The organism is Pseudomonas sp. XS1P51 (genome assembly GCF_054897845.1).
Window position 1 is genome coordinate 508,947 of sequence record NZ_CM142707.1, and the last position, 57,526, is coordinate 566,472.

The 57,526-nt window shown below is 58.6% G+C and carries 51 protein-coding genes and 2 pseudogenes (2 of these 53 only partly in view); 26 read left to right on the forward strand and 27 right to left on the reverse strand.

Features of this window, described 5'->3' with window-relative positions:
* From ACYZUD_RS02460 to ydiJ, 3 genes are all read left to right on the forward strand, one after another.
* Positions 1-725 carry the 3' portion of an ABC transporter ATP-binding protein gene (locus tag ACYZUD_RS02460; protein ID WP_462022436.1) on the forward strand. The gene continues 49 nt to the left of window position 1, outside the view, so 725 of the gene's 774 nt are visible here — the last part of the coding sequence; its start codon lies beyond the left edge, outside the window; its stop codon occupies positions 723-725.
* Positions 726-727: 2 nt separating this feature from the next.
* A complete protein-coding gene (locus ACYZUD_RS02465) occupies positions 728-1,444 on the forward strand; it encodes an ABC transporter ATP-binding protein (protein WP_462022437.1) in 717 nt (238 codons plus the stop codon).
* Positions 1,445-1,552: 108 nt separating this feature from the next.
* The gene (gene ydiJ / locus ACYZUD_RS02470) at positions 1,553-4,585 is read left to right on the forward strand and encodes a D-2-hydroxyglutarate dehydrogenase YdiJ (protein ID WP_462022438.1); all 3,033 of its coding nucleotides are present in this window, start codon (positions 1,553-1,555) and stop codon (positions 4,583-4,585) included.
* 81 nt (positions 4,586-4,666) lie between these two features.
* Here ydiJ and ACYZUD_RS02475 read toward each other — a convergent pair.
* The 3 genes and pseudogenes from ACYZUD_RS02475 to ACYZUD_RS02485 all read right to left on the reverse strand — a co-directional run bounded on the left by ACYZUD_RS02475 (position 4,667) and on the right by ACYZUD_RS02485 (position 9,195).
* Positions 4,667-6,120: pseudogene (locus ACYZUD_RS02475) on the reverse strand (tyrosine-type recombinase/integrase).
* Positions 6,121-7,106: 986 nt separating this feature from the next.
* A complete protein-coding gene (locus ACYZUD_RS02480; RefSeq protein WP_462022439.1) occupies positions 7,107-8,054 on the reverse strand; it encodes a 3-hydroxyacyl-CoA dehydrogenase in 948 nt (315 codons plus the stop codon).
* Positions 8,055-8,088: 34 nt separating this feature from the next.
* The gene (locus ACYZUD_RS02485) at positions 8,089-9,195 is read right to left on the reverse strand and encodes an ATP-NAD kinase family protein (protein WP_462022440.1); all 1,107 of its coding nucleotides are present in this window, start codon (positions 9,193-9,195) and stop codon (positions 8,089-8,091) included.
* A gap of 175 nt (positions 9,196-9,370) precedes the next feature.
* On the opposite strand from ACYZUD_RS02485, the gene gcvPA reads away from it, so the two are divergent.
* Positions 9,371-10,717 carry an aminomethyl-transferring glycine dehydrogenase subunit GcvPA gene (gene gcvPA / locus ACYZUD_RS02490; protein ID WP_462025171.1) on the forward strand — a complete coding sequence of 449 codons (1,347 nt, stop codon included), beginning with the start codon at positions 9,371-9,373 and terminating at the stop codon, positions 10,715-10,717.
* Positions 10,710-12,248, forward strand: coding sequence for an aminomethyl-transferring glycine dehydrogenase subunit GcvPB (gene gcvPB, locus ACYZUD_RS02495; RefSeq protein WP_462022441.1), 1,539 nt, complete (start codon positions 10,710-10,712; stop codon positions 12,246-12,248). The genes gcvPA and gcvPB overlap by 8 nt, the downstream gene beginning before the upstream one ends.
* Before the next feature lie 46 nt (positions 12,249-12,294).
* On the opposite strand, the gene ACYZUD_RS02500 is transcribed toward gcvPB, so the two are convergent.
* A complete protein-coding gene (locus ACYZUD_RS02500; RefSeq protein WP_462022442.1) occupies positions 12,295-13,698 on the reverse strand; it encodes an aminotransferase in 1,404 nt (467 codons plus the stop codon).
* A gap of 117 nt (positions 13,699-13,815) precedes the next feature.
* Between ACYZUD_RS02500 and ACYZUD_RS02505 the strand changes: the two genes are divergently transcribed.
* The 12 genes from ACYZUD_RS02505 to ACYZUD_RS02560 all read left to right on the forward strand — a co-directional run bounded on the left by ACYZUD_RS02505 (position 13,816) and on the right by ACYZUD_RS02560 (position 26,294).
* Positions 13,816-15,270, forward strand: coding sequence for an NAD-dependent succinate-semialdehyde dehydrogenase (locus tag ACYZUD_RS02505; RefSeq protein WP_462025172.1), 1,455 nt, complete (start codon positions 13,816-13,818; stop codon positions 15,268-15,270).
* A gap of 63 nt (positions 15,271-15,333) precedes the next feature.
* Positions 15,334-16,128, forward strand: coding sequence for an IclR family transcriptional regulator domain-containing protein (locus ACYZUD_RS02510; RefSeq protein WP_462022443.1), 795 nt, complete (start codon positions 15,334-15,336; stop codon positions 16,126-16,128).
* 406 nt (positions 16,129-16,534) lie between these two features.
* The gene (locus ACYZUD_RS02515; RefSeq protein WP_462022444.1) at positions 16,535-17,302 is read left to right on the forward strand and encodes an SDR family NAD(P)-dependent oxidoreductase; all 768 of its coding nucleotides are present in this window, start codon (positions 16,535-16,537) and stop codon (positions 17,300-17,302) included.
* Between the two features lie 143 nt (positions 17,303-17,445).
* Entirely contained in the window at positions 17,446-18,252 is an 807-nt protein-coding gene (locus ACYZUD_RS02520; protein WP_462022445.1) for a transporter substrate-binding domain-containing protein, read from the forward strand.
* A 66-nt stretch (positions 18,253-18,318) separates the two neighbouring features.
* Positions 18,319-18,993, forward strand: coding sequence for an amino acid ABC transporter permease (locus ACYZUD_RS02525; protein WP_462022446.1), 675 nt, complete (start codon positions 18,319-18,321; stop codon positions 18,991-18,993).
* Positions 18,993-19,748, forward strand: coding sequence for an amino acid ABC transporter permease (locus tag ACYZUD_RS02530; RefSeq protein ID WP_462022447.1), 756 nt, complete (start codon positions 18,993-18,995; stop codon positions 19,746-19,748). The genes ACYZUD_RS02525 and ACYZUD_RS02530 overlap by 1 nt, the downstream gene beginning before the upstream one ends.
* On the forward strand, positions 19,723-20,397 hold the full coding sequence (locus ACYZUD_RS02535) for an amino acid ABC transporter ATP-binding protein (RefSeq protein ID WP_462022448.1): 675 nt from the start codon (positions 19,723-19,725) through the stop codon (positions 20,395-20,397). The genes ACYZUD_RS02530 and ACYZUD_RS02535 overlap by 26 nt, the downstream gene beginning before the upstream one ends.
* A gap of 26 nt (positions 20,398-20,423) precedes the next feature.
* Positions 20,424-22,133, forward strand: coding sequence for an FAD-dependent oxidoreductase (locus ACYZUD_RS02540; RefSeq protein WP_462022449.1), 1,710 nt, complete (start codon positions 20,424-20,426; stop codon positions 22,131-22,133).
* 167 nt (positions 22,134-22,300) lie between these two features.
* Positions 22,301-23,236, forward strand: a complete 936-nt coding sequence (locus ACYZUD_RS02545) for a dihydrodipicolinate synthase family protein (RefSeq protein ID WP_462022450.1) — start codon at positions 22,301-22,303, stop codon at positions 23,234-23,236.
* 13 nt (positions 23,237-23,249) lie between these two features.
* Complete coding sequence (locus tag ACYZUD_RS02550; protein WP_462022451.1) at positions 23,250-24,377, forward strand: NADH:flavin oxidoreductase/NADH oxidase; 1,128 nt, start codon at positions 23,250-23,252, stop codon at positions 24,375-24,377.
* Positions 24,378-24,399: 22 nt separating this feature from the next.
* A complete protein-coding gene (locus tag ACYZUD_RS02555) occupies positions 24,400-25,530 on the forward strand; it encodes an NAD(P)/FAD-dependent oxidoreductase (protein WP_462022452.1) in 1,131 nt (376 codons plus the stop codon).
* 23 nt (positions 25,531-25,553) lie between these two features.
* Positions 25,554-26,294, forward strand: coding sequence for an SDR family NAD(P)-dependent oxidoreductase (locus ACYZUD_RS02560; protein ID WP_462022453.1), 741 nt, complete (start codon positions 25,554-25,556; stop codon positions 26,292-26,294).
* Between the two features lie 107 nt (positions 26,295-26,401).
* Here ACYZUD_RS02560 and ACYZUD_RS02565 read toward each other — a convergent pair whose 3' ends face one another.
* The 7 genes from ACYZUD_RS02565 to ACYZUD_RS02595 form a co-directional block, all read right to left on the reverse strand.
* Positions 26,402-27,034 carry a histidine phosphatase family protein gene (locus ACYZUD_RS02565; protein ID WP_462022454.1) on the reverse strand — a complete coding sequence of 211 codons (633 nt, stop codon included), beginning with the start codon at positions 27,032-27,034 and terminating at the stop codon, positions 26,402-26,404.
* Between the two features lie 144 nt (positions 27,035-27,178).
* The gene (locus ACYZUD_RS02570) at positions 27,179-28,312 is read right to left on the reverse strand and encodes an enolase C-terminal domain-like protein (protein ID WP_462022455.1); all 1,134 of its coding nucleotides are present in this window, start codon (positions 28,310-28,312) and stop codon (positions 27,179-27,181) included.
* Positions 28,309-29,376: a carbon-nitrogen hydrolase family protein gene (locus ACYZUD_RS02575; protein WP_462022456.1), complete on the reverse strand. Its 1,068-nt coding sequence runs from the start codon at positions 29,374-29,376 to the stop codon at positions 28,309-28,311. The genes ACYZUD_RS02570 and ACYZUD_RS02575 overlap by 4 nt, the downstream gene beginning before the upstream one ends.
* Positions 29,377-29,409: 33 nt before the next feature.
* Entirely contained in the window at positions 29,410-30,387 is a 978-nt protein-coding gene (locus ACYZUD_RS02580) for an ABC transporter substrate-binding protein (RefSeq protein ID WP_462022457.1), read from the reverse strand.
* A gap of 49 nt (positions 30,388-30,436) precedes the next feature.
* Positions 30,437-31,414 carry an ABC transporter substrate-binding protein gene (locus ACYZUD_RS02585; RefSeq protein WP_462022458.1) on the reverse strand — a complete coding sequence of 326 codons (978 nt, stop codon included), beginning with the start codon at positions 31,412-31,414 and terminating at the stop codon, positions 30,437-30,439.
* A gap of 27 nt (positions 31,415-31,441) precedes the next feature.
* Positions 31,442-32,275 (reverse strand): ABC transporter permease, encoded by an 834-nt coding sequence (locus ACYZUD_RS02590; protein WP_462022459.1) that lies wholly within the window; start codon positions 32,273-32,275, stop codon positions 31,442-31,444.
* Positions 32,272-33,051 carry an ABC transporter ATP-binding protein gene (locus ACYZUD_RS02595; protein WP_462022460.1) on the reverse strand — a complete coding sequence of 260 codons (780 nt, stop codon included), beginning with the start codon at positions 33,049-33,051 and terminating at the stop codon, positions 32,272-32,274. The genes ACYZUD_RS02590 and ACYZUD_RS02595 overlap by 4 nt, the downstream gene beginning before the upstream one ends.
* Positions 33,052-33,513: 462 nt before the next feature.
* Between ACYZUD_RS02595 and ACYZUD_RS02600 the strand changes: the two genes are divergently transcribed.
* Positions 33,514-34,467, forward strand: a complete 954-nt coding sequence (locus tag ACYZUD_RS02600) for a LysR substrate-binding domain-containing protein (protein WP_462022461.1) — start codon at positions 33,514-33,516, stop codon at positions 34,465-34,467.
* A gap of 194 nt (positions 34,468-34,661) precedes the next feature.
* Here ACYZUD_RS02600 and ACYZUD_RS02605 read toward each other — a convergent pair whose 3' ends face one another.
* Positions 34,662-34,952 carry a LysR family transcriptional regulator gene (locus tag ACYZUD_RS02605; protein ID WP_462022462.1) on the reverse strand — a complete coding sequence of 97 codons (291 nt, stop codon included), beginning with the start codon at positions 34,950-34,952 and terminating at the stop codon, positions 34,662-34,664.
* A gap of 483 nt (positions 34,953-35,435) precedes the next feature.
* Between ACYZUD_RS02605 and ACYZUD_RS02610 the strand changes: the two are divergent.
* A pseudogene (locus ACYZUD_RS02610) lies at positions 35,436-35,705 on the forward strand (ABC transporter); the annotation flags it as partial.
* A gap of 136 nt (positions 35,706-35,841) precedes the next feature.
* Here the strand turns inward: ACYZUD_RS02610 and hisM are convergent.
* From hisM to ACYZUD_RS02635, 5 genes are read right to left on the reverse strand one after another with little or no spacing between them, the layout of a single operon-like run.
* The gene (gene hisM / locus ACYZUD_RS02615) at positions 35,842-36,549 is read right to left on the reverse strand and encodes a histidine ABC transporter permease HisM (RefSeq protein ID WP_462022463.1); all 708 of its coding nucleotides are present in this window, start codon (positions 36,547-36,549) and stop codon (positions 35,842-35,844) included.
* Complete coding sequence (locus ACYZUD_RS02620) at positions 36,546-37,235, reverse strand: ABC transporter permease (protein WP_462022464.1); 690 nt, start codon at positions 37,233-37,235, stop codon at positions 36,546-36,548. Before ACYZUD_RS02620 ends, hisM begins: the two co-directional genes overlap by 4 nt.
* A gap of 24 nt (positions 37,236-37,259) precedes the next feature.
* Positions 37,260-38,030 carry an ABC transporter substrate-binding protein gene (locus ACYZUD_RS02625; protein WP_462022465.1) on the reverse strand — a complete coding sequence of 257 codons (771 nt, stop codon included), beginning with the start codon at positions 38,028-38,030 and terminating at the stop codon, positions 37,260-37,262.
* 60 nt (positions 38,031-38,090) lie between these two features.
* Positions 38,091-38,945 carry a PfkB family carbohydrate kinase gene (locus ACYZUD_RS02630; protein WP_462022466.1) on the reverse strand — a complete coding sequence of 285 codons (855 nt, stop codon included), beginning with the start codon at positions 38,943-38,945 and terminating at the stop codon, positions 38,091-38,093.
* A 2-nt stretch (positions 38,946-38,947) separates the two neighbouring features.
* Positions 38,948-39,961 (reverse strand): SIS domain-containing protein, encoded by a 1,014-nt coding sequence (locus ACYZUD_RS02635; protein ID WP_462022467.1) that lies wholly within the window; start codon positions 39,959-39,961, stop codon positions 38,948-38,950.
* A gap of 248 nt (positions 39,962-40,209) precedes the next feature.
* On the opposite strand from ACYZUD_RS02635, the gene ACYZUD_RS02640 reads away from it, so the two are divergent.
* The 6 genes from ACYZUD_RS02640 to ACYZUD_RS02665 all read left to right on the forward strand — a co-directional run bounded on the left by ACYZUD_RS02640 (position 40,210) and on the right by ACYZUD_RS02665 (position 46,790).
* Entirely contained in the window at positions 40,210-41,010 is an 801-nt protein-coding gene (locus ACYZUD_RS02640) for a GntR family transcriptional regulator (protein ID WP_462022468.1), read from the forward strand.
* A gap of 218 nt (positions 41,011-41,228) precedes the next feature.
* On the forward strand, positions 41,229-41,747 hold the full coding sequence (locus ACYZUD_RS02645) for a sigma-70 family RNA polymerase sigma factor (protein ID WP_462022469.1): 519 nt from the start codon (positions 41,229-41,231) through the stop codon (positions 41,745-41,747).
* Positions 41,744-42,673 (forward strand): DUF4880 domain-containing protein, encoded by a 930-nt coding sequence (locus ACYZUD_RS02650; protein ID WP_462022470.1) that lies wholly within the window; start codon positions 41,744-41,746, stop codon positions 42,671-42,673. The genes ACYZUD_RS02645 and ACYZUD_RS02650 overlap by 4 nt, the downstream gene beginning before the upstream one ends.
* A 65-nt stretch (positions 42,674-42,738) precedes the next feature.
* Entirely contained in the window at positions 42,739-45,120 is a 2,382-nt protein-coding gene (locus ACYZUD_RS02655) for a TonB-dependent siderophore receptor (RefSeq protein ID WP_462022471.1), read from the forward strand.
* Between the two features lie 11 nt (positions 45,121-45,131).
* Entirely contained in the window at positions 45,132-45,971 is an 840-nt protein-coding gene (locus ACYZUD_RS02660; RefSeq protein ID WP_462022472.1) for an alpha/beta hydrolase, read from the forward strand.
* A gap of 282 nt (positions 45,972-46,253) precedes the next feature.
* Positions 46,254-46,790 carry a flavin reductase family protein gene (locus ACYZUD_RS02665; protein ID WP_462022473.1) on the forward strand — a complete coding sequence of 179 codons (537 nt, stop codon included), beginning with the start codon at positions 46,254-46,256 and terminating at the stop codon, positions 46,788-46,790.
* A gap of 70 nt (positions 46,791-46,860) precedes the next feature.
* On the opposite strand, the gene ACYZUD_RS02670 is transcribed toward ACYZUD_RS02665, so the two are convergent.
* Complete coding sequence (locus ACYZUD_RS02670; RefSeq protein WP_462022474.1) at positions 46,861-47,058, reverse strand: hypothetical protein; 198 nt, start codon at positions 47,056-47,058, stop codon at positions 46,861-46,863.
* Between the two features lie 48 nt (positions 47,059-47,106).
* Here ACYZUD_RS02670 and ACYZUD_RS02675 point away from each other — a divergent pair, with 48 nt between their 5' ends.
* Positions 47,107-48,036: an NAD(P)-dependent alcohol dehydrogenase gene (locus tag ACYZUD_RS02675; protein ID WP_462022475.1), complete on the forward strand. Its 930-nt coding sequence runs from the start codon at positions 47,107-47,109 to the stop codon at positions 48,034-48,036.
* Between the two features lie 153 nt (positions 48,037-48,189).
* Here the strand turns inward: ACYZUD_RS02675 and ACYZUD_RS02680 are convergent, their stop codons facing one another.
* The 9 genes from ACYZUD_RS02680 to ACYZUD_RS02720 all read right to left on the reverse strand — a co-directional run.
* Complete coding sequence (locus ACYZUD_RS02680) at positions 48,190-48,951, reverse strand: efflux RND transporter permease subunit (RefSeq protein WP_462022476.1); 762 nt, start codon at positions 48,949-48,951, stop codon at positions 48,190-48,192.
* A gap of 173 nt (positions 48,952-49,124) precedes the next feature.
* Positions 49,125-50,264 (reverse strand): NAD(P)/FAD-dependent oxidoreductase, encoded by a 1,140-nt coding sequence (locus ACYZUD_RS02685; RefSeq protein ID WP_462022477.1) that lies wholly within the window; start codon positions 50,262-50,264, stop codon positions 49,125-49,127.
* Position 50,265: 1 nt separating this feature from the next.
* Positions 50,266-51,780 (reverse strand): M81 family metallopeptidase, encoded by a 1,515-nt coding sequence (locus tag ACYZUD_RS02690; RefSeq protein ID WP_462022478.1) that lies wholly within the window; start codon positions 51,778-51,780, stop codon positions 50,266-50,268.
* Positions 51,781-52,761, reverse strand: a complete 981-nt coding sequence (locus tag ACYZUD_RS02695; protein WP_462022479.1) for an ABC transporter ATP-binding protein — start codon at positions 52,759-52,761, stop codon at positions 51,781-51,783.
* Positions 52,758-53,717, reverse strand: a complete 960-nt coding sequence (locus tag ACYZUD_RS02700; protein WP_462022480.1) for an ABC transporter ATP-binding protein — start codon at positions 53,715-53,717, stop codon at positions 52,758-52,760. Before ACYZUD_RS02700 ends, ACYZUD_RS02695 begins: the two co-directional genes overlap by 4 nt.
* 4 nt (positions 53,718-53,721) lie before the next feature.
* Positions 53,722-54,582 (reverse strand): ABC transporter permease, encoded by an 861-nt coding sequence (locus tag ACYZUD_RS02705; protein ID WP_462022481.1) that lies wholly within the window; start codon positions 54,580-54,582, stop codon positions 53,722-53,724.
* A complete protein-coding gene (locus tag ACYZUD_RS02710; RefSeq protein ID WP_462022482.1) occupies positions 54,579-55,508 on the reverse strand; it encodes an ABC transporter permease in 930 nt (309 codons plus the stop codon). The genes ACYZUD_RS02705 and ACYZUD_RS02710 overlap by 4 nt, the downstream gene beginning before the upstream one ends.
* Positions 55,509-55,541: 33 nt before the next feature.
* Complete coding sequence (locus ACYZUD_RS02715; protein WP_462022483.1) at positions 55,542-57,131, reverse strand: ABC transporter substrate-binding protein; 1,590 nt, start codon at positions 57,129-57,131, stop codon at positions 55,542-55,544.
* Positions 57,132-57,177: 46 nt separating this feature from the next.
* Positions 57,178-57,526: the end of a MurR/RpiR family transcriptional regulator gene (locus ACYZUD_RS02720; protein ID WP_462022484.1), read on the reverse strand. Its footprint extends 521 nt past the window's final position; only the last 349 of its 870 coding nucleotides appear in the window; the start codon falls outside the window, past its right edge — the gene reads right to left on this strand; its stop codon occupies positions 57,178-57,180.

Sequence of the window (57,526 nt, forward strand, 5' to 3'; positions counted from 1 at the left end):
GTCTACAGGCATTGCATAGCATCGACCTGAGCATCAAGCGCGGAGAAATCCGCGGCCTGTTAGGTCCCAATGGTGCGGGTAAGACGACGTTGTTCAACGTACTTACAGGTCTGTATCGCGCCGAGGAGGGAAAGGTAGAGTTCAACGGTAAGCCGTTGCGCATCAGCAAGCCTCATAAAGTGGTGGAAGCCGGGATTTCACGCACCTTTCAAAATATTCGCCTGTTCCACAATATGACTGCGCTGGAAAACGTCATGATCGGGCGTCATGTGCGGACAAAATGTGGGGTGTTCGGCGCTATTTTGCGTACCCGGCGCTGCGTCCAGGAGGAACGTGAGATTCATGAGGCAGCGCGTTATTGGCTGAACTATGTCGGCATCGGTCGCCTCGCAGAAGAGTTGGCAAAAAACCTCTCCTACGGCGATCAACGCCGCCTGGAAATTGCCCGTGCGCTTGCAACAGAACCGCTTTTGGTTGCTTTGGATGAGCCCGCGGCCGGCATGAACGCTTCTGAGACCGAAGGGTTGCGCCAGCTGATCTGCAAGATGAAAGGCGATGGCAAAACGGTGTTGTTGATTGAGCACGATGTGAAGCTGGTGATGGGGTTGTGCGATCACGTTACGGTTCTGGAGTTCGGTAAAAAAATTGCCGATGGTCTGCCCGCGCAGGTGCAGAAAGACCCTCGAGTAATCGAGGCTTATTTGGGCACGGAGACGGTGGCTTAAGCATGAAAAATATCCTCCAAGTTAACGACCTGAAGGTCTCCTATGGAGCCATCCAGGCCATCAAGGGACTGGACTTTCATGTGGGCGAGGGAGAGATGGTTGCCTTGATCGGTGCCAATGGTGCAGGCAAGACAACTACGCTCAAGACACTGGCCGGCTTGCTGACGCCGACAGCGGGGCAAATTACCTTTGATGGCAAAGTCCATTCGAAGATCAAGAGCTATGACTTGATACGCGAGGGATTGGCGCTGGTACCTGAAGGACGGGGTATTTTCCCAAAGCTGACCGTTTACGAAAATCTGGAGATGGGGGCCTTCTCCCGCACTGACGGCAAAACAGCGATTGAAGCCGATATTGACCGTATGTTCGGCATATTTCCTCGACTCAAGGAAAGGGCCTTCCAGCTCGCCGGCACTATGTCGGGTGGTGAGCAGCAGATGCTGGCGATTTCCAGGGCGCTGATGGGCAAGCCAAAGTTGTTGTTGCTCGACGAGCCCTCTATGGGACTTGCACCGATTATCGTGCAAAAGATCTTCGAAACTATTCGTGAAGTGGTAAAGGGCGGGGTGACATTGTTGCTGGTTGAGCAGAACGCAAAACTCGCCCTTCAGACCTGTCAGCGCGCGTATGTGATTGACGGTGGTCGCATTGCATTGGAAGGGCAGGCGGATGAACTGCTTCACAACGAACAAGTGCAGAAAGCCTATCTCGGCGAATAATCGGAACACTTGTCGAAAAGCCATCGGATGTCATCCTCGCCCGTGCAGGTCGTCCCTTAGTTCGGGTGTGGTTGGCTTTGTCGTCCCCCGTCTTCGTGAGTCTTTTCAATGATTGCCCAGCTCCTGCCGAGCCTGACTACACCCGACTACAGCAATTTCCTTGCGGTTTTGAAAACGAGTGGGTTCAAAGGCGAGGTGGGAACCGACTACGCCAGTCGTACCGTCCTGGCGACGGATAATTCGATTTATCAACGGTTGCCGCAAGCCGTTATCTTTCCTTTGGATCAAGACGATGTGGCCTGTGTCGCGCGGCTTCTGGCTGCACCGGTGTATCGCGCAATAAAACTCACGGCGAGGGGAGGAGGGACTGGTACCAATGGGCAGTCACTGACCGAAGGGATCGTGGTAGATCTTTCGCGGCACATGAACAGGATCCTGGAAATTGATCCGCAGCGCAGGCGAGTCCGTGTCCAGGCGGGCGTTGTAAAAGACCAACTCAATGCGGCGCTCAAACCTCACGGCCTGTTTTTTGCCCCGGAGCTTTCCACCTCCAATCGGGCGACTGTTGGGGGAATGATCAATACCGATGCTAGTGGGCAAGGCAGTTGCACCTACGGCAAGACCCGGGACCATGTGATTGAACTGCACAGTATTCTGCTTGGCGGTGTGCATCTACATTCTCGGCCTCTGGATGAAGATGCGCTGGAGCGTGAATGTGCCCGGGATGATCGGATTGGAGAGGTTCACCGAGTCGTGCGAGACATCCATGCCGACAAGGCCGATCTGATCGAGGCCAGGTTTCCCAAACTCAATCGTTGTCTCACTGGATACGACCTCGCGCATATTCGTGACAACGACGGGCGCTTTAACCTCAACAGTGTGATGTGTGGTGCCGAAGGCTCATTAGGTTTTGTGGTCGAGGCGCTGTTGAATGTTCTACCGATACCCAAATATTCGGTACTGGTAAATGTGCGCTATGCCAGTTTTATGGACGCGCTGCGAGATGCTCGTTCGTTGATCGAGCATAAACCGTTGTCGATTGAAACGGTCGATTCCAAAGTGTTGGTGCTGGCAATGAGGGATATCGTCTGGCATAGCGTCGCTGAATATTTTCCAGAAGATCCTGATCGCCCAACATTGGGCATTAATCTGGTCGAGTTCAGTGGGGACGACATTCCGGAAGTCGAAGGCCGGGTGGCAGCGTTCATTGAGCATTTGCATGCGGATCAAACCGTAGAGCGACTAGGGCACACGCTGGCGCAGGGTGAAGAGGCGGTGAAGCAAGTCTATGCGATGCGCAAACGCTCGGTCGGTTTGCTGGGCAACGTACAGGGCGAGATTCGGCCTCAGCCTTTTGTCGAGGACACGGCAGTCCCGCCTGAAAACCTCGCGGACTACATCGCCGAGTTTCGTGCGCTGTTGGACAGTTTTGGTTTGCAGTATGGAATGTTCGGGCATGTCGATGCCGGTGTGCTGCATGTGCGCCCCGCACTTGATATGAAGGACCCTCGGCAGGCCGCATTGGTTCGTCCGATTTCCGATGGCGTGGCAGCGCTGACGCAACGCTATGGTGGCTTACTTTGGGGTGAGCATGGAAAAGGCATTCGCTCCGAGTATGCCCCGGCATTTTTCGGCGAGCTGTATCCATCCTTGCAAGCGGTAAAGTCTGCCTTCGATCCCTACAATCAATTCAACCCCGGAAAAATTGCCACACCATTGGGCAGCACCGAGTCATTGATCAAAATCGATGAGGCTGTCATGCGTGGCGATCTTGACCGACAGATCGATGAGCGTGTCTGGAACAGTTACGAATCTGCGGTGCATTGCAACGGTAACGGCGCTTGCTACAACTACGACCCAAACGATGCAATGTGCCCTTCATGGAAGGCCACGCGGCAGCGCCAACATTCGCCGAAGGGGCGAGCCTCCCTGGTCCGGGAGTGGTTACGTCTGCAAGGGAACGCAGGTGTTGACGTTCTTTCAACAACCCTGCGGCGCCCACACTTTCTCAGAGGCTTGCCGCAGCGCTGGCGCAACAGTCGGGCACAGCGACAGGGTAGTCCCGATTTCTCCCATGAAGTCTATGACGCCATGGCAGGTTGCCTCGCTTGTAAGTCATGTGCGGGCCAGTGCCCAATCAAGGTCAATGTGCCAGAATTTCGTTCACGGTTCCTGGAGCTTTACCATGGACGCTATCTTCGGCCTTTGCGCGATTATCTGATTGGTTCGCTGGAATTCAGCATTCCTTACTTCGCGAAGATTCCCGGCCTTTACAACGGGCTGATGGGAACGACATTCGTAAAGCGCTGGCTGGCTGAAAAAGTGGGTATGGTCGACAGCCCGCTGCTGAGTCGTTTCGATTTCCAGTCTGTTCTGAATCGCTGGAATGTCGAGCCGGCAACGCCAGGGCGATTGGCAATGTTGACCCCTGTTCAGGCCGGAAAAAGCGTAGTTGTCGTGCAAGACGCTTTCACCCGGTATTTTGAGACCCCCTTACTGGCCTCGTTTATCGAACTGGCATCGCGCATTGGTTTTCAAGTCTTCGTCGCGCCGTACAGCCCCAATGGAAAGCCGCTTCATGTGCAGGGATTTCTGGCTGCATTCAACAAGGCGGCGGTGCGCAATGCTGATCAGCTTCAGGCCCTGAGTGACTCGGGTGTGCGTCTGGTAGGTTTGGATCCCGCGATGACGCTGGTATATCGTCAGGAATATTCAAAAGTACCGGGTCTGGCTGAGGCTCCAGCGGTTGAGTTGCCTCAGGAGTGGCTGCTGGATTGTTTGAGTGAAGCTCCTATTCGCAAGATGCCGAGGACATTTCGCTTGCTGGCCCACTGTACGGAGAAGACCAATGTACCTGCGAGCAGCAAGCAATGGGTTGAAGTATTTCGGCGTTTAAAATTAGAGCTAAAGGTTGAAGCGACAGGTTGCTGTGGGATGTCCGGTACCTATGGTCATGAAGCGCGTAATCAGGAGATATCGCGGGTGATTTTTGATCAGTCATGGAAACGAAGGGTTGCTGAGGATGTGCCAGGTGAGCCACTTGCTACCGGCTACTCGTGTCGCAGCCAAGTGAAGCGCCTTTCTAGCAGAACCTTGAGGCACCCGCTGGAGGTTCTGCTGGAGGTATATCGAGGCATCTAGGCGAACGAACGCTTTTGACTCGAAGCAAGCGCTCGGCGAAAGCTACGAAATTATGAGGGATTCCGTAGTCAAGTATCTGACCTATTGAGGCGGTAGGGATCGAGTGGCTGCGTACGCTGGAAAAGACATCATCGACTCGGTTGGTGGGTGCTCATAGGTAGAGGATAAGACCGCACTGAGTCGATCACCCAGCAGGTTCCAGGCGCGCTTCTTCTCTTCGGCATAATCGTGATGCAGGTAGTGGCGTCTCACCCGGGAACCGGCCAGCACATGGTTCTGACAGCGATCAATGACGTCCAGGCTGACCCCCAAGGCCTGCATCATGGTTGCTCCCGTACGGCGCAGGTCATGCGGCGTCCAGTCACCGTTCTGGCTGTCGGCAAGGACCAGCGTATCGTCGTGACGCCGTCTGGAGAGGGCCTTGCGATTTTTGAACCGGGCCTGGCGATCGCCGACCTGTTTACTCACCACTTTTACGTCCACATGCCCATCATCCTGCTTGTTCGGAAAGCACCATTGGGAATGTCCCGTTAGGATCTTCAGTTCCTGAAAGAAATGCAGGGCGAAGGGGGAGAGGAAGACATGATGGTCCTGTTTCTTGCCGCGAGCGCCTTTGACGTTTTCACTGGGGAGGAACCACGTTTGCCGCTCCAGATCGACATTTTTCCATTCGGCCTGCAGTAACTCGCCAATCCGGCACAGCGTACCCAGGCTGATCCAGAGCGCGAGCTACGTTTCCTTCTTTAGCGGCCGAATGCCGTCGTATTTTTGGCCCGCGGGGAGGGCGTTGTAATCGGCGGTCATTTGCTGGAAGCGGTTGTGCAATTCCAACAGCTCCGCCGGTGAAAGGATCCGACTTCTTTCTGCCTCGTAGTCGGCAGGGATCAGGGGGAGATGTCGACCAGCTCAGTTGGATCACCCTCGACCAACAAGGCCCGCCAGGGTTGGCGCTTTCTGGCCCAGCTGAACATCTGAGTAAGGTCGGCGAAGAAACTGATGGCTTGCCGGTGAGCGTCGCGGCTGAGGACCGCTCGGATCAGCGCCCGAATATCGTGTTCGGACACACTACTGACTGACGTCTTGCCGAGTGCCGGATAAAGGTCCTTGTTAAAACGGCGCTGCAGCTCGGCATTGCCGTCTTTACGCGCGACGCCATCCAACAGCCACACCTTGGCCAGATCCTGGACGGTCAGTGTTTGCATTTTCGTCGACTTTTCCTGTTCGGCTTTTCCGTTCGTCGCGGCATGCGCCTGTGCCTTGGCGGTTTTCTTTTGCTCGTTGGGATTGATCTGATCATCAATGAGCGCCCGGGCCTGGTTGCGGGCCTTGCGGATGTCGGTCAGGGATTTGCGTGGCCAGGACCCGCAGGCGTACTCTTTGTTCTGGTCGCCCCACCGATAGCGATAGAAAAAGCTGACCGACACACCGTCCTTACGGACTGAGATTCGACCGGCCAGATTGCCATCCTCCCTGAGGATTCGGCCGGCATCGTTGGCAGTCAGTGACTCGAGTTCTTTGATGGTGATTTTGGCCATAAAACGGACTCCCCCTACTTTTCCCCCCACAAAACGACTGGCTCTGGGTGGAATCTTCACTATCTCCATACGGATTACACCCCCCGCATTTGCTGGCTTTCTCGGGTGAGCGGGTTAACTTCACAGCACAGCTTTTAGCCCTAGTCGATAGCTTGGTGTTTACTACCGGATTTCGTCCGAACCTGGAATTTTTGAAGGGGCTGGATTGCCCAGGAACTAAATATTGAGCTCAGCGTAACGGGCAGGCCGAGCACCTACGTGGGCTGTATTTTGTCGGTCTGCCGAGACTACGTAACTTGCTTCAGCGACACGCAGAGGTGTCGGATCGGATGTGTCTTACATCATGCCCAGCTTGATACGATTTGTTCGCGATGAGACGGTTTAGAAGACGACTTGGCGGTTGACGTATCTCAAGGCGTCGTTTTTCATTTTCAGCTCATTCACGTTCTCTTGCCTCCTCATTTTTCTCGGAGAGCCTTGATAGAAACTGATGCGGAACTCAAGCCGGCCAGGATGCTAGAAAGTTTTTTCTCGAGGTGTGCAGTCTTGGTGTCCTTCCAATTTTTCCGTTCTCCGTAATCCATCCGAGCTTCGATCTGAAAACTCAGTTCCCCCCGTTGAGGTCCATTCAAACTGCGGGCTGCGGAGGGACATGAAATTAGGCTCCCAAGGAGCACCGGGGCGGCGTTTTGGGGGAGGCGATGGTGGAATCGGGTGTTTGTCTAATCGCTCCATGAGTCGCACGGCCATGGGCTCGCCGTTAACAGTGGCAATGGTTTTTCCTTCCTTGTTGATCTTCCATGAATAACCTTCAGCCTCACCCTCTTTGATCAGTACATCAAAAAGGAGTACACCGATGGCACCACCTTTTACGATCCCTCGCCCATCAATTTCGTATTGGTTCTACCGCAGGGTTGTATTCCCCTCCTTGACGTAAAAGGCTGACCCATCCCGACTTGAGCCTCAAGGAGGCTCGCCGGGCACCGCTACTTATTTTTTCGTTTCAACTCATCACTGGCACGTTCCATTAGCGCTCGGTCTCGCCATGCGACCCGTTCTTCCCATTTGTCCAGTGGCACCAATGCCCGACGTTGTCCTTCAACCAAGGCCACCAGGTCAGCGGTCCACGGGTCATGCTGTCCACGTTCTGCGCCCATGCGTGCGTAGGCCGGGCCCATTTTCAGGGCGTGCGAACCGATGCCGCCGCGGGTGTTGAGGTCGACAGTTTCGAAGGGGCCCATGAATGCCCAGCGTAAGCCAAGACCCTGGCTCACCACTTTGTCGATGTCGGCGACCGAGGTAATGCCATCGCGCACCAGGCAATAGGCTTCACGCAGCAATGCCCCTTGCAGGCGGTTGAACACAAAGCCTTCGATTTCTTTTTGCAGGCGCACAGGCGTCAGGCCTGCTTCGGTATAAAGCGCCAGGGCTTGGTCTATGTGTTGTGTGGTGGTGAACGGCGCCGGGACGATTTCGATCACTGGCAACAAGTACGGTGGGTTGCCCGGATGTGCCACCAGGCAGCGGCTGCGCCCCGGCAGCGTGTCGGCGAAGCTGGAGGCTGTCAGGGCGGAAGATGAGCTGGCGAGAATCGCAGCGGGCGGGGCCAGGCTGTCGAGTTGACGGAACAGTTCGATTTTCAGGTCGAGCCGTTCCGGGGCGCATTCCTGGACCAGGGTGACGTCGGCGACTGCGCTGGCCAGATCACTGCACAGCGTGACCCGTGCGTCTAGGGCTTCTGGCGTTTCCTGGAGCAAGCCGTAGTGAACCAGTTCTGCGCAGCGACTGGCTATTTCCTGCCGGGCCAGTTGCAGGCGTTGGGCGTCCGGGTCTTGCAGGCGCACGCTCCAGCCGGCACGGGCGAAGACGATGGCGAATGCCACGCCGATGCTGCCGGCGCCAATCACGGCAACCACGTGGGGGGATGAGTGCATGAAGTCTCCTGTTGTTCTTTTAAGGGCAAAAAAGTCAGTACACGACGCGCACCATGGCGCTGCGTCCAGGGGCGGTGTGTACGCGGATAAAACCGCTGAGACGGGCGTCGATTTCCGGGTCGCCGCTGTCGACAAACAATTGGCCTTGGGGCAGCGCGGCGATTTTTGCGCTGCTCGCCAATACGTGTAGATGTGCTGGGCTAATCAAGGCGAGGACGGCGGCGCTGATTTGCTGGTTGCCGCGACCGAACAGGCAGCCCTGTCCTCCGGTGAGGCTGACGACCAGGTGCGCTGGATACCGCGCGGCGAGTGCCAGCAAGTCACTTTCGTTGGCGTCGCGACAGATCAATGTTTGACCGAGGTAGGCGTCGACGCCGAGCAGCGTGCCGTCACCGTTGAGGTGTTGGGCCAGCGCTTGAATCGTCCGGCCGGGGCCGAGAAAGTAGACATGTCCGGCCTGCATTTGCGCGGCAAACAGCGCTGCTTCAGCGGCCACGGCACGGTCCGGATCGGTGCTGCCCGACTTGGCGCTTTGCATGTGTCGTGGGTCTGCCGGCACCCGTACGTAACCATAGAGGCGGGTGCTGATGCGGTCGTTGCGGGAAGCCTCTTCATCGATGTCGAGCAACTCGGCTTCGCGGCTGGTGACGCTGCCATTGACGCAATGACGGACAAGTTCACCGGTGTGTTCCGGCGAACGGGCAAACACTCCGGAGTACATTTTCACCCCGCAGGGAATGCCGAGCAGGAGCGTCGGCATGGCCGAGGACGCTGCTGCCACATCGCGTGCGGTGCCATCGCCACCGGCGAACAGCAACAGGTCGACAGATTTTGCGAGCAGCGCACGGCAGGCTTCAGCCGTATCACGAGCTGAGTGAGTGGTTGCGGGTGTGGCGACCACCTGTGCGTTCAATCCCGCGGCGTGACAGGCGCGCTCACCCATTTCGCCGGTAACCGTAAATACCTGCGCATCGCAGCCGACCATGCGCCGTAGCGCCCGCACGCAACGTTCATGCGCTTTGGGCCGGGCGCCGAGTTGTAGCGCCAAGGCCACGATATCGGCACCGTCGCTGCCCTTCAGGCCAGTCGCTCCGCCAAGTCCGGCGAAGGGATTGATTAACAGGCCAACCTTGAACGCCATCGATACTCACCTTCGGGTCATTGAGCGGTTGCGAGCGTCAGCATTGCCACGTAGATTGTGCGCAATACAAACTTAAGTTCGCATTAATTCTAATATTGCGTCCGGAGGTAAGATGAGTCAACCCAGTTCAGCCCATCCGTTTATGGCCAACGCCTTGCCTGATATCAAGCAGGAGATGCTAGATATCCTTGGTATTGATTCCATTGAGGCGCTTTTCGAACAGATTCCTGAAACGCACCGCTTAAAGAAAGTTCCCGAACTTATGGGCGCTATGCGATCAGAAATGACCCTGAGCCGACATTTGCGCGAAATTCTCAGCCGCAACCGTAACTGCACCGATACGCTGAGCTTTCTCGGTGGCGGTTGCTGGCAGCATCACGTGCCGGCGATCTGCAATGAGATTGCCGGTCGCAGCGAGTTCCTGACGTCGGTGTGGGGCACGCCTTCATCCGATCAGGGTCGCTGCCAGGCGTGGTTCGAGTTCAGCAGTCAGTTGGGTGAACTGGTTGGCTGCGAGTACGTCGGCCTGCCGGTTTACAGCTGGGGCTGCGCCGCCGGGCATGCCTTGCGTATGGCTTCGCGATTGAATGGTCGCAGCACGTTGCTGTTGCCGCAGATCATTGATCCGGAGCGCTTGGCGGTGATTCGCAACTACTGCGAGCCCAACATGGTCAATGAGCTGACACTTGAATTCATTGCCGCCGATCCAGTGACCGGAGCCATGGACCTGCAGGATCTCGAGAACAAACTCGGCAGTCACGTGGCGGCGGTGTACCTGGAAACGCCGAACTACTTCGGCCTGATCGATGGCGCGACAGCGACCATTGCCGAGTTGACGCATGCCCAGGGGGCGGAATTTGTGGTCGGCGTCGATCCGATCTCCCTCGGCGTACTGGCGGCTCCAACGGATTACGGTGCCGACATTGTGGTTGGCACGATCCAGACTCTGGGCATTCCGATGTACGGGGGCGGCGGTCTGGGCGGGTTTATTGCCACCCGCGACGAAGAGCGTTATGCCCGCGAATATCCGACGCTACTGATCAGTATCACCACGACCATGCGCCCTGGCGAAATCGGTTTCGGCCTGTCCCTGGCCGAGCAGTCGTCATATGGGCTGCGGGAAAACGGCAAGGACTGGACCGGCAACTCGGTGTACCTGTGGGCCATCGCCAACGCGGTGTACATGTCGCTGATGGGGCCGCAGGGGTTTGCCGACGTCGGCGAACTGATCGTTGCGCAAGCGCATCAGGCGGCTCGACGCCTGAACGAACTGCCGGGGGTGTCGATTCGTTATGGCGATGGGTTCTTCAAGGAGTTCGTGGTCGATTTCAACGCCAGCGGCCAATCGGTGGCGGCGATCAATCAAGGGTTGCTGGCGCGGGGAATTTTCGGCGGGCATGACTTGAGCCAGGAATTCCCGGACCTCGGACAAAGCGCGTTGTATTGCGTGACCGAATTGCACCAGGACGCTGATATCGATCGCCTGGTCGACGCCCTTCGTGAGGTATTGAGCCATGAGTAAATCCGTCAAGTTGCGTCGATACCAGGCCGCCGTATGGGACGAGCCGGTGGTGATGACCCTGTCTCATCCCGGTCGTCGTGGCGTGGTGTTTCCTGCTGCTCGGGTTCCTTGTGACCTGAGCGTGATCCCGGCGGCGATGCGCCGTAAAACCTTGCCGCAACTGCCGGAAATGTCCGAGCCCGATGTGCTGCGCCACTATCTGCACCTGTCGCAGCAGACGCTAGGGATGATGGGCATTTCGCTGTTTGGCACCTGTACCATGAAGTACAACGCGCGGGTCAACGAAGCGATCACCGCGCGCGATGACGTGGCGCAGTTGCATCCTCGTCAGCCGGATTCAACCTTGCAGGGTTCGCTGCAGATCATGCACAACCTGGATTTGAATCTGCGGGCGTTGTCGGGCATGGACCGCTTTGTGTTTCAGGCGGCCGGTGGCGCCGACGCGGCGTTTCTGCATGTGTGCGTGACCCGCGCCTATCATGCCGCGCGCGGCGAGCTGGAAACTCGCGACGAAATCATCACCTCGATCCAGTCGCACCCGTGCAACCCGGCGACCGCGGCCACGGCGGGTTTCAAGATCATTACCTTGCCGCTGGAAGAGAACGGCTATCCGTCGCTCGATGCACTCAAGGCCGCGGTGTCGTCACGCACGGCGGCGCTGATGATCAACAACCCGGACGACATGGGCATCTACAATCCGGACATTGCCGAGTGGGTGCGGGTGGTGAAAGAAGCGGGCGGTTTGTGCTTCTACGACCATGCCAATTTCAACGGCGTGATGAGCAAGGTTCGGGCGCGGGATCTGGGTTTCGATGCCTGCATGTTCATGCTGCACAAAACCTTCGGCGCGCCGAAGGGGGGTGGTGGTCCGGCGGTGGGCGCTTATGGTTGCAGCGAGGAACTGATTCCCTATTTGCCGGGCCCGTTGCTGGTTGAAGAGCAGGGCGAATTCCGGCTGGAGGCGGGCAGTGAACTGGGCATTGGCCGGGTACGCGAGTTCCTGGGCAACCTGCCGCAAATCATCAAGGCCTACGCGTGGGTTCGGGCCATGGGCATTGAAGGGATTGCCGAGGCTTCAGATTTGTCGGTGCTGGCCAACAACTATATGGGCAAGGCGCTCAGCCAGATTCGTGGGGTGACCTGTTCGCATCCGCACGTCAAGGCGTGGCGGCTGGAGATGACGCGCTACAGCCTCGAAGTGCTGGAGCGGGAGACGGGTATCAGTGCCTACGACGTGCAGAATCGCATGGTCGATTACGGCGTCGATGCCTTCTGGCTGGCTCATGAGCCGTGGGTGATCGCGCAGCCGTTTACCCCCGAGGCGGGGGAGATGTGGTCCAAGGAAGATATCGATTACTGGATCGCGGTGCTGGCCCAAGTGTGCCAGGAAGCCTACGACAACCCTGAGCTGGTGCGTACCGCGCCGCACAACCATCCGATCGGTCGTCTCGACACTGGCCCGCTTGAAGACCCGGCCCGCTGGGCCACCACATGGCGCGCTTACCAACGTAAGCACGCTGACGCGTTGTAACCTGATAGCCGCCAGCGCAGTCTACGCTGTCGGCTACAGATTGTTTTCAGCCTTTCCAGTGACCTTCGGCGTGCAGTTGGGCGAACACTTTGTCCACTGCGCGGCGAGCGCGCGCGACCATTTCGGCGACTTCATCTTCGCTGATCACAAACGGCGGCGAGAAGGAGATCGAATCACCCTGTGGCAATGCGCGGGTGATCAGGCCTTCCTCGAGCGCCGCGCGGGCGATGCGCGGGGCGACCTTCAGTGCCGGGTCAAAAGGCTTCGCCGGGTCCCGTTGAGCGACAAACTCGACAGCGCCCATCAAGCCGACGCCGCGTATCTCGCCGACCGCAGGATGATCGGCGAAGGTTTCACGCAGCAGCCGATGCATCAGGTCGCCCCGCGCGCCGGCCTGAGCAACCAGGCCTTCTTCTTCGATGATCTGTAGGTTGGTCAGTGCAACGGCTGCCGCCAGCGGGTGGGCACTGTAGGTGTAGCCGTGGGCGAAAGCCCCGTACTTTTCGCCACCGAGCAGCAGGCCTTGCCAGATTTTTTCGGAAATGATGCACGCCGACAGTGGCACGTAGGCCGAAGTAATGCCCTTCGCGACGGTCATCAGGTCGGGGCTCATGCCCATTTTTTCGCTGCCGAACTGGGTGCCCAAACGACCAAAACCGCAGATCACTTCATCGGCGATCAGCAGCACGTCGTATTTGTCGAGTACGGCTTGCATCGCCGCGTAGTAGCCCATCGGCGGCACGATCACGCCACCGGCGCCCATCACCGGTTCCATGATCATCGCAGCCACAGTGTCCGGGCCTTCGGCGAGAATCAGGTTTTCCAGGTCAGCGGCCAGGCGTGCGACGAACGCCGCATCGCTTTGACCGGGTTCCGCTTGCCACAAACGGTGCGGCGCTGTGGTGTGGCGGATGAAGGGCAGCGGCAGGTCGAAGCCGGCGTGCATTCCCGGCAGGCCAGTGAGGCCGGCCGCCACCACGGTTACGCCGTGATAACCGCGATTGCGCGCGATGATTTTCTTTTTCTGCGGCAAGCCGCGGGCATTGTTGTAGTACCAGACCAGTTTGACTTGAGTGTCGTTGGCGTCGGAACCGGAGTTGCCGAAGAACACCTTGGACATCGGCACTGGCGATAACTGGATCAGTTTCTCGGCGAGCAGAATCGGTGTGTCGGTCGCCATCGACGAGAACGAATGGTAGTAGGGCAGGCGCATTGCCTGTGCATGCAGGGTGTCGGCGATCTCCTTGCGACCGTAGCCCACGTTGACGCACCACAGCCCCGCCATCGAATCGATGTAGCGACGACCGCTGGTGTCTTCCAGCCAGACACCTTCGCCTTTGGTCATCACCAGCGGGCCGTTGCGTTCATGCTCTGCGAGGGCGGTGAATGGATGAAGAAAATAGCGCCGATCCAAGTCATGCAGATCAGTCGATGGGGTGAGTGGATCCATGATCTCTCCTGTTGCGAACCAAGTTTTCGGTTGATGATTTGTGCGCATTGCGGTGTTATGGGCGTTGTGCGAACATAAATGTAGCACCTTAATTCCGCAACGAGGAAACAAATCATGCTGAACTTGAAAGACCCTTCTCTGCTCAAGCAAGCGATCTTCGTCAATGGCACCTGGTCGGTTCCGCAAGGTTGTGGCTGGATTGAGGTGACTAATCCAAGCACCGGCGAACTCGTGGGGCGTGTGCCCAAGGCCGGGCGCGCCGAGACGATCAAGGCCATTGAAGGGGCCGAGCAGGCGTATCGGTTGTGGTCGGCTCGTACGGCTGGCGAACGGGCGAAGGTGGTCAAGCGTTGGTACGACCTGATTGTGGAAAACGCCGATGACCTGGCATTGATCCTCACCGCAGAACAGGGCAAGCCGCTGGCCGAAGCCAAGGGCGAAATTCTCTACGGCGCTGCGTTTTTCGAGTGGTTCGCGGAAGAGGCCAAACGAGTTTACGGCGAAATCCTGCCCGCGGCGCAGCCGGGCCAGCGCCTGTTGGTCTTGCGTCAGGCGATCGGTGTGTGTGCGGCAATCACCCCGTGGAATTTCCCGATGGCGATGATCCCGCGCAAGGCCGGCCCGGCGATTGCCGCCGGTTGCAGCATGGTGCTCAAGCCGGCCAGTGCCACACCGTTTTCAGCGCTGGCCTTGGCTGAGCTCGGCCACCGCGCCGGGTTGCCGGCCGGTGTGTTCAGTGTGGTGACCGGCGCGGCCGGGGAAGTGGGCGACGAGTTGTCGACGCATCCACTGGTGCGCAAGGTGACCTTCACCGGTTCCACCGAAGTCGGTCGTTCACTGATGGCCAAGGCCGCCGGTACCATCAAGAAAGTCGCGCTGGAGCTGGGCGGTAACGCGCCGTTGATCATTTTTGACGATGCCGATATCGAGGTCGCAGTCACCGGCGCCATCGCGTCGAAGTTCCGCAACATGGGCCAGACCTGCGTCTGCGCCAACCGCATCTATGTGCAGAGCGGCATTCATGATCGTTTTGTGGCGCGTTTCGCCGAGGCCGTTGCGGCGCTGAAGGTGGGCGACGGTCAGGCTGAAGGCGTGCAACAAGGACCGTTGATCGATGAAGCTGCGGTGCGCAAAGTTCAGGAGCATATTGAAGATGCGCTGGCGTTGGGCGCACGGATCGTCACCGGTGGCCATCGTCACGCCCTGGGCCAGACTTTTTTCGAGCCGACGGTGCTCGCCGATGTAACTGCTTGCATGCGCATTGCGGTGGAAGAAACCTTTGGGCCGGTGGCACCGGTGTTTCGTTTTGAAACCGAAGCCGAAGTGATCGCGGCCGCGAACGACACCGAGTTCGGCCTGGCCGCGTACTTCTTTACCCGCGACAATGCGCGGGTCTGGCGGGTCAGTGAGGCACTTGAGGTTGGTATTGTCGGGGTCAACACCGGTGCCACTTCTTATGAAGGTGCGCCGTTCGGCGGGGTGAAGTCGTCAGGCATCGGCCGCGAAGGTTCGCACCATGCCATCGAGGAGTTCACCGAGCTGAAATACGTATGCGTTGCCCAGGTGAACTGATATATTCCGGTCTAAACTTCTGTGCGCATGTCGCACAGACTTTATTAAGGAATGGTGTCAAAAATGCTCGAATCAGAATCAACGATCGACGACCTTGAGAACCGTGATCGCGATTATGTGGGTTCTTTCGCACGCGGTCTCGAAGTCATCAAGACCTTCACCCGTCACACGCCACGGCGGACCCTCAGCGAGGTTGCCGAAGCGAGCGGCATGAGCCGGGCGACGGCGCGGCGTTTTCTGCTGACCCTGGTACGTGAAGGTTACGCCGACAGCGATGGCAAGTATTTCAGCCTGAAGCCAAAGATCCTCGAGATCGGTTTTTCAGCCTTGTCCTCGATGAATATCTGGGACGTGGCGCAGCCAATCATGAGTGCGTTGTCCGACCGCTTGCAGGAGTCTTGCTTCGCTGCCGTACTGGATGGCGATTCGGTGATTTATGTGGCCCGGGCCAACTCGACGCGGGTGGTCAACATCAGCATTTCGATTGGCAGTCGCTCGCCGGCACATAGCGTTTCGACCGGGCGAGTACTGCTTGCAGCGCTGCCCGAGGCCGAGTTGCAGGAGTATCTGGATAAAACCACGTTAACCAAATTCACCCAGCACACCGTGACCTCCAAGGTGAAGCTGCGTGAGCTGATCAACGAAACCCGCCTGCGTGGCTGGTCGATTGTCGATCAGGAACTGGAGATCAGCCTGCGCTCTATCTCGGTGCCGATTCGCGACCGCGATGGCAGGGTTGTCGCAGCACTCAACGTGCCTTGCCCGACCGAGCGCGTCACCTTGCAAGACATGAGCACGCGGATCTTGACGGAATTGCTGGAAGCCTCGAAAAACATCACGCAGGCTCTTCAAAGCTAATCATCCGGCCTCGCTTGCCGCCCAATAGTTCGCGCTCTGATCCCCGATCGAGCGCGTTTTTTTTGCCTGAAATTTGTCCTTCGTTACGGGCGCGCATCCCTTTCAAAATTATGCGAACACTAGTTTGCAATGCGCACAATTGTGCGATAAGTTAACTGCCACATCGAAAATAAAAAAAACACGAAACGATGGAGTGGCACTGATGCATTCAGCTATGCGTTCAACACGTGCGCGAAGTCATTCGCCCGCGCTTCCTCTCGCCCTTTGGGCTCTGTCTCGACGTCTGCACGCTATTAACGGCGGCGCGTCATTTCATCTGTGTATCGGCGGTCGGTAACTCGGCCAGACAACCTGTTTGCCTGCGCATTGGCACTGTCGATGCCAGAGCTGTTTCATGGAGTCTCCAATGTTTGACCTGAAGGGTAAGACGTTGCTTGTCACAGGCGCATCCAAGGGCATCGGCGCAGCAATTGCCACCGCCCTGGGTGAGGCGGGTGCACGAGTGATTGCGCACTACGGCGGTGATCGGGAAGGGGCCGAGCAGGCGCTCGCGAATGTGCCGGCCGCAGACAAGCTGTTTTTGCAGGCTGACCTGCATGACCTGGCTGCCGTTGAAGGGCTGTGGGATCAGGCGCAAGCCTGGCAGGGCCGCATCGATGGCCTGGTCAATAACGCGGCGATCATGCGCTGGCACGGTGGGTTGGCCGCTGACGATGAAACCTGGGACAGCGTCTGGGAGGAAACCCTCAGCGTCAATGTACTGGCCCCGGCCCGGTTGATCCGGCGTGCGGTGAAGCACTTCCAGGCCAATGGCGGAGGCATCCTGATCACCATCTCCAGTTGGGCCGCGCAGCGCGGGGTGACCAACCCGGACACCATCGCCTACGCCTCCTCGAAAGCCGCGGTGCGCTCGATGACCCAGACCGTGGCGCGGGCGTATGCCAAGCAAGGAATTCTCGCCTATATCGTCGCGCCCGGCGTGGTGCGTACGCAGATGTCCGAATCGTTTGCCCAGACTCAGGGCGGCGAGGAGGGCGTTACCGCGCAACTGGCAATGGGCGAGTGGGTGCCGCCAAGTGATATCGCGGCTCTGGTGGCGTTCCTGGCCAGCGGTCGTTCAAGGCACCTGAGCGGTGCAACGCTGGATGTAAACGGCGCCAGTTACGTGCGCTGAGTGGATTTACTGCAACCTAAAAGTGCGCGATGGCATCAACTGTTCGTATTGCGCATAAAATTATTGACACAGATGCAGCGAAGTCAGACATTGAGATTCCAGCCTGTGCTGGCGTCGCCTGTCATCCCAATCAGGAGTTTCACATGCTTAAACTGAAAGCTGTCATTCTCTCACTGGCCGTTGTTGCCGCGGTCGTGTCCGGCGCCGTGCAAGCACGCAGCCTCGATTCGATCATCCAGAGCGGCACCTTGCGCGTCGGCGTAAACCCGAACTTTCCACCGATGAGTTCTTACAACGACAAGAACGAACTGGTGGGCTTCGACATCGACGCTGCCAACGAAATCGCCCGTAACCTCAACGTGAAGGCCGAGTTCGTGCCGACCGAGAGTGCACAGCGTGTGCCGTTCCTGCAATCGGACCGGATCGACATTTCCCTCGGCGCCCTGACGCGCAACTCCGAACGCGCCAAGCTGATCGACTTCACCGTGCCGCTGCACACTGAATCGATGGCGGTGCTGACCACCGACAAGCTCAAGGTCGATAACTGGAAACAGCTCGACAGTCCGGACATCAAGCTGGTCAACATGCGCGGCAACTGGTCGGTCGACTACCTGAAAAAAGAACTGCCTAAATCCAACGTTCTGTTGGTTGAAACCATTGCCGACACTGTACGCGCAGTGGCCCAGGGTCGTGGTGATGCGATCGTCGAGAACATCGACTTCTTCATGAACTTCACCAAGAACTATCCTGACGTCAAATGGCGTGTGCTCAAGGACCCGATTTCCGTGGGTTACGACTGCATTGGCGTGGCGAAGAACAGCACCGGCCTGCGCGACTACCTGAACGTCGTGCTGTTTGAAATGCACAGCAACGGCTTCATCAATACCACCTGGCAGAAAGCATACGGTGCGCCGATGCTCAAGCCGGTGGACGCAAACCCGTACTTCTAACTCCCGCAACGACTCGTACGCAGCCGGTTGGCCGGGTACGGGTCGGCGAAAAAGACGGATAGCCTCGTGGACTACACCTTTCAGTTCTCCAACGTGATCCAGAACCTTCCCTATCTGTTGAAGGGGGCGGTGCTGACACTGGAAATCGCGTTTGTTTCGTTCTGGCTCGGGTCTGCCATCGGTCTGGCGGGCGCCATGGCCAAGTTGCATGGCGGGCGCCTGTTGCGCGGGTTGGTCAGCGTCTACATCACGCTGTTCACCAACACCCCGGCACTGGTGCAGATTTTCTTCCTGTTCTACGCCTTGCCGGATGTCGGCATCGTGCTGGAGCCGATGACGGCCGTGCTGATTGGCCTGACACTCAACTCCGGCGCTTACCTGACCGACATCCTGCGTTCCGGCGTTGAGTCGGTGCGCAAGGCCGAGATCGAAACCGCCGTGACCCTGGGCATGTCCGGGCTACAAACGGTGCGATACGTGATCTTGCCGCACATCGCCAAGACCATTTACGCGCCGCTGTGCAACTTCTTTGTATGGCTGGTGCTGGGCAGCTCGATCGGTGCCATTTTTGGTGTCGAGGAGCTGACCGGCAGGGCGATCAATATTTCGACCGCCAACCTGCGAACGATAGAAACGTTCTCGGTGGTGGCGGCGATTTACGTGGCATTGACCTTTATTGCGTCGATTGCTTTGGGGCTGGTTGGCCGTCACCTGTTCCGCGCAAAAATCAAGGTGTTCTGATGTTCGATCTGATCATTTCCCAGGCTCCGCGATTCTTCACCTGGTACACCTTTATCTTCGTTCTCGAAGCCATGGGCCGCACCTTGATGATGACTGTGATCGGTTGTTCCGTGGGAGCTGTCGCCGGTTTTGCAATCACGGTCATCCGCAGTACTACCAGCAACTGGATGATGCTGTTTCGCCTGGCTGTGACGGTTTACGTCGAGGTGTTCCGGCGCATCCCGTTTCTGGTGATCCTGTTCATTGTGATGTACGCCTCGCAGGGGCTTGGCTCAAACATTTCGCTGTCGGCGATCGCTACTGTTTCGATCTGCCTGGTTGCCACCGCGTTCCTCTCGGAGATCATTCGTGCAGGCCTCGAATCGGTGCCTCGGCAACAGCTTGAAGCGGCGCAGGTGATGAACTTCGGCTTCAGTCGCACGCTGTTCATGGTGCTGTTGCCACAGTCCTGGAAAGTCATCCTGCCGCCAGCCTTCGCCTTCATGGTGATGTTCATCAAGGACACCTCGCTGGCGTCGCAGATGGGCGTCGTCGAGTTGACGTTCACCGGCAAAGTGCTGATGAACCGAGGCTATTCGCCGTTCCTGGTGTACGGCGTCATCCTTGCTGCTTATTTCGCGTTGTCTTACCCACTCAGTCGATTGGGCGCTTATCTGGAGAATCGTCTTGGCTCACCTCAACGTCGTAAATCTGTCCAGCGCGTACGCGCAAATTCCGGTCCTGCAAAACGTGAGCTTGTCAGTCGACCGCGGTGAAGTGATCAGCCTGATCGGACCGTCCGGGTCGGGCAAAAGCACTTTGCTGCGGGTATTGATGGGGCTGCTGCCGCCAACGGCCGGGCAGGTGTTGATCGATGACGAGCCGCTCGACTACGTGTCGAAAAGCAGCCTGCGGGCCGCGCGGGACAAAATGGCCATCGTCTTTCAGCAGTACAACCTGTTTCAGAACATGGACGTGCTGCGCAACGTCACGATTGCGCCGACCAAAATCAAGAAGCGCCCGCACGCCGAGGTCGAAGTCGAGGCCAAGGCGTTGCTGAAGAAGGTCGGGCTCGGGGAGAAATATCACGCCTACCCGGACGAGTTGTCCGGCGGTCAGCAGCAGCGTGTGGCGATTGCCCGGGCGCTGGCGCTGCGCCCACAGATCCTGTTGCTGGACGAAGTGACCGCTGCCCTCGATCCGGAGCTGGTCAACGAAGTGCTCGACACGGTGCGGGCGCTGGCCAAGGAGGGGATCACTATGTTGCTGGTCTCCCACGAGATGTCCTTCGTGCGTGAGGTCTCGACTCGCATCGTCATGATGGACAAGGGCCAGGTCGTCGAAATCGGTACACCGCAGCAGATCTTCGAGGCGCCGGTCGAAGCCCGGACGCGTGAGTTCGTCGGCAAGATCCTGCGCCACTGAGACCCGCAATTGAAAGGAGACGCTGGATGAAAGGCATTGCGATCACCTTCGAAGGTACCGAGCTCACGGCCCGTCACGGCGAGTCGTTGGCGGCGGCGCTGATCGCGGGCGGTGTGCGGCATTTTCGGGAAACCCGCAGCGGTGCCTGTCGGGGGATTTTCTGCGGGATGGGTGTGTGCCAGGAATGCCTGGTTGAAATCGACGGTCGGCCGAATCAGCGGGCGTGCATGACCAAGGTCGTGGCGCCGATCAGCGTCAAGCGCAGTATCGGTAACCCGCAGCTACCGCTGGATGTGGTGCAAACCGTGGTGATCGAGCCGATACCGGTACGCTCGCCGGATGTGCTGGTGATCGGTGCCGGGCCGGGTGGTTTGTCGGCGGCGCTGGCAGCACGGCAAGCGGGCGCGAGCGTGGTCGTGCTGGATGAACGGAGCATCGCCGGGGGGCAGTATTACAAGCAGGTCAGCGTCGAAGGCCCGGACATCGTACCGCCCGACCGCCAGCATCGACAGGGCGCCAGACTGATCGCCGAAGTGCGGGCAGTGGGTGTCGAAATGATTGGCGACGCGCTGGTCTGGGGAGCATTCGAGCCCGGCGAATATGGGGTCGCGATCAATGGCCATACCCAGCGCTGGAAACCGCGCTGCACGGTGATTGCCACCGGTGCTTATGAGCGTGGTTGGCAAGTGCCGGGCTGGACGTTGCCGGGAGTGATGACCACCGGCGCTGCGCAGACGTTATGGCGTACTGCCCGGCGTTTGCCGGGGCGGCGCGTGCTGATCGCCGGCAATGGCCCGCTGAACCTGCAACTGGCCGCCGAGTTGCGGGCGGGCGGTGCGACGGTGGTGGCGGTGGTCGAAGCGGCGGCCGCGCCGGGCGTGACGACGTTGGCCAGTTTGCTGCGCATGGCAATCGCTGCGCCTGGGCTGATGCGGGATGGCCTGGCGTATCGACTGGCGTTGTACCGCGGTAAGGGCCGAATGATTCACCGGGCATTGGTATCCGGTATCCAGGCGCAGGGCGAGACGTTGCGGGTCAGTCTGTGCGATACCGACGGTCAGCCGCTGCCGGATGTTTTCGAGGTCGATTGTGTGTGCCTCGGCTATGGCTTCGAACCGGCCAATGAGCTGCTGCGGGCGTTGGGCTGCAGTCACGATTACGACGAGCAGCGCCGGCAATTGGTGACCCGTCGCGACGCGCGCGGCCAAACCGATATCGATGGCGTGTTTGCCCTTGGCGACTGTACGGGCCTGGGCGGTGCCAAGGCAGCATTGGCCGAAGGACGCATGGTCGGCCTTGAAGCCGCCATTGCCTGCGGCTTCAAACCGTCTGGAGAGTTACACGAGAGTGGCCGCGAAGCCGAAGCCGAACTCAAGCGGCAACGGGCGTTTCAGAAAGCCTTGTGGACGTTGTACAAGGCCGATGCAAAACCGCCCGCGTTGAATGCGGCAGCGAAGGACGGATGCCTGGTGTGTCGCTGCGAAGAAGTCAGTTTTGCCACCCTGCAGCAGGCGCTGGATGACGGCATCAGTACCGTTGGCGCAATCAAGCGGCATACACGGATCGGCATGGGCCGCTGCCAGGGCCGTTATTGCGCGGCGACGCTCGACGAAAAAGTCTGTGCGCTCACCGGGTCGCAGCGCTCCGAACTGTCCGGTTTTGCTCCGCGTTTGCCGGTCAAGCCAGTGACCATCGCTGAATTGGCCGGTTCGCTGGAAAAAGTCAATCAACTCTAGCGCGAACTAATGTTCGCTATGCTAACATCCGTTCGCGGATGCGCAGGATTCTGTCGCTTCGAATAAGGCTTTTCGAGTCGGACCGACAGTTAAAACGTCATTCATTGACACAAATGCGCGAACACAAACCGTATCCGCGCACAAACGTACGAAGATCGGAGTTAAGCATGAGCAAAGAATTTCGCGGCAGCTACGGCGTGACAGTGACGCCTTTTACCGCTGACGGCAGTCAGATCGACTACAAGGCACTGGCCGCGTTTATCGAATGGCAAATCGCGTCAGGCTCGCCGGGTATCATCATTCTGGGCACCACTGGCGAGTTCTTGACCATCTCCGATGACGAACGTACCCAGTACATCGAAACCACGGTGAAACTGGTCAACGGCCGCATTGATGTGCTGGTCGGCACCATGGACGCCTACACCCCCAACGCCGTGCGTTACACCCGTGAAGCCGAAGCGCTGGGCGCCGACGGTTTCATGATCGCGCCGCCGTATTACTACACCCCGACCGAAGACGAAATTTTCAATTACTACCGGGCGATTTCCGAGTCGACCTCGCTGCCGATCATGCTCTACAACAACCCGGTGACCACCAATGTCGACATGTCCGCCGCGCTCGTCGCGCGCATGACCAAGGCTTTCGACAACGTGCGTTACATCAAGGAAGCGAGCATGGATGTCGGGCGTATCTACGACATCGTCGAAGGGACTCAGGGTGTGATGAACGTGTTTGCCGGCGAGCGCCCGGTCGAGAGCTTTTTGCTCGGCGCAGTCGGTTATGTGAACCCGTACGCCAACTACATTCCACGGGCGTCGACGCGCCTTTGGGAAGCGCTGGTTGAAGGCAAGCTGCAAGAGGCGGGCAAGATTCAGGCGATGATCAGCAGCTTCGATCACATTATCGCCGAAGGTCACCCGACTTATGGCCATCAGTGCTATTCGAAAGCGTTGGCGGCGTCGCAGGGTTACCCGGTCGGTGACGTTCGCGCGCCGTTGACGCCGTTTGCCGACCTCGGTCAGGAAGGCGTGGACCGCCGTGCGCGGATCGTCAGCATCATTGATGACATCAACAGTTACGTTGCTGCCCAAGCGGCGAAATGATCAGGGAGCAGGGATGAGCCGTCCGCCGTTGTTCACGCCTTTCGACTCCCGCGGAGTGCGTTTTCGCAATCGCCTGGTGGTGTCGCCGATGTGTCAGTACCAGGCCGTCGAGGGCCTGATCAATGATTGGCATTACGCCCATCACGCCCGGTTTGCACTGGGCGGGATCGGTGGGGCGCTGCTCGAAGCCACCGCGGTGACGCGCGACGGTCGCATCAGTCCCGGCTGCCTGGGGATCTGGAACGACGAGCAAATTCCCGGTCTGCGGCGCATCGCCGAACTCTATCATCAGCACGGTATACCGCTGGGCGTGCAATTGGCGCATGCCGGACGCAAGGCCAGTTCGGCAGTGCCATGGCTCGGCAGCGGTCCGCTGACTGCCGACAGTCCAACCCCGGCATGGCCGACGTTGGCGCCTTCGGCACTGGCGCATAACGACGATTGGCCGACGCCCGCAGCCGCCCGTCTCGATGACATTCAGCACGTCATTCAGGCGTTCGCCGAGGGCGCTCGTCGAGCGGTTGAAGCGGGGCTGGATTTTGTCGAAATTCACGGTGCGCACGGCTATTTGATTCATGAGTTTTTTTCGCCGTTGGCCAACCGCCGCGACGATGCCTATGGCGGCGATTTTGCCAACCGGGCGCGGCTTGCGCTGGAGGTTGTGCGGGCGGTGCGCGCGGTGGTACCGGCGAGCATGCCGGTGTGGTATCGCGCTTCTTGTGTGGACGACGGGGAAGGGGGCATCAGCCTTGATGACAGTGTGCGCCTGGCCGGTTTGCTGGCGGCTGAAGGCGCTGATCTGGTGGATTGCTCGGCGGGCGGGATTCTGGGCCCGGTCGCGCGTTCTGCAACCGTCGCCACGCCGGGGCACCAAGTGCCGTATGCCGCGCGGATCCGCGCCGAAGCGGATGTGGCGACCATGGCGGTCGGGCTGATCACCGGGGCACGGCAGGCCAATCAGGTGATCGCCGACGGTGCCGCCGACCTGGTGGCATTGGGTCGGGCATTGCTGGATGATCCGAGCTTCGCCTATCACGCGGCACTGGAACTGCGAGTGCCCGACGCCCATGATTTGCTGCCGCAATCCCACGGTTTTTTTCTCGCCCGACGTCAGGCGCACACGCAGGTGAAAGCCACATGAGTGATCGACCGGAGTTGTTCCCATGGCCGATGTGATTGTCATCGGCGGCGGTCTTGCCGGCTGCGCCACGGCCTATTATCTGGCCAAGGATGGCGTTGATGTGTTGCTGCTGGAGCGCACTGAACTCAACACCCAGGCATCGGGTTCGAATGCCGGCAGTCTGCACGCGCAGATTCCTCACGATCCGTTCGTCAATAAGGGGCCGGAGTGGGCGCGGCGGTTTGCCCCGAGCATCGAGTTGATGGCGCGTTCCATCGCCATGTGGCATGAGCTGCCGAAAGAGCTTGGCGTCGATCTCGAAGTCTCGACCAAGGGCGGTCTGCTGGTGGCGACCACCGAGCAGCAATTGCGTGAAATCGAGGCCAAGGCTGCGCTTGAACGCGAGCACGGGCTGGAGGTCAATCTGCTCGATCAGACGGCGGTGCGCGAACTGGCGCCGTACCTCTCGGATCGAGTACTGGGTGGCGCATTCTGTCCGATTGAGGGCAAGGCCAGCCCGCTCATCGCAACGCTGGCCTATGCCGATGCGGCGAAGCGACTGGGGGTGAAATTCCGCCGCCACAGCGAGGTCGTCGGCATCGAACGTGACCAGAAGAATTTCCGTGTGCGGCTGGCTGACGAAGACCTGATCGCCCGTCGCGTGGTCAATGCCGCGGGCGCCGACGCCGGGCGAATTGCCGCGATGCTGGGCATCCACACGGACGTGCAGGGTTTTGCGATTCAGGTCGCGGTGACCGAGCAGACCGGGCCGTTGATTCCGCATCTGGTGTACTCGGCCGGGGAGAAACTCACGCTCAAACAAAACGCCATCGGTTCGGTGCTGATCGGCGGCGGCTGGCCGGCGCGCTGGCACGGTCGTGGGCATCCGGTGACCGACCCGGACTCGCTGGCGCAGAACATGGCGCTGGCGCTGCAAACCGTCCCGACGCTTGGCCCGTTGCGGGTGATCCGCACATGGGCCGCGGTAGTCAACGGTACCGATGACTGGCGGCCGATCCTTGGTGAAGTGCCGGGCGCGCCGGGGTTTTTCATGAACTTCTTTCCGTGGATGGGCTTTACCGCCGGCCCGATCATCGCGCGCATCATCGCCAGCCTGGTGCAGGGCAAACCGGTGCCGCTGGACATTGATTACCGACCTTTCCTGTGCCAGTGATGGCCGAACCCGCGGAGCCGAACATGACTGAAAAAGTAGTGCTGATTACTGGTGGCGCGGGCGGTCTGGGCCAGGCTTTCGCTCAACGTTTCCGGCAGGCAGGTGCGCGGGTGTATTGCGCCGATCTACCGGTCTCAAACGGGGATGACACGGAGGGCTTCATCGGCTGCGATGTCACTTGCGTCGAAGATTTGCGGCGGACCGTGGAGCAGGTTCTGGCGAAAAGCGGTCGGCTCGACGTGTGCATCGCCAATGCCGGTTGGGTGCCGCCATGGCGCAGCACCGGCGAACTGGATGTTGCCGAGTGGGACCAGGCGCAAGCGATCAATGTTCGCGGCGTGGCGTTCACCCTCTCGGCGAGCGCCGAAGCACTGAAGGCCAGTCGCGGCGTAGCGCTGTTGATGTCATCGGTCAACGGCCGCTTTGCCCATGGTCAGCAGATGGCTTACAGCGCGTCCAAACACGCGGTGCTCGGGATTATGCGCGCAGCCGCCCGCGACCTGGGGCCGCACGGTGTGCGCGTTAACGCTATCGCCCCTGGGCCGGTCGCCACGCAAGCCTTGCTCGGGCGTATCGCGGCACGAAATCCCAGCCTCGAAACGGCGTCGCAACACGCGCTGCAATCAATGGCCGAACGCAACGCGCTGAAGCGTCTGGTGAGTGCCGAAGAAGTCGCCGAGGCCGGTTATTTCCTGTGTTCGTCGGCGGCCAGCGGAATCAGCGGCGTGGTGTTGCCGGTGGATGCGGGTATTGAGAGTTTTTGAGCTCAAGGCAGGCTCTGAGTTGGGCGTGTCGTCTCCGTCAGGCGGGATCGGCTGATCGTTGCATGGCTCAGAGCAAAGGACGCGCGCTCGGGATTGTCCGTTGCTAATCAGCAGCGCGTTGACTGTCGAGGGGGGCGAGGGTTGCCGTCCGGTCGGTCGTTGCCCGTGATCCAGAAAAAACGACCGTTGCGCAGCATGAGCACTTTGTCCTGCGGGATCTCCAGGTGCGCGATGTCAGCGGTGGGCACATCACCCAGCATGGCAAGCAGGCTTCTTACGATGCCGGCGTGAGCGACGATTACTGTGTCTCGCTGCAGCGACTGTAGAAAACTCCTCATGCGCTCGATAACTGCCGGGTAGTTTTCACCTCCGGTTGGCGTGAAGGAAAACGTATCCTTTTGCCGCTCAAGGAGCGCTGCGGGTTGCTGTTGGTCGATGTCTGCCAGGGTGAACCCCTCCCAATTGCCAAACGATATTTCGATCAAGCGCTCATCGTTGCGATAGTCATGAGCGGGAAGCGCCAGCTCCTGTCGCACAAGCTCCATGGTCTGGCGTGTGCGCAGCAGCGGGCTGGCAATGAAATCCATGGCCTGTAGAGGTGGCAGCAGCCATTTGAGAATGTTGCCGGAGATTCTGGCCTGCTCTTCACCGATGGCGTTCAGGGGAATATCCCGGCGACCTTGCATACGTTTTTGCGCATTCCAGTCGGTTTCTCCATGACGGATCAGGTAGAGGGTCAAAGTCGGTGGAATCATGGCGTATCTCGGTTGGCGAGTGGGTGCGGGTTTGAATGGGCGGGAGGGCGTGTGGGCTGAGTCCCGGCGTGACGAATTGAAGTGTGCGATGCCCGGCCCCTGGACATCGCACTGATGTGCGAGTAACGATCAGTTCAGGTTGACCCGATATCGCTCCACGGCATGCTCATCCCACTCCATGCCGTGCCCGGGTCGGTCAGGGCTGACAGCATAACCGTCCTCCTGGTGTAGCGGTTGTTGGAGAATGGGATCGGCCATCGGGAAGTACTCCAGCATGTGTGCCGTGGGCGTCGCCTGTAGCAAGTGAATGCTGACTTCCTGATAGAAGTGGTTGGATACCGGAACCTGCCTGGCTGCGCACACACCGCTGGCCTGCAACCAGCCGGTGACACCGCCCACTCGGGCGAGGTCGGGCATCATGCAGTCCGAGGCTCTGGCCTCCAGGCTATTGGCAATTTGCCGTGCCCCCCACAGATTCTCACCCAGTTGCAGCGGCGTATGGATACTGGCTGCAATGTGAGCATGACCCTGATGGTCGTCGAATCGTGTGGGCTCTTCGATCCATGTCAGCCCCTCATCGTCCAGGGCGCGGCAGCGAATGACCGCTTCCGGCACGCTCAGGCTCTGGTTGTAGTCGACCAGCAGCGCTGCCCGGCCATTGAGCGCCCGCTGGGCGCCCCTGACGATTTGCAGATCCTGCGCCAACGTCGGGTGACCTATTTTTATCTTGATCGCCAGAAACCCTTGTTCAACGGCTTCGCCCACATTACGCAGCGTTTCCTGGAGCGAATCCATGCCGTAGCTGGCGTAACACAACAGCCGCCCACCGTTCGCTCCGACTTGCCCACCCAGTAGATGGATCAGTGGTTGACCGGTGAACCTGGCCAGTGCATCCCATAGTGCGGTGTCGATAGTTGCCAGCACCATATCGAGCAAGCCGGCAGTGCCCAGTAAACGAAACTGACTTTGCAGATGCAGTGATAATCGTTGCGGTGCGATTGCCTGTCCCACCAGCAGTTCAGACAGTCTGGTTACCAGGTGTGCCGACGCACCCAGCACTTTGGGTGTGTAAGTAAAGAGATAGGCTCGGCCCGTCACGCCGGCATCCGTCTCGACATCAATCAGCAGCAGCGGAGCACTCTGTACCACGCCACTGGCGGTGCGTAACGGTTGCCGCAGTGGAACGACAAGGGTTCTTGCCGTGACCGAGGTGATGACTGGCAGGCTTTCGCCGCCAGTCGAGGTTATGCCTGTGTTGCTCACGCTTCGGAGCCGGTCAACGTAAGCGCCGCAAGACGGCTTGTTTCGCCTTCGACCGGGTCTGGCACTCCGGCCGAGGTGTAGGGATCGCCGCTATCGAAAAACTGCGCAGGCGCCAGTGCACGACGATTGACCTTCACATCGAACACGTCGAAGCGATTGTAGTAACCGACGACGTCCTGGAACTGCTTGGGAACAACGCAACGGGCAAGGTCGATGTCACCGTACACGATGCCTTCCTCATCGCGTAATGTCTCGCTGATCGCGGTGCCGTCCGGGCCGAGAATCATCGAAACGCTTTTTGGTGACTCTTCCAGCAAGCGGCGTACTTGCGGGTTATCGCGGCAGACCATTTCGATCGCTTCAGGCGGCAGGAAACCCGAAGAGACGATGTTGAACAATTTGCCCTCGAAAGCATGGGCACCGGCACGCAGACGAATCGATGCTTCCAGGTCGTAGCCGGCCTCACCCAGTGGGTGAGTTGGCCAGCGCGGCGAGAATGATGAGATGTGAACGTTTTCGCCTTGAGCCAGCAATGAGTAGCGGGCCAGGCTGTTGGTGTTTTCACCGCAGACCAAGGCGCCGATACGTCCGACCCGAGTGTCTACGACACGCAAGCCGCTGCCGTCACCCGGCGCCCAGGTCAGTTTTTCCCAGTGAGTTGGCACAAGCTTGCGGTGACGGTTGAGAATGCTGCCGTCATCACCGATCAATACGTTGGTATCCCAGATGCAGCCGAAGCTGTTCGGTGTGCCTTCGTTGATGCCCATCGAAATGAACACGCCCAAGCGTTTGGCCAGGCTGCGCAGACGCGCCATTTCTGGGCCGTCGATGAGCACCGCCGACGACGCCATCTTGAAGAAGAACTCATGGGTATCAATGGGTGCCCAGACGCCAGACCAAACCGGAAAGCAGGACAGGAAGGCTTCCGGGAACGCGATCAGCGACGCACCGTTGCCGGCCGCTTCGATGATCATGTCGCAGGCCTTTTCAAGTGTTGCCGGGGTGTCGAAATACACGGGTGCGGCATGGCAGGCGGCCGCTTTGAATTTTGGATAGGTTTTCATAAGGTGATACTCCTTGACGATTCCTGAGTGCGATCAATGGGTGGTTGCGGCGGTGGAGAGCGCGTTCTGAATGGCGGTGTTGCCAATTAATTGCTCGAACACTGGTTGTTCTTTGAGATTGCCAAGGGCGATTTGGGTCTGCATGGCCACTTCGAAGGACTTGGGCGAGATGGCGATGGATTCCGGGTACACCTGTTCGTCAAGCATGCGTTTGACCGCCGCGGCGACGACATCCGGTTCTAGCGTGGGGAACTCTTTGCGGGCCACTTCCAGTGCGACATCGGGGTGTTCATGCATGAATTTCATCGCGTTGTTCAAACCGGTGATGAATCCCAGCACCGTTTCCGGATCCTGATCTTTTCGCGTGGTGATGGCAGACAGCAGATAGGGGCCGTATTGCTGCGGGAAGCTGTGAATGACTTTCATACCCTTGGCCACCAACTGGTCGACGCCCGGCTCATACACAACAGCGGCATCGGCCTGCGCGGCCAATAAAGGTGCCAGCTCCGAGCCGGCCTGAACCTGAAGCACCTTCACGCCATCGGACGCCTTGTTCTCCTGCAGCAACTTGTTCAGCAGCGAGGTACTGGCAATGGGCATCAGACCGGTGGCGACCGTTTTGCCCTTGAAGTCAGCGGGATCTTTATAGTGGAAGTCAGGCTTGCCAACGATCCATACCGCTGCCCGATTCACTACACCAGCAACTATTTGAACGTTCGCGCCTTTGGACGCGGCAATGGCGGTCCACTCCGGGCCATGCAAGGAGAAATCGGCGCTGCCAGAAATCACCGCGGACAACGCGGCGTTGGGCGACCCGGCAGTTTGTTTACTGACGTCCAGACCCTGTTTTTCAAAGAAGCCTTTGTCGAGTGCAACATACACCGGCAAGAACATCACCGATTGGAACAGTTGCGATAAAACAACTTTCTTGTTTTCCGCCCATACCGAATGGCTGGTGAATAAAACCATGAATAGCAATAACAGGCGCGAGCGTAGAGAGCGAACATTCATGATTGATGCTCCTGCAAAGTTAAGTTGTCAGTGATAAACGGGTGTTTCTTTATTTAGCTGCCACCGAGCCCTTCAAGGCATTCTCTATATACTGTCGATTCACCAGTTCCTGGTAACTTGGCAGTGTTTTCAAGTTGCCGAGGTCAACTTGGGTTTGCATGGCATTCTTAAAAGCATCGAGGCTGATATCGACTGATGGGGAATACACCATTTCTTTCAGCATACGCTGTACCGCCGATGCGACTACTTCGGCGTCTAGCCCTGGAAACTCTCTTTGAGCGACAGCGATCGTGCCAGCTTCGTCATGTTGCATATACACCAACGCTTGCTGCAGCCCGGCAACAAATTGTTGCGCGAGTTGAGGATCAATATCTTTTTTGGTACTGATGGCGGCTACGGTATAAGCGTCGAACATCGTCGAAAAGCTGTAAGCCACTTTCATGCCTTTGGCGACGGCTTGATCCAGTCCGGGTTCATACAACACCGCGTATTGGGCCTGGTTGGCAAGTAATGGCCCGAGTTCACTGCCAATCGCCACTTGGGTGATGGTGACATCCTTGCTCGGTGCCAGACCGTTGGTGGTAAGTTTTTTCATGAACAGTGAGGTGCTGGTGGTCGGCATCAATCCACTGACCACCGTTTTGCCCTTGAGGTCGCCGATGGTGTTGAACGTGGCTTCCGGGCGTGCAGCCAGCCAGAACGAAGGACGGTTGACCACGCTGGCAATTACCTGCACCGGCGCGCCTTTTTCGGCTGCAATCGCGCTCCACTCAGGGCCGTGCAACGAGAAGTCGGCGCTGCCGGAAAGCAGCGCAGAAAGGGCACCGTTGGCGGAGCCGGCAGTTTGTTTGCTGACATCCAGGTTTTGTTTGGCAAAAAAGCCTTGATCCATGGCGACATACACTGGCAGTAACTGGATCGATTGAAACAGTTGCGAGAGTACGACTTTTCGATTTTCCGCATGGGCGCTGTTGATCCCGGCGAAAGCGATCGAATAAACCAACATCAGGTACTTGAACGTCTTCATTTCAATGCCTTCGATAGTCAGAAAATCTTAAACACGCAAGCTATTACCGGCCATGGGCTCTTTCCACGGCAGCAGACGGCTTTCGATAGCTTCGATGACGAAGTACAAGATGAAACCCACGATCATCAAGGTGAACAAACCAGCCCATACCGAGTTCAAGTCATAGAGGCCTGATGCGGTGAAGATCATGTGACCCAGCCCATGCTCGGATGAAATGAACTCACCGACAACGGCACCGACCAGCCCGAAACCGATGTTGATATGGAAGGTCGCAATGATCGCGGGCAGTGAAGAGGGTACGACGAGGTTCTTGAATACCTGGGTTTTCGACGCCCCTAGTGTAATAAGGAGGGCGTGCAAGTCCGGGTCGGCGTTCTTGGCGGCCTGGTACGCCGCGATCAGCGCGACAATGGCGGTGAGCGAAACGGCCAATGCCACCTTGGACACCAGGCCGGTGCCGAACCACAAAATCACAATAGGGCCGAACGCAATCTTGGGCACGCTATTGATTGCGATCAGAAAAGGTTCGGTGATGCGTGCCAGGAAGGGGGAATACCACAATCCAAGCCCTATCGCCGACCCCATGACCGTGCCAATGACGAAGCCCAGCATGGCCTCGATCAAGGTGTAACCGGTGTCTGTGAGCAGGTCGCCGGACATCACGCCTTTGGCCATGACATGGGCAATGTCGACCGGTGAACCCACCATAAAGGCAGAGATCCAGCCCAGCGATACCCCCAGTTGCCACACACTAAAAAATACCAGTACGGCGATCAGTTGAATGAATGAGCGAACAACCAGTTCATTGGGTTTGCTTTTGGTACGTGTCTTGGTGAGTGCAGTAGTTGCGACAGTGGTCATGAGGCGTTCCTCTCGCAGGTTTGAATATCCAGTTCGGCACACAAATCATGGAAGTAACCTGAAAAGTTGGGATCGCTGCGTGCACCAATCGGTGATCGGGTATTCAAATCAATGTCGTAGACTTTTTTGACCGAGGACGGCCGACCACCCAATACCACCACCCGTTTTGAAAGGGCGACCGCTTCATCAATATCGTGGGTGACCAGAATGACGGTTTTCTTGAACGTTTCGACCGCTTCGATCAATACACCTTCCAGATATAGACGGGTTTGGTAATCAAGCGCTGAAAAGGGTTCGTCGAGTAAAAGAATATCGGGGTTGGTAATTAACGTGCGGATCAGCGCCACCCGTTGGCGCATGCCGCCGGACAGCATTTTTGGATAAGAGTTTTCGGTGCCGGCCAAGCCAAACGAGTACAGGTACTCCATGGCATTTTCTTTGGCTTCGCGCTCGGGAACATTCTGCATTTGTGGGCCAAGTAGAATATTTTCCAGAACTGTTCGCCAAGGAAAAAGCAAGTCGCGCTGCATCAAGTAGCCGACTTTTCCGCGTAACCCGTCAATGATTTGTCCACGATACTTGATGGTGCCTGAGTCCGGCTCCAAAAGACCGGCCATGATGTTGAATATGGTTGTTTTGCCACAGCCGCTGGGGCCGACAATGCTCACAAAGTCTTGTTCGTTAATGGTCATCGATAAACCACCGATTACCGGCCGAACCCCGTCTTTGATCGGAAATGATTTTTCAACTCCGATCAGCTCTAGTTGAGTACTCATAATATGAGCCCTTCCGTTATACAAAGTTACGGCAGGTAATAAGTATCGGTGTGTTTTTTGTTTTAGATCTTATGGTTCGATAGTGGACGATGCAGCGCTGATTTGGCGATTGAAAGTAATTTGAGGGGTGATCAAAATCTGCTTGATCACGCTGGAACGGGATAAATGTGTGTGCGGCACTGGCTGCCTGCGGTGGCAACTTGTTCGGCAAGGACGGTGCCGCCGAGTTTCCGGGGATCAAGCTCACCACGTTTATCAGGCAGTCGATCAATGCTTCGTAGCGGTGCAAAAAAAATGAGTCAGGTGCTGCAAGGGGGTATTGAGCCGCCTTTGCTTTATTTTGCCGGAGGGAGGAACAAGGCGTGAAATTTGCTTGGGCTTCGATGCTCTTCGGAGAACGTCTCTGTCCGGCTGTTGCCGCGGTTCGGATTTCGATAAACGCAGGGAAAGAATTTCGCCGCCATGTATCAACTCCCGCCGATCCAATGCTTGATTGCTTTCGAGGCCAGAACACGGCTTGGCAGTGGTGTTTTGGCCGCTCGTGAGCTGTGTATTACACCCAGCGCGCTGAGCCATCGCCTTAAACAGCTGGAGGAGTTCACTCAGCAGACGCTGTTCAGCAAAGCCAGCGGTGAAAATGTTCTGACCGCTGCGGGAGAAGCGTATCTGGGAGTCGTCCGGCCTGCATTGCAAGCCCTCAACGGCTATGGCCGAGACACTCATACGCCCAGGGGGACGACATTGCAACGCGTGCGGCTTTGTTCTCCGCCCACCTTTGCCACGCAAATTCTTGTCCCTCGACTGGCGCTATTGCAGAAGGCGTTCCCCAGACTTTCATTGGAACTGCACCTTTCAGTGCCTTTGGTCGGGCTTAAAGCTGAAGAGGCAGATATCGAGATCCGCTTTGGCAAGGGAGTCTATCCGGGATACCAGGTTCGCCTGATCCTCGAAGAGCAGGTTTTCCCCGTTTGCAGTCCGGAGTATCGCGAACGTTTTGGTCCCTTCGAAACATTTCAGGATATTGGTAAAGGCAAGCTGCTGCAGTGTGTGATTGAACCCTGGCAACCGTGGCTTGACGCGGCGAAAGTCTCTCGTGTCGAAGAAGTCAAAGGCATGCAGTTCGTGGATATCGGCCTTTTCGTGGAAGCGGCGGCATGTGGTCACGGCATCGCACTGGCGCGACCAATGATGGCGGAGACCCTGCTAAGCACCGGCAGAATCGTTCCGTTATTTGAAAAAACCGCCTGGCCTGCTTACAGCTACTACGCGACTTGTCTTCCCGAGGCCTTGGAGAAACCGGGTGTCCAAGAGATTCTTGAGTGGTTGGAGTTCAACGTTCAATTGGGGATGTCGCCATCGCACCCGGAACCTCCACAAGGTAAATTTTCCGAACATGAGCGTAGTGCAGGGCGGTAATAAAAAAGCACGTTACAGATGAGCCCGTCGGATGACTTCGACGAGTTGTCGCAAGCCGGGGTGAACCTGTCGTCGGCGGGGGTAGTACATCACTATCGATTCGCTGCTGGATCAATGAAAAATGTGCACTCAATCGAGTTTTTTATGGGGAAGGGCACCGGTTTGGAGCATGAGTATCATCAAAACACGATGATCTAACCACGATCAGTATTATCGTTTTCCTGACAGCCAATGTTGCGGGTACGTTCCAACGCCATATCAAACTGTTCCACCGTGCGTTGTGCTTCTGCCAACATGACCGTCCCGGCAAAAGTCAAATTTACTTCTCGGTTGTCACGGACGAAAAGGGGAGTACCAAGGGTTTTTTCCATATTTTGAATCTGTCGTGTCAATGTGGGGGGCGTGATCCCAAGCTGCGCGGCCGCTCGAGTAAAACTTCGGTTATGGGCAACGCTCAGGAAGTAACGAAAGTGACGAAGATTCATGATCCGATAGTCATCCGAAAGAAGTATGTTTAGCATTAAACGTACCAATATCGGCAGGTCGGTATTACAGGAGACGGGAGGGTTGGAAGTTTAATGGCAACATAGTTGGCCTAGCCTCCATTGAGTAAAAATGCTCCCACGAAAACCATGAGCGAATGGGGGCTGGCTTGCTTGCGAAGAAATTCTTGTTGATGCAAAACGCCTGTTGATCGTTGCAAAACGAATAACCGTTGGATGAAGTGTCATACCCACCCGCGAGAGTGTTGCTTAGTGACAACCGTTGTCATGATCCGTCCCGCACCTGCTGGGGCATCTCGGGTTGGTCAAGGCCAATATCCTGAGTGCGATTCTGAGCATTTTCGCGCTGATCGGCATGACGTGCCTACAAAATATGAATCTGACCTATGAAGGCGGCAGAGATCCAGGAGCGACATAGGCTGGAAAAGACATCATCAACTCGGTCGGTGGGTGCTCGTAGGTTGAGGGCAACACAGCATGTCCTTGCGGCAGAACAAGGTCGTGGCCTGGTGACCAACACCATGACCGCCTTGAAGCTGGTCGGCCAGGCCAAGGAAAGTGGTATCGAGCTGGCACTCTCGAACCGATTGGGGCGAGCATGCGCCGGGATGAACCGACCTTTCTGGCCAAGGTCAATGCGTCGCTGATGGTGATGGAAACGGCGGGGGAGATCAAAGTTATCTGGGACCGCTGGATCGGCCCGAATACAAAATGATCCGTGAGGACAAGGGATAGCGCCTTAGCAGTTTGAAGTTCGATCCTTTGCCATAAGTCCGACACGCCGTCATTGCTGAGCAATGACGGGCTGAAAAAAAAACGGCGACTATGACAGCGGTGGGCTTTTTCATGTGGGTACGGATTGGTTTGTTGCTCAGCTCAAACGCTGATAGGACAGCAACCGGCGCTCAGTCAATCTGAATACCCCCACCAGCGCACACGCCACCAACATGTAGAGCAGGGCGGCAATCCCATAGGCCTGAAAGGTTTTGAAGGTGGCTGCATTAACATCTGCAGCGATTTTCAGGATGTCGGGAACGGTTGCGGTAAAGGCAATGGCCGTCGCGTGCAGGACAAAAATCACTTCGTTACTGTAAGCGGGGAGTGCTCGGCGCAGCATGCTCGGTATCAGCACATGAATGAACAGCTGGCTGCGGGTCATGCCTAACGCCAGAGCGGCCTCGATCTCGCCACGCGGGGTGGTGCGCAGCACGCCGGCGAGAATTTCAATGGTGTAAGCGCAGGTGTTCAATGCTAACGCCAGAATCACGCAATGCATGCCGTCACGAAAGAACCACCACAAGGGCGTTGAATCCCGAATGAAGTTCAAACTGGCCAGGCCGCTGTAGATGATCAACAGTTGCACGAACAGCGGCGTGCCGCGAAACACCAGGGTGTAGAGCCGAATGGGCAGCGCCAGCCACGGACTGCCATAGGTGCGAATCAGTGCCAGCGGTATCGCCGTGCACAGACCGATAACGGCGGACGTCACCAACAGCCATAACGTGATGGACAGACCGCTCCAGCGGTAACCGTCGGACCACAGGAAGTTCGGCCCGAACTCTTTCAGGATCTCGATCATGACGCTCTCCGCTGCGGTTCGACGCTGTAGCGCCGCTCAAGGTGTTTGAGCGCAAGACTTGAAAGGATCGCAAAGGCAAAAAATATCGCGGCAATCACCAGGTAGAAAAACATCTGCCGGGAGGTCGCATTGCCCGCCTGTTTGGCGACCTGAACCATGTCATTGAGACCCAGCAGTGAAATCAGGCCGGCACTTTTCAACAGCACTTGCCAGATATTGCCGATGCCGGGCAATGCGAACCGCATCATCTGCGGAAAGCGAATGCGCCGCAGTACTTGCCAGTGGTTCATTCCATAGGCCCGAGCTGCTTCCAGTTGACCGTACGGGATGGCCTGAAAGGCACCGCGAAAGGTCTCGGTGCAGTAGGCACCGTAGATGAATCCCAGCGTACCGATCGCGGTGCCGTAAGGGTTCAACTGCAAAGATTCCTGGCCGAACGCTTCTGTCACCTGGTTCAGCCCGATTTGCGCGCTGTAGTAAATGAGCAACATCAAGACCAGATCCGGAACACTGCGCACCAGCGTGGTGTAGACCGTTGCGATCAGCCGTAGGGGCGCCAGTGGCGAGAGTTTCGCCAGCGCCCCGAGCAGGCCAAGCGTTATCGCCACGCAGGCAGCCCAGGTGGCCACCTGGACGGTCAACCACGCGCCCTGAAAAATGAGATGGCCGTATCCCTCAAGAAACATGGTTTCAGGCTCCGCGATGATGGTTTATTTAGGCGAGATGTCGAAGTCGAAGTATTTTTTGGCGATGCGCTCATAGGTGCCGTTTTGGTGGATCCGCTCAAGCGCCTGATTGATTTCACCGGCCAGCGCGGTATCGCTTTTGCGCAAGCCGATACCGGTTCCCGGCCCGAAGATTTCTGGCGATTTAACGACCTCACCGGCGTAACCGAAGCCTTTACCGATCGGCTTCTTCAGCAGCCCTTCGGAGACCGCGATGGCATCGTCGAACGCGGCATCGAGTCGACCGTTGATCAAGTCCGAGTAGGTCAAGTCACTGCTTTGATAAGGCACCACCTCCACCCCATTTCGGCCCCACATGCGCTTGGCATAGACTTCGAACACGCTCCCCTGCTGCACGCCGATGCGCTTGCCGCGCAGGGAGTCGGCCGTCGGTTGCAAGGGACTGCCTTCAGGTGCCACCAGGCGTGCCGGGGTGTCGTAAAGGGTGTTGGAAAAGGCGATTTCGGTTTTGCGCTGTTCGGTGATCGACAGGGCGGACAGGATGCCGTCGAACTTCTTGCCCTTAAGGGCCGAGACCATCCCGTCGAAGGCGTTTTCCACCCAGACGCAGCGGCGTTTCAACTCGGTGCACAGGCTTTCACCCAACTCGATATCGAAACCGGTCAGCGAGCCGTCCGGGCGCTTGGACTCAAAGGGAGGGTAGGTGGGGTCGACCCCGAAACGCAGCTCTTCGCTGGCGCCCCAGGTCATCAACGGGCTGGCCACGAGCATCAAACCGATCAGACATCTTTTCATCGACAGGGTATCCACGACAGTTGGTTGAACAGCCCCGGGATTGGCCCGGGGCAGCACGCATCAGCCTTGAGTGTTCAAGGCTTGTTTCAATTGCTGGGAACGTTTGGCGTCCAGGGCTTGACCATGGCCAAAGCCACCGGCCCAGCCACACACCTGACCGGCATAATCGACGCCATGTAAAAGGCAGTCGGCAAGGCTGTGCCGGGCTTGCCACGCCAGCAAAAACGCCGCGATAAAGCCGTCGCCGGCGCCCATGCTGTCGACGACAGTGCAAGGCAGTGCGGGCTGTTCATGGATGCCCTGAGCATCGACCGCGAGGGCTCCCCGAGCGCCGCGAGTGATGACCACGATCGCCGGGCCCAAGCTTCGCATCGAGTGCGCCAGCTCATACGCTGCTCGCGAAGACAGGTCGGCCGCCGAGAAAAAGGCGATATCGACATGCTTGATCAGGGCGGGCCAATCGAATTCGACCCAGTTGTCCGAGAAGTCGAAGGACAGGCAGCCGCTGGCATGGCGAATCTGCGCCAGTTGGTTTTCGAGACCGCTGTAGAGGCTGCTGTGTGCCAGCGGGAATGTCGTGATGCAGGCCAAATCCTCGGCATTGAGTCGCAGTTGCCGACAGACACCAGGATCGCTGCCGAGAAACACTCGCTCGCCATCGATGCTGTCGACACATGCCCAACCATTGGCGCCCGGCAGCGTTCGGCAACGGGACGCATCGACTTCTTCTTTTTGCAGGCAATCGAGCAAGCGCTGGCCGTACCGATCATCGCCCACGCAACCCAGATAGGCGCTCTGAGCGCCAAGCCGGGAAGCGAATACCGCAACGTTGAGCGCATTTCCGCCCGGGTATTCGATGTTCCGGTCCAGGTACACATCCATCGTGTTGTCGCCGACCGCGATCAGGCTGGTCATGCTCAGTACTCCGTTTTCCACATGTAGCGGCGAGTCGTCAGTGGTTGCTGGTGCCAGACCGCCAGGTGGGCGGCGATGCGTTCAGCGGCGATGCCGACGATGTAGGGCGCGACGATCGCGCGGATCTCCGGGTCGATCCCGAGCATCGGGAAGTCCTTGGAGTCGTAGACCATGACCCGCTCGGTATACCGCTGGCAGAAGCTCACGACCCGTTCCATCTGCGCTCGACTGGGGTCTTCGCCGACCAGCAGAAGCAGCGGGGTGGAGGCATCGATGGCTTCGAACGGGCCGTGGAAAAACTCCGCGGCCTCCACCGGCAGGCAATGCAGCCATTGGCTTTCCATCACCACACAGACGCCGAACACATAGGCGGTGGTGAACATCGGACCCGACGCGAGGAAGTACATGACACGATCATCTTTGTAGAGCCGTGCCTCTTCGGTCGCGCGTTGGTCGTTGTTGATCGCCGCATCGGCCAGCGCCTGCGGCAGCGCTTTGAGTGAACGAGTGAGCTTGTCCAGCAATGGCCAGCCTTCGCGTTTGGCCAAAATACCGCCGATCAATGCCTGAAGGATCATGAAGCAGCCGAAGTAAGCCTCGTCGGTGCGTCCCAGCAAGAAGCAATGTTGAACGGCTTGGGCCAGCGGCAACTCGGCGGTCTGTGTCACGCCCACGGTGAGGCAGGGCTTGCCTTGCAGGAAGCGTGCAGCGGCGATGGTTTCCTGGGTCGTCCCGGATTTGGACGCGAGAACCACCAGGGTGCGCTCATCCAGGCGTGGCGGATCGATGTCCATGAAGTCGGCCGGGAAATAACGACGGACTTCCAGTGAATGGCTATAGCGCTCAAGCCAGTACTGCAGGCCGAGCATGATGCGATTGGGCGCGCCGCAGCTGACGAAATAGATGCGGTCAATCCGCGTTGCCAGCTCTTGGCCGAACTGCTGAGCGTCGTCGACGATTTGAACGGATTGCTGCAAGGAAGTGATGAAGCCTTCCCGGTTGAACTGGATCGCCATGTGGACTCCTTCGTGCCTTGTTAAGGGGGCGCATGCTGCTGTTCATGACCACCATTTAGACCAAAAGCTATACCATGAAAAATACCATTACAAGGCTTTTTCCCCGTGGTCTAATGGGCCGAATAAGTGGTTTTCAGGGTTTTTCCTGGCCGGGTTATCTTTGTCATTGTTAAGTAGGCGGGTTTGCGTCAGTTTTTGTTTTTTACAGTCGCAATGGATCGCCAGAAAAATAATCCAGGATGTAGACCATGAAAGTTACCAGCGCAAAACCCTCTGACGTGGCGTTTCCCGCGCCCCAACGCAAGCAGGTTGCCTGGCAGGCCGTCCAGGCCTTGCTTGAAATGCTGGAACGCCCGGAGTTCGGACCGACTGAGCGTATCCCGGCGGAAAGGGACCTGGCCGAACACCTGGGGATCAGCCGGATGACCTTGCGAAAGGCGCTGCAAACACTGATCGATCGTGGGGTTCTCGAGCGCCGAGGCAATCGCGGAACCTTCGTCACCGCTCCCGGCGTCGAGCGGCCACTCAATACAGTGGCGCGTAAAGGTATCGCCGAAGTGGTTGAACAGGCCGGGGCCAGGCCCGGCAGCAAATTGCTCTACTTCGAACAAACCCAGGCCAGCGCTCGCGTCGCCAAACAGCTGAAGATTCAGGAAGGAGATGCGTTGCTGACCATCCGGCGTCTGCGCACCGTGGACCAAAAGCCGTTCTGCATCGAGACCAGCTACATTCCTGCCGCCCGTGTGCCGGAGCTGGTGGCGGGGGATCTGATTGAGGGGGCCTCGTTGTATGCGTTGTTGTTAGCGCGGTATCAGATCGAAATAGAAAGCGACGAGGGGACGTTAAGCATTGCCACGATGAATGACCAGGAGGCGCGCCTGCTGGAAGTCGAGCCCGGGACGGCCGCACTGGTTTATCGGGGTGTGATATTCGACACCCAAGGGCAGCCGATGGAGTATCTGGTTTCGGTCAATCACCCCCAGCGCGTGGTGTTCAAATTGGCAGACAGTCGAGTCAACAGCTTTCACTCCCTTGAGGAAGATGCATGACGCAGAAGCACTTCGTTGTGTCGTTTTCAACGACCCCGGTGGCGGTCAAGGCGAGGGGGCAACGCGTGGTTCTGTCGGTGCCCTATAGCACAAATCCTGGATGAGCGGTCGGGGGGTGCATTCGAAAAGGTTGTAATGGGAACGATTCGCGTTTATGGTGCGCGCGTCCGTCATGTCCATTCATGGCGTTTTCCGTGTTTGTCTGCCTGAGGCGTTCCATGTCGCTCCATGAAACGGATTCGATCGTTTCTCTCGATATTTTGTATGGCACCCACCGTGGCTGGCTGCAGGGCTGGTTGTGGCGCTCGTTGGGGTGTTCGCAGCAAGCGGCGGATCTAGTCCAGGACACCTTTCTGCGTTTGTTGGTGCGCGGCCAGCCAATCAGCGCTCGTGCTCCGCGTGCGCTGCTGGTGCGTATCGCCCGTGGCCTGGTGATCGACCACTGGCGTCGCGATGCGTTGGAGCGAGCCTATCTTGAGGCACTGGCGCAGTTGCCCGAGGCTAGCCATCCATCACCTGAGGTTCGTCATGAGGCGCTGCAATGCCTGGAGCGCATCGCGCAGTTGCTTGACGGTCTCAAGCCGGCAGTGCGCGAAGCCTTTTTGCTGTATCAGCTCGGTGACATGAGCCATGCACAGGTGGCTCAGGCGCTGGGCGTTTCCAGCCGTACCGTGGAGCGGCATGTGGCGAGCGCCCTGTTGCATTGCTATCGAGTGTGTTTCGAGGGGCCACAGTGAGTGCGACTGCCGAGCGTCTGCCGGAGGAGATCATACGCACGGCCATCGAGTGGCAGATGCGCTTGCGGGCCAATGCCAGCAGTGCCGAGTTGCATAGGCAGTTGCACGACTGGCGGTGCCACGACGTCCGTCATGAGCTGGCCTGGCAACGCTTGCAGCAAATGGGCGGGTTGTTCCAGGCCAGTCAGTTGCCCGATGCCGCACGAACCATCCCCCTGTTGCGACGTGCCGAGGCTGATCTAAGCCGGCGACGCATGATGAAGTTACTCGGCCTTGGCCTGGCGGCAGGCAGCGCAACGTTGCTGGTCACGACAGCGCCGCCCGCCTGGCGTAGCGACTTTGCCACGACCACCGGCGAGCGTCGTCGGGTCGATGTGGGCGCTGGCGCCGAGCTGATGCTGAATACAGGCAGTGCCGTGGACGTACTGGGGCGCGAGTGGGTGCTGCGTACTGGCGAGGTGCTGGTGGATGGCGCCGACTGGCGTGTGCGCTGCCGTTTTGGTGAGTGTGAGGGCAGGCAGGCGAGGGCGGTGCTGCGTGAACGTGATGGCTACAGCGAAATCCACGTCGAGCGCGGTGAGGTGTTGATTTCCACTGCGTTCGGGCAGCGCCGTCTGCAAGCGGGTAATGGGCTGGGCATTCACCCAACGCAGATGACGGTGTTGGGCAAGGGGCCGCTCGATCCCTTCGCCTGGACTCGCGGTCTGTTGGTGGTCAACGATATCCGGCTGGTCGACTTCCTGGCTGAGGCTGGACGTTATCGTCAGGGCTGGTTGGGCTGCGATAGCACGGTGGCCGATTTGCGCCTGTCCGGGGTTTTCCACCTGGATGAACCGGCGGTCATGCTGCGCAACATCACTCATCTGCTGCCGGTAAACATCGTCGAGCGCACCCGCTGGTGGGTACGCATCATGCCGCTGGCGTAAATTAAGTTGTCGGACTTTTGCGGTTCGTCCGGTTAGGGATGATCACTTCCTGAATGGATACCGTCATGTTCCTTGCCAGACTGCCTCTGCGTGCCATCGCGCCGTTCCCATCCCGTACTCTGCCAAAGGCTGTATGCCTGGCGTTGGCCTTGCTTGGGGGAGCGGCGAGCCTGCCGGTTCAGGCGGCATCACCGGCCACCGGGCAAACGGCCCCGAGCATTCCCGCCGGGCCGCTGCAGCAGGCGCTCAGTACCTTCGCCGAGCGGGCCGATATCACCCTGTCGTATTCCCCGGAGGCGGTGCGCGGCATGAGCAGCCCAGGTCTGGCGGGCGGTGGCTCGCTGGAAGAAGGCCTGGCGAAGCTGCTTGCCGGTAGCGGCCTGGTCGCGCAAAAGACCTCGTCCGGCTATGTGGTGCTGCCCGGCAAGACCGACGCCAGCTATCAACTCGAACCCACCAACATCAATGCCACCGCGGTTCAGAGTGCGTTCGCGCCAGTGGAGGGCTATTTCGCCAGCAATGCCAGCAGCGCCACCAAGACGGACAAGCCGATCCTGGAAACCGCTCAGAGCATCAGTGTGGTAACGGCCGAGCAGATCGCTGACCGCAAGGTCGACAGGGTCGAAGATGCCGTCGCTTACAGCGCGGGTGTACGGGTCGGCAGTTCGGGGTTGGACCCGCGCTTCGACATGATCAGTGTCCGTGGTTTCGAGACCACCATCGGTGCCGACTTTCTCGATGGCCTGCGCCAGCCGGGCAGTGGCTGGCTGTCCTTGTACTCCACCGAGGCCTACAACCTGGAGCGCATTGAAGTGCTCAAGGGGCCGGCATCGGTTCTCTACGGGCAGATCAGCCCAGGCGGTATGGTCAATCGGGTGAGCAAGCGTCCGAGCCTGCTGGCGAAAAACGAAGTGCAGGTGCAGTCCGGCAACTACAACCACCAACAGGCGCAGTTCGATGTGGGTGGGCGCCTGGATGAGGCGGGGGATGTGCTGTTTCGTACGGTTGGCGTATACCGCGATGCAGAGAATTATATCGAACAGCTGAACAACGATACCCGCCTGTTGGCGCCTTCGCTGAGCTGGCAGATCGACCCCGACACCCGCCTGACAGTGCTGGCGCAGTATCAGGAGCGTGAGACAGGCGCTTCGCCGATGCTGTATCAGGAGGGCGACCACCTCACCAACTTCTGGCAGGGTGACGAGTACTTTGACAAGCTCGAGCAACGCCAGTGGACGCTTGGTTATGAGTTCGAACACGCGTTCAACGATACCTTCAGCGTGCAGCAGAACCTGCGTTACGGTCAGGTGGACACCACCAACCAGTACCTCCAGCCCAGCGACGCCGGCGATGGTCATACCCTCAACCGCTCGGCGATAGGTGTCTACGAAGACATGTCATCGCTGTCGACCGATACGCGCCTCGTGAGCCGATTCGCCACCGGGGACCTGCAACACACCCTGGTCACCGGAATGGACTATGCGTGGATCGACACGTCACTGTTGTATGCCATGGGCGACGCACCGTCGATCGATCGCTACGCGCCGAATTATCACCAGCCGGTTGATCGTCCCACAACCCCTCTGGCGGACGAGGATGGGCTGGAGCATCGCAGCGGCCTGTACTTGCAGGATCAAATCGAACTCGACCAATGGCGACTGTCGGCCGGGCTACGCCGTGACTGGGTCAAGGTCCGTCGATCCGACAACCTGAGCGGCAACAACAGCAAGACGAGTGATTCGGCAACCACCGGCCAGGTCGGCGTGCTCTACCTGTTCGACAATGGCCTGGCGCCTTACGCCAGTTACGCGACGTCGTTCCTGCCCGAGAGTGGTACCAACGCCAGCGGAGACCCCTACAAACCGACCAAGGGCGAGCAGTACGAAGTGGGCCTCAAGTACCAGCCGCCGGGCACCAGCACCATGCTGACGGCCTCGCTCTACCATCTGACGCAAACCAACGTGCGGACCCGTGATCTGTCCAATCCCCTCAACAGCATACAGACCGGCGAGCAGGTATCCCGTGGCCTGGAGCTGGAGGCTGTTTCCGACCTGAGTGAACGCCTGCGGATGACGGCGAGCTACAGCTTCAATGATCCTGAAGTCACCCGCAGCAATGACGGCAATGAAGGCAAGGCGCCGATGAATGTGCCGCGTCATCTGGCTTCGCTCTGGCTGGATTACCGCCTGCCCATGGGTCTGGGGTTGTCCGGCGGTGCGCGCTACACCGGCAGTAACTACGGTGACGCCGCAAACACGGTGAAGAACGAGGATTACACCCTGGTCGATGCCGGTGTGCATTACGACTTCGGTGGCGGCCTGGATGGTGTGCGTCTGGCCCTGAATGCCCGCAACCTGTCCGACAAGCGCTACATCAATTGCCAGGAAGGCTATTGCTACCGGGGTGAGGCGCGCAGTGTCGTCACCAGTCTGAGCTATCGCTGGTGAGGAGAGAGACGATGATTCGCACTTTCTTCATGTTGTTGGGCGCCATGCTGCTGGTTGGCTTCTCGGCCGCCCACGCAGAACCGGTGACCCTGGAGGGTACCGAGCAGTGGACGATGAAAAGCGCGGAGGGCCGTGAGTACCGCATCATGATCAGCCTGCCTGAGGGTGATGTGCCTTACACCGGCGGATATCCTGTGATCTATCTGCTTGACGGCAACGCCTATTTCCCGGCCTTCCATGCAGCCAAGCGGGCGCAGGATCGGCTGCATGGTTCGATTCTGGTGGCTATCGGCTACCCGAGTGATACGCCGCTGGACTTCGTGCGTCGAGCGTTCGACTTGTCACCGCCTGTGCCGCAGGAGCGCAACGATCCGCCACAAGGCGGGCAGGACCTGTTCCTCGACTTCATCGAAAAGCGCCTGATGCCGAGGGTGGCCGAGCGTTTCAAGGTCGATCAGGATCAGCGCAGTCTGGTGGGGCATTCCTTTGGCGGCATGTTCGGTGTCTATACGCTGTTCACCCGGCCGACGCTGTTCCAGCATGTGGTGGCGGTGAGCCCGAGCCTGTGGTGGCGTGATCGCTACCTGTTGGAGCCCGAGCGTGCTTTCAGCAAACGTGCACATGCCGGGCAGGTGGATCTGACCCACAGCAGCCTGACGCTATTGATGGGCGAGCGCGATATGGTCCAGGAAATCCAGGATGCCCGTGCCTTGCAATTGCGGCTGCAGGATTTGTCGCAGTATGGGCTGCGTAGCGACTTCCAGGTCGAACCGGGGGAGGATCACATGTCGGTGCCGTTTCGTGTTCCCACTCGGGTACTCGATGAGTTGATCAGTACGAGGCGCTTCTGAATGGCCGCACATGCATCGGGCAATTAAACCCGGATCAGGTCTGCTTGCTCGACTCAAGTCAGTTGCGGGGCCAACAGCGCGAGCCCTGCGGCAGGCACCTGGAACAAAGCCATATCGAAGAGCTTGGTCAAGCTCTACTTCCCACATGATCCGGTCATGCCAAGTTCCAAACCGAGCTGTTGATGCGTCTGTTGACCCAGGTCAAGGCCCATTGCGATTAGGGGTGTCTTCAATACTCTGCACTGGTCGCTCCATGACGGAGGACTCTTGGCGGGAGCCATAATGGCAATGAAAGGTCTGGCTTTAAGCAAGGTCTATCAGTTACTCGAGCCTGGCCCCGTCGTCCTGCTGACGACCGCGATGGGAGGGCACAGCAACGTCATGACGATGTCCTGGCACATGATGGTCGAGTTCACACCGCCACTGGTGGCTTGCATCGTGAGTAATGCTGATCATAGTTTCAAGGCGTTATATGCGAGCAAGGAGTGCGTTATCGCCATCCCCACGCTGGAGTTGGCGTCCCGGGTGGTTGAGATCGGCAACTGCTCCGGGCGTGATGTCGACAAGTTCGAGAGGTTCGGACTCACACCGGTACCCGCCCGTGAAGTGGCGGCACCGCTGGTTGCAGAGTGCTATGCCAACCTGGAATGTAAGGTGGTGGATACGCGGCTCGTGAGCAAATTTAACCTGTTTGTACTCGAGGTCGTGACAGCCTGGATTGACCCGGCACAGAAAGCCCCGAAAACCATTCACCATCACGGCTATGGCCGATTCGTGGTTGACGGTGAGGTGATCACCTTGAAATCGAGAATGCCGTAGGTCGTAGTAGTTGGCGGGGGGGAGCCAGGATCTGCATTTTCCGAACAACATTGAGAATAATCAGCGCGCGTCAATGCAGGGACTTGTGCAGCCGCGACAGCGCCCCGATGGTCAACACACCGGCTACGTTCTGATCCTCAAGGAGCATTGCCGACCAGACCAACCTGTTGGCGGAGCTGCCCACGGTCCAGTCGAACAGGCACATGAGCCCGACGAATTCGTGAGTTGCGTTTGTGCGAAGAGCGGCTGGATCGGTTTCTGAATTCACTGCGAGTCCTGCGTCACAGGACACCCGTAGACGTGAAGGGACGAACCGATGAAGAGAGTGCAGTATGACCGCTATGGCGGCCCTGAGGAGATGTCTTTCGTTGACCACCCGCTGCCCGATCTTGCTCCGGGCCTGGTTCGGGTTCGTGTGAAAGCCGCCGCGATTAATCCACTCGACTGGAAGCTGCGCAGGGGCATGCTGAAGTTCGTCACTGCAAGCAGGTTTGCGCGGGCCATGGGGTCCGATTTCGCTGGCGTGGTGGAAGCGGTCGGAAGTGACGTCACCAGCGTCCACGTGGGGGACGAGGTCTTTGGTACCGTCTCTATGAAACGGCAGGGAGCCTTTGCCGAGGTCGTCGACACCGAGGCTCACTTGGTGGTCCACAAGCCCGCGATGCTTTCGTTCAGTGAGGCCGCCTGCCTCCCCATTCCGGCAGCGACCGCTTGGGCAGCCATCGTCAACGTCGCCCGAGCCCGGCCAGGCTCTCGTGTCTTTATCAATGGTTGCAGTGGCGCCGTGGGCCGCTTCGCGGTGCAACTGGCGCTGGCGCAGGGTGCAAGCGTCTCCGGTTCCTGCGGCGCAGCCTCGACTGGCAGTGTCAGGGCCGCTGGTGTCGACCCTGTACTCGGTTATGCGGACAACGCTTTGTTCATGCTGAATGGGCGATACGACGCGGTCTTCGACACCCTCGGGACGCTATCCGTCTCCGACGGACTGGCGCTGTTGAAACCGAAGGGACTCTTTCTCGACATCAATCCCAGCGCAGGTCGGATGCTGCGTGGCTTCATCTCAGGGCGCTATAAGCTGGTGTTTTCAACGATGGGTTACAAGAACTTGACCGACATAGCCAAGGCAGTGACCGAAGGAAAACTCCGTTCCTCCATTGGCCTGGAAGCTCCATTCGCCGATGCACTGGCCGTGATAAAAAACGCCGAGCTCGGTCAGTGCCCGCCAGGCAGAGTCGTACTGCTGATGTAAGCGCGGTGCGAAGTCCAGACATTGGTTAATGCTTCTAAATAGGCTGTCGTAGTCAAAATGGCGATCAACGCCTCTCTGGTTTCCCTTGCTTGATTGTCCGTCATGAGCTTGATCTTCCCGATGCCATCAACTTGGCCGCGACAGTTTTGCGAGCTAATTGATTTCGCTTGTACGTGGAAGCGCCAAAAGACGGCGCCTTATCCCCTGCGCTGCATCATCGACAAAGCTGTAAATCACTGGAATCACCAGCAGGCTCAGAAAGGTCGAAGAGATCAAACCGCCGATCACAACGATCGCCATTGGCGCACGGAAACTCGGGTCGCCGCCCCAACCGAGCGCGATCGGCAGCATGCCTGCCCCCATGGCGATTGTTGTCATCACAATGGGGCGAGCCCGCTTGTGGCAGGCGTCGAGGATCGCATCACCGCGCTCCAGGCCGTCCTCATGTCGGGCGATGATGTAGTCGACTAGCAGAATGGAGTTTTTCGTCGCAATGCCCATCAGCATGATTAGCCCGATCATCGAAGGCATCGACAATGCAGAACCTGTGAGGTAGAGCGCGAGAACCGCGCCGGGTATTGCCAATACGAGCGCAGCCAGAATGGTCATGGGTTGCACGAAATTCTTGAGCAGCATGACCAAAACCATGTAAATGCACAGGATGCCAGTCAGCAGGGCGACAGCGAAGCCAGTGGCCAGGTCGCCCATTTCTTCAGCATCCCCCTTCGCCGTTTGCGTGATGCCGGACGGCAGCGTTTTCACGCTGGGCAGCGCAAGCACGGCGCGTTCCACCTCGCCAAGAGGGCGACCGTTCAACTCGATCTCAACGTTGACGTTAAGTAATCGGTCGTAGCGCGTTATTTCGGTGGGTCCAGCACGGTCCCTGGTGGAGAATCCGGTGGCAATCGTGGGCAAGGAACCCAGACATAACCACTTTATGGACTGTCTTTCGCAAGGACGCGAACAGCTAACGAACAGCTAAGGCCCACAGAAAAGATGAAAAAATCCCACGGGGTTTACAAAATTAATGCGCCACTGTCGCCCGCCCGAACACACAGGACCACCAGCACCGTGCACCAGGCCCGCCCTTACGGCCGAACCCCCGACAACCGAGCAGGTGAAAAGACGTCCGGCTGGAGTCCTGCTTTGCACAGTTCGTCCGGTGGGACACCTTCCAAAAACAAACCGGCTGCCCATGCAGAGAGCGCAGGGGAGGTCAGGATGCCGCTGCCGCCTTGCCCGGCGAGCCAGAAGAAGTTTTCGTCCTGCGGACTGAAACCTACGACCTGCCGTTTGTCTGGAGCGAAGCTGCGCAGTCCTGCCCATTTGTGGGTGATTTGGTTGATGGGCAGCGTCGTCGATTCCGAGAGAAAATGTGCCGCATAGGCGATGTCCAGTTCCTCGGGCTGTGCGTCGCAAGCCGCGCTCGGGGTCGCGTCGGCAGGTGAGACCATGATCCGTCCGGATTCGGGTTTGAAGTAAAACGCCTCGCCGACTTCGTTGACGGCGGGCAGGGTGGAAAGGTCCATGCCTTTAGGGCCGTCGACGGTGATCGCCGTGCGACGGTAGGGCACGATGCGCAACCGGTCGAGACCAGCCATCGCGGCGAAATCATCTGCCCAGGCGCCCGCGGCATTGACGATTTTTCGGCAAAGTACTTCGCCCGCCGGGGTTCGCAGGTGATAGACACCGCTTTCACGATGAATCGAGGTGACCGGGCTTGCGAGCTGTACTTGCGCTCCTGCTCGGCGAGCCAACCGAAGGTAACCTTGCAGCAGGCTGTCGACCTCCATGTCCCAATTCATCGGGTCGTAGAAGGCGGCGTCGACATAGTCAGCCTTTAGGAACGGCACCATCGCCAAGGCGTCGTCTGGGTGCAGCATGCGCGACTCGGGTGATGTGGACAGAATATGGCTGAAGGCAGGAGCGACCAGATGTGCCCGCTCGCGCGGCGCAATGACCAGGCTGCCACGCGGAATCAGCAGATCGATGTCAGTGAACCCGGCAGGTGGATTGATCAGAAAGTTATAGGAGTTTTCGGCAAGGGTACTGACCCATGGGCTTTGGAACTGACTGGAAAACTCCGCAGCCGAGCGGCCCGTGGAGTGATAGCCAACCTGGTTTTCCCGTTCGAGTAGGATCAGTGAGCGTTGTCCCGCCACTCTATAGGCGAAAGAGGCACCGGCAATGCCGCCACCGATGACGGCGACGTCAAAAATCTGAGACATATTAAACTCCGGAGCGCGGTGGTGTGACGCGGGTCATTTCGCGGTCCAGGGGGTATATCGGGCGCGGTATTTTGCTGAAGGGCAGACGTCCATAATCCAGTGTGCAGAGTGCACCGCTGTCGCAGACCACGACGCTGCTGGCAATCGGTTCAAATGCCGCTCGGAAATGCTGCATCGACTTCAGCGCCACCACACGTTTTTTTGCCGGGTCGATGCCGAAGGCACGAAATTGCTGGAGATCGAGCATTTGCAAGGCAGTGCTGGTCACCAGGATTTCGATGTCATCGACCAGCAACACAGCGCTCGGGCCGAAGCTCTGTTCCAAGCCACCAATCATCGGACCATCGCCGATGAAGTCACCATTGCTGACCCGAAGGATGCGTCCGGTCACGGTCAGCGGTTCGCCGCCGAAGCGCGGATCGCTCTTGCCGCCGATGGCTACCGTCACCGTGGCATCGACACCTTGTTCGCACAGAAGTGCGGCGATCTCTGGGTCGACCATCGGGCCGAAGCAGGCATCCTCGACGCCGGCAGCCAGCAGGGCACGTAACAGCTCAGTGGCATCGCCATAAGACCCGGCGCCAGGGTTGTCGGCATAGTCAGCGATGATCAGCGGGCCGTTTTGACGGGGGTAAGTACGGGCCATTTGCGCGACACTGTCCACGGTATGGTAGGTGTTGATCACTTCGCCGCGGCGGTTCCAGATGTCATCTGCCAGGCTTTGGGCAAAGGCACGATGCAGGCGGGCATCGCCTTCATAGGTGACCAGCACGGTAGGCCCGACTTCGGCGATATCGGCTTCTGGAAAGGCGCCATTGATGCTGACCGCGAACGCCCCCGGCTGTTCGGCTTCCCAGGCTCGAGCCTTGGCGATGCGCTCGATCATCGGTCCGACATCGGTACGCCCACCGTTAGCTTCCTCGAGCATGGGCAGGTGAATGCGCAAGGTGCGCGGCTGGATTTCACCTTTCATGGTGCGCTGTAGCAGGTTGCCGGCGTGGCAGGCCGTCTCTTTGAGGTCAATGTGCGGGTAAGTCTTATAGGAAACCAGAATCTGCGCCAGCTCGCACATGCGCTCGGACACATTGGCGTGCAGGTCCATGGTCAGGGCAATAGGCAGATCGGGACCGACGACCGCGCGCAAGCGCGCCAGAATCTCTCCGTCGCCATCGTCGCTGTGCTCGGCAACCATGGCGCCATGCAGGCACAGCAGAATACCGTCGAAGGTTTGCGCCTTGGCTGCCTCGACAATCAAGCCGACCAGGTATTCGAAGGCCTCGACCGTTACCGGTCCCGCAGGCTCGCTCCAGGCGCTGACGACATGGTGCATCTCCCAATCAAATTCGGCCGCGCAACTCAGTGCACCCGCCAGACCGGTATTGGATTTGCCACGTTTCTTCACGGCTTCTTCGCCCAGCATCAGGGTCTCGCGCCGGAACTCGGGCAGACCGGTCTTGTGGGTGCTGAAGGTGTTGGATTCGTGCATGAATTCGGCGGTGAGAACTTTGAATGACATTTAGAACTCCGGGGCAAGGACCTTCGACTCATGAACGTGGCACGCCACGGCATGTTGGCCGGTCTGGGGGCGAAGGATGGGCAGGCTTTCACGGCAACGCGGTTGTACTTGTGGGCAGCGCCCGGCAAAGGCACAACCGAGCGGCTCATCGTAGCCACTCGGGATTTCGCCGGTGATCCGCACAATCTCGTGTCGCTGGTGCGGATCGGGCACCAGAACGCTGGCCATCAGTGCCTTGGTGTAGGGGTGGATCGGCGTGGCGCCGCGGGGGAGGACTTCAACCACTCGACCGAGGTACATCACCAAGGTGCGATCGCAGAAGTACTGCACCAGCGCCAGATCATGGGAGATGAAGACGTAGGTGAGGTCGAGCCGATCCCGCAAGTCCTGCAGCAGGCCAATGACTTGCGCCTGGATCGACACGTCGAGGGAGGCCGTCGATTCGTCGAGCACGATCAGCGATGGATCCAGCGCCAGTGCCCGGGCGATGCCTACCCGCTGTTTCTGTCCACCGGACATTTGATGTTGATAGCTGTCAGCCAGGTGAAGCGGCAGCGCGACCATAGTCAACAGCGCATCGACCTTGGCGCTGGCTTGTGCCGATGTCAGGGGGATGCCCTGTACCTGAAAGGGTTCAAGCAGCGTATCGCGCACCTTCTGTCGCGGATCGATTGAGGAGTAGGGATCCTGAAACACCATCTGAAAGTGTCGGCGAAGGGGCCGCAAGGCCCGTACCGAGAGGCTGGCGATATCGGTACCATCAAACAACACTTCGCCGGAGGTGGGCGTCAAAAGCCGCATGATGAGACGGGCCAGGGTCGATTTTCCACAGCCCGACTCGCCGACAACGCCCAGCACTTCCCCACGTTGCACGTCGAAAGAGACATCACTGACGGCGCGAAAGTGGCGTCGCGCTTTAAGAAAACCACCGCCGCTGGTGAAGGTTCGTCCGACGCCGCGTACTGACAGGATCGGTTTCATGGCAATTGTCCTGCGCTGTGCAGGAAGCAAGAGACGGCGCGTCCGGCCTCACTCATCGGCAGGGGCATCGACTGGCGGCAGATATCCATCACCCTGTTGCAGCGCGGGTTGAAACGGCAGCCCTCAGGCATGTTACCGGCCGATGGCACCATCCCGGGAATTCCCGCCAGACTTCCAGGGGGCATGCCCGGTCGCGGGATACAGCCAATCAATGCGCTGGTGTAAGGGTGTCGCGGGTTGTCGAAAATGGTCGCCACCGAGCCGTATTCGATCACTTGCCCGCAGTACATGACGGCGACGCGGTCGCAGGTTTGGGCCACGACGCCCATATCATGGGTGATCAACACCAGGCCAAGGCCGCGTTCGCGCACGAGCTGGACCAGAAGCTGAATGATCTGGGCCTGGACGGTCACATCCAGCGCAGTGGTCGGTTCATCGGCAATCAGCAGATCAGGATCGCCGGCCAGAGCCATGGCGATCACGATTCGCTGGCGCATTCCGCCAGACAGTTGGTGTGGAAACAGGTCGTAGGCGAGCGCCGGATTGGGAATGCGCATGCGCTCCATCAGTTCGACCGAGCGAGCTTTTGCAGCGTGACGATCGAGGTGCAAATGCAGTTGCGACACCTGGTCGATTTGCCTGCCGACGCGAACCACCGGGTCGAGGGACGTCATGGGGTTTTGCGTGATGAGCGCGATCCGCCCGCCGCGTAACGCGCGATAGCCAGGTTCGTCCAGCGTCGTCAGTTCGATGCCGTCGAAGCGGATACTGCCGGACTTGACCCGTCCACCCATCAGTGGCAGCAGTCCCATGATGCTCATCGCTGTCATGGACTTGCCCGAGCCGGATTCACCGACGAGCCCGAGGATTTCACCTTTATCGAGGTCCAGATCGACCCCGGACAACGGCTCGTACGGCCCGAAACCGATCTTCAGATTTTCAATGGTCAATAGCATGGGCTCAATGACTCCTCGCTTGTGCCTTGATATCCAAGGCATGCAGCACACCCTCTCCAAAAAGATTGATGAAAATCACGGAGAGGGCGATAAGTGCACCGGGCAACAAAATGACCCAGGGCGCGCTGAACAATTGTGCGGAGCCGGTGCTCATCATGGCGCCCCAGCTGGGAACCGGCGGTTGTACGCCCATGCCAAAAAAGCCAAGCGTCGCCTCAAGCAGGATCGCGTTGCCGGTCGACAGCATGGCAACGACAATCACCGGAGCCACCACGTTCGGCAGCAGTCGCCGCATGATGATATGAGTGGGTCCCGCGCCCAGACTCAGGCTTGCCTCCACGAATGTCTGGCGTTTCAGGCTTTTGATCTGGGTGCGGGTCAGACGCGTGAATTGCGCCAGGTAGGCGATGCTGATTGCCAGGACCGTACTGGACGAGCCGGGGCCGATGATGGCCACGATCAACAGCGCCAGGACAATTTCCGGGAAGCTCCAGGTCAGATCGACGATCGACATCACGATCCGATCCAGGCGTCCGCCGACATAGCCGCAAATGGCGCCGATCAGAATGCCGACGGTGACTGAAAGACTAATGGCGACCAGTGAAACGCTGAGCGAGGTCCGGGCACCGAAAATGACCCGCGAAAGCACGTCCCGGCCGAATTCGTCGGTGCCGAACCAATGTGCGGCAGACGGTGCCTGGGCGGCGATGGAAAGGTTTTGCAAGTCATAAGGGTAGGGCGCCAGCCAGGGGGCGGTGCAGGCAATGAGGATCAGGATCAGCAGCGCGACGCCGGAGACTGCTGAACTGAGTGTCGGCATCAGCACAGTGATGTTCCTGCGGACAGTGGAGGCAAGGGCGGTCATTGTGCGGAGTCCTCGCGTTGGCGCGGGTCCATCGCGGCTTGTAGCAGATCACCCAGCAACGTGCCGAGCATGACGGCGATGGCCAGGAACAGCAGGCAGCCCTGTATCAGCGGATAGTCACGCTGCGCCAAGGCGCGGATCAGCAGCGAACCCAACCCCGGCCGGGCAAATACATATTCCACCGTCACCGAGCCGCCGACGATCAGGCCGATACGCAAGCTCAGAATCGTTACCACAGGAATGAGGGCGTGACGCAGGATGTGGCGTAGCTGAATCGTCCAGCGCGACAGCCCCTTGGCATGCAGCAGCATCACGAAATCCTCGCGGGCAATTTCAATCATGGAGATGCGGGTCACCCTGGCCACCAGCGCCATGCCGCCCAATCCAACGGTAATGACGGGCAGGATCAACGAGGTCCAGCTACGTGCGCCGGACACCGGCACCCAACCGAGTTCGACGGCAAACAACATGATCATCAACAGGCCAAGCCAGAAGGTGGGGACCGTCGAGCCGAGCAGCGACACGCCCATCAAGCCGTGATCGATCCAGCGATCCTGAAAAGAGGCGGCAATCGTTCCGGCCAGCAGGCCGGCGACTGCCGAGAACATCAATGCCCAGCCACCGAGGGCCAGGCTATGGCCGAGATTGCTCATGATGAGATCGGCCACCGGGCGGCGCATGACAATGGCCGTGCCCAGGTCGCCGTGCACAATATTGTTCAGCCACGTGAAGTACTGCTCGATCAGGCTGCGGTCCAGACCATAACGAGCGACGATTTCCGCACGCTGATTGACCGAGGCGCCCACGCTCATCATGTTGTCGACCGGGTCTCCGGGCACCATGTGGACGATCAGAAAGACCACGCCAGAGACAACGAAGAACACCGGAATCATCGCCAGCAGCCTCCGAATGAAGTAATTCATCATGTCAGTCGTCTCTGGGTCGTCATGGTCTGATCCTTATTCCTTGATGGCGATATCAAGCACGCTCTGGGCGGTAAATTGCGGCCCATCGATTTTCCCCGGCAACACCAGACGTTCCTTGTCGAAGACCATGCTCTGTTCCGGCTCGTAGATCGGCGCGAAGGGGTATTGGCTGAGCACATATTCGTGATACGCGAGGAAATTGGCGGCCCGCTCCTCTTGGGTCTTCGAACCGGTCAGCGCCTTGGTCCGCAACTCCTCGGCTTTGGCGTCTTTCCACATCGAGACGTTGGGGTAGCCAAGGCGTTCGGCACTGAAGAACCAATCGAGGATGTCGGCGTTGTTCCAGCCGTAGCTGCGCACGGCCAGTTGCTGCGTGCCTTTCTTGTATTCGGCGCGAATTGAACTGGAGTCGAACACTGAAATTTTTGCGTTGATGCCCACGGCTTTCAGCTGTGCCTGGATGACTTCTGTCAGGCGTTTGAACTCGGTGTCGCTTTGCGTCACCAGGGTTACGCTCAATGGCTTGCCATTTTTTACGCGGATGCCGTCAGATCCCATCTTCCAGCCCGCCTCTTCGAGCAGGGTCTTGGCTTGTGCGGGGTCATAGGAAATGTCGAGCTTGGGATCGACCTTTGATTCCGGCAGTGAAGCAATCAGAAAGTTGTGCGCAGCACGTCCCTTGCCACCGAACAGGCTATCGACAATCTCCTGCTGGTTGATGGCCAGAGCCGTGGCCTTGCGCACCTTGAGATCGGTAAAGGGTTCGACGGTGGTGTTGATCGGCATGTAGTAAATGCCGAAGCCGGACTGGCTTTTGATGGTCGCGTTATTCAGCGTCTTGTATTGCGCCAGGATGTCACTCGGTACATCGATGACCAGATCGACCCCGCCGGTCTTGAATTCGAGGAAGGAGGTCGAAGAATCGGCAATCTCACGCAAGGTCAGCTTGTCTATCTTTGCCGGCCCTTTGTTCGCGGAGAGCGGGCCGCCCCACGTGTAACCGGGGTTACGAACCAGCACGGCCTCGGAGCCGATAGCAATACTTTCAAGCTTGTACGGACCCGTGCCCACGGCGACTTTCACGCCATAGTCCGTGCCCTCCGCGTCATAGGCCTTGGGACTTGGAACACCCATGAACCCGCTCGACAGGTTGTAGAGGAGGTTGGTGTCGGGGTGCTTCATGACGAAATGGACGGTGTGATCATCGACGACCTCGACTTTGTCGATGGCGCTGACCAGAAAGGCGTTTTCGGTCCCGGCAAATTTCGGGATCCACCACGCGATGGTCTGAGCGTTGAAGGGCTCGCCGTCATGGAAGGTGACGCCCTCGCGCAGGTGGAAGGTCCAGCTCATGCCATCTGCCGTGGTTTCCCAGCTTGTGGCCAAGTGGGGATGAAATTTCTGATTCGCGTCCTGGTCCACCAGACGGTCGTAGATCAGGCCGTCAACCAGCGTCACCAACGAGCTGCGGATCGGGTCCAGAGAAGTCGCCCCCGCTTGCGATGACGGCAACACAAAGGTGGCTTCGGTGTCCGCCAGAGCTGCATTTGAGAGCAGTCCCCCTGCGCAGATGAAACTGAGAGCGAACAGCGGTCCGTAAAACTTGCCCTTGATTACATTCATGATGTGCGCTCTCCATCGTTAATGCGTTGGTTGTTTGAACTCGTTATCAATCTTCCTGCGGTGTTCCTACGTATCCGGTGAACTTGTTGTAGCAGGCAAAAATCTGCTTCAAGCGATCCTCGACGGAGGCGCCCAGTTGCGCGAACACACCGTTGATCGCCAGTTGCACCAGCGAGACCAGTGGGCCCAGAGAGTCCAGAAAATGATTGAGTTCGGTCGGTACGGCGAACACTTCGCTGGCCACCGACGGACCCCAGTCGCAAAAGGTGTCAGTGATGATGGTCACCGGTATGCCGCGATCCCGCGCCGAGGTCGCCAACAACTGGCTTTGGCGTGAATAGCGGCGAGTGTCGATAATGACCAGCATGGTTTTGGAGGGATCGGTGAGCAGCACG

What these genes read in the sequence shown, in the direction of transcription:
- ACYZUD_RS02465 (WP_462022437.1), top strand. Translation starts at nt 728, where the DNA reads ATGAAAAATATCCTCCAAGTTAACGACCTGAAGGTCTCCTATGGAGCC.
- ydiJ (WP_462022438.1), top strand. Translation starts at nt 1,553, where the DNA reads ATGATTGCCCAGCTCCTGCCGAGCCTGACTACACCCGACTACAGCAAT.
- ACYZUD_RS02480 (WP_462022439.1), bottom strand. Translation starts at nt 8,054, where the DNA reads ATGCACTCATCCCCCCACGTGGTTGCCGTGATTGGCGCCGGCAGCATC.
- ACYZUD_RS02485 (WP_462022440.1), bottom strand. Translation starts at nt 9,195, where the DNA reads ATGGCGTTCAAGGTTGGCCTGTTAATCAATCCCTTCGCCGGACTTGGC.
- gcvPA (WP_462025171.1), top strand. Translation starts at nt 9,371, where the DNA reads ATGCTAGATATCCTTGGTATTGATTCCATTGAGGCGCTTTTCGAACAG.
- gcvPB (WP_462022441.1), top strand. Translation starts at nt 10,710, where the DNA reads ATGAGTAAATCCGTCAAGTTGCGTCGATACCAGGCCGCCGTATGGGAC.
- ACYZUD_RS02500 (WP_462022442.1), bottom strand. Translation starts at nt 13,698, where the DNA reads ATGGATCCACTCACCCCATCGACTGATCTGCATGACTTGGATCGGCGC.
- ACYZUD_RS02510 (WP_462022443.1), top strand. Translation starts at nt 15,334, where the DNA reads ATGCTCGAATCAGAATCAACGATCGACGACCTTGAGAACCGTGATCGC.
- ACYZUD_RS02515 (WP_462022444.1), top strand. Translation starts at nt 16,535, where the DNA reads ATGTTTGACCTGAAGGGTAAGACGTTGCTTGTCACAGGCGCATCCAAG.
- ACYZUD_RS02520 (WP_462022445.1), top strand. Translation starts at nt 17,446, where the DNA reads ATGCTTAAACTGAAAGCTGTCATTCTCTCACTGGCCGTTGTTGCCGCG.
- ACYZUD_RS02530 (WP_462022447.1), top strand. Translation starts at nt 18,993, where the DNA reads ATGTTCGATCTGATCATTTCCCAGGCTCCGCGATTCTTCACCTGGTAC.
- ACYZUD_RS02540 (WP_462022449.1), top strand. Translation starts at nt 20,424, where the DNA reads ATGAAAGGCATTGCGATCACCTTCGAAGGTACCGAGCTCACGGCCCGT.
- ACYZUD_RS02545 (WP_462022450.1), top strand. Translation starts at nt 22,301, where the DNA reads ATGAGCAAAGAATTTCGCGGCAGCTACGGCGTGACAGTGACGCCTTTT.
- ACYZUD_RS02550 (WP_462022451.1), top strand. Translation starts at nt 23,250, where the DNA reads ATGAGCCGTCCGCCGTTGTTCACGCCTTTCGACTCCCGCGGAGTGCGT.
- ACYZUD_RS02555 (WP_462022452.1), top strand. Translation starts at nt 24,400, where the DNA reads ATGGCCGATGTGATTGTCATCGGCGGCGGTCTTGCCGGCTGCGCCACG.
- ACYZUD_RS02560 (WP_462022453.1), top strand. Translation starts at nt 25,554, where the DNA reads ATGACTGAAAAAGTAGTGCTGATTACTGGTGGCGCGGGCGGTCTGGGC.
- ACYZUD_RS02575 (WP_462022456.1), bottom strand. Translation starts at nt 29,376, where the DNA reads ATGAAAACCTATCCAAAATTCAAAGCGGCCGCCTGCCATGCCGCACCC.
- ACYZUD_RS02580 (WP_462022457.1), bottom strand. Translation starts at nt 30,387, where the DNA reads ATGAATGTTCGCTCTCTACGCTCGCGCCTGTTATTGCTATTCATGGTT.
- ACYZUD_RS02585 (WP_462022458.1), bottom strand. Translation starts at nt 31,414, where the DNA reads ATGAAGACGTTCAAGTACCTGATGTTGGTTTATTCGATCGCTTTCGCC.
- ACYZUD_RS02590 (WP_462022459.1), bottom strand. Translation starts at nt 32,275, where the DNA reads ATGACCACTGTCGCAACTACTGCACTCACCAAGACACGTACCAAAAGC.
- ACYZUD_RS02595 (WP_462022460.1), bottom strand. Translation starts at nt 33,051, where the DNA reads ATGAGTACTCAACTAGAGCTGATCGGAGTTGAAAAATCATTTCCGATC.
- ACYZUD_RS02600 (WP_462022461.1), top strand. Translation starts at nt 33,514, where the DNA reads ATGTATCAACTCCCGCCGATCCAATGCTTGATTGCTTTCGAGGCCAGA.
- ACYZUD_RS02605 (WP_462022462.1), bottom strand. Translation starts at nt 34,952, where the DNA reads ATGAATCTTCGTCACTTTCGTTACTTCCTGAGCGTTGCCCATAACCGA.
- hisM (WP_462022463.1), bottom strand. Translation starts at nt 36,549, where the DNA reads ATGATCGAGATCCTGAAAGAGTTCGGGCCGAACTTCCTGTGGTCCGAC.
- ACYZUD_RS02620 (WP_462022464.1), bottom strand. Translation starts at nt 37,235, where the DNA reads ATGTTTCTTGAGGGATACGGCCATCTCATTTTTCAGGGCGCGTGGTTG.
- ACYZUD_RS02625 (WP_462022465.1), bottom strand. Translation starts at nt 38,030, where the DNA reads ATGAAAAGATGTCTGATCGGTTTGATGCTCGTGGCCAGCCCGTTGATG.
- ACYZUD_RS02630 (WP_462022466.1), bottom strand. Translation starts at nt 38,945, where the DNA reads ATGACCAGCCTGATCGCGGTCGGCGACAACACGATGGATGTGTACCTG.
- ACYZUD_RS02635 (WP_462022467.1), bottom strand. Translation starts at nt 39,961, where the DNA reads ATGGCGATCCAGTTCAACCGGGAAGGCTTCATCACTTCCTTGCAGCAA.
- ACYZUD_RS02640 (WP_462022468.1), top strand. Translation starts at nt 40,210, where the DNA reads ATGAAAGTTACCAGCGCAAAACCCTCTGACGTGGCGTTTCCCGCGCCC.
- ACYZUD_RS02645 (WP_462022469.1), top strand. Translation starts at nt 41,229, where the DNA reads ATGTCGCTCCATGAAACGGATTCGATCGTTTCTCTCGATATTTTGTAT.
- ACYZUD_RS02655 (WP_462022471.1), top strand. Translation starts at nt 42,739, where the DNA reads ATGTTCCTTGCCAGACTGCCTCTGCGTGCCATCGCGCCGTTCCCATCC.
- ACYZUD_RS02660 (WP_462022472.1), top strand. Translation starts at nt 45,132, where the DNA reads ATGATTCGCACTTTCTTCATGTTGTTGGGCGCCATGCTGCTGGTTGGC.
- ACYZUD_RS02665 (WP_462022473.1), top strand. Translation starts at nt 46,254, where the DNA reads ATGGCAATGAAAGGTCTGGCTTTAAGCAAGGTCTATCAGTTACTCGAG.
- ACYZUD_RS02675 (WP_462022475.1), top strand. Translation starts at nt 47,107, where the DNA reads ATGAAGAGAGTGCAGTATGACCGCTATGGCGGCCCTGAGGAGATGTCT.
- ACYZUD_RS02685 (WP_462022477.1), bottom strand. Translation starts at nt 50,264, where the DNA reads ATGTCTCAGATTTTTGACGTCGCCGTCATCGGTGGCGGCATTGCCGGT.
- ACYZUD_RS02690 (WP_462022478.1), bottom strand. Translation starts at nt 51,780, where the DNA reads ATGTCATTCAAAGTTCTCACCGCCGAATTCATGCACGAATCCAACACC.
- ACYZUD_RS02695 (WP_462022479.1), bottom strand. Translation starts at nt 52,761, where the DNA reads ATGAAACCGATCCTGTCAGTACGCGGCGTCGGACGAACCTTCACCAGC.
- ACYZUD_RS02700 (WP_462022480.1), bottom strand. Translation starts at nt 53,717, where the DNA reads ATGCTATTGACCATTGAAAATCTGAAGATCGGTTTCGGGCCGTACGAG.
- ACYZUD_RS02705 (WP_462022481.1), bottom strand. Translation starts at nt 54,582, where the DNA reads ATGACCGCCCTTGCCTCCACTGTCCGCAGGAACATCACTGTGCTGATG.
- ACYZUD_RS02710 (WP_462022482.1), bottom strand. Translation starts at nt 55,508, where the DNA reads ATGATGAATTACTTCATTCGGAGGCTGCTGGCGATGATTCCGGTGTTC.
- ACYZUD_RS02715 (WP_462022483.1), bottom strand. Translation starts at nt 57,131, where the DNA reads ATGAATGTAATCAAGGGCAAGTTTTACGGACCGCTGTTCGCTCTCAGT.